Genomic DNA, 56,713 nt, shown 5'->3' on the forward strand with positions numbered 1-56,713 from the left:
ATGATCGAGAAGATAATGCCTGAGGCGCCAATTGGACCCAATGCCTTGTTGGAGTTCAGGTCGGAGAAGAGCAGGCACAGCAGGCCCACTGTCACGGTGCCGCCCGAGGCGAGGATCGGCTCCAGGGACCTCTTCCAGGCTGTCGCCACAGCCTGCCATTTGTCCTGGCCTGCGACCAGGGCTTCCTTGTGGCGGGCGACGAACAGCAGCGAATAGTCGGTAGCTGCGCCGATCACCAGGATGGACAAGATGCCCTGGGCCTGGCCATCAAGCCTGATCCAGCCTTCGGAGGCCATGAAGTACACGGCGAGGATAGCTGCGCACAGCGCCACGACCGAGGTGAGCAGCACAGTGAAGGGAAGCAGGATCGAGCGGTAGACCAGTAGCAAGATCACCAGCACTGCCACTAGGGCCACGCCCAGCAGCACGCCGTCGATGCCGCCGAAGGCCTCAACCAGATCGGCGCTGAAGCCAGCAGGTCCGGTGACATAGGCGGTGGAGCCATCAGGCTTTTCGGCGGCGATCAGCGAGCGCAGCCCTTCGACTCCGGCGTCGGCTTTCACCTCGCCGGAGACCGGAACGATGAATTCAGCAGCCTTGCCGTCCTCGGAAAGGAAGGGGCCGGTGATTTCGCCGTCCAGATGGGTGAAGTCTTTCAAGGCCTCGCCGATCCGCCCGGCATCTTCCTTGCTAACCCCCTGGGTGCTAGTAAGCAGGACTACGGCCGGGATTGCTTCGGTGGAGCGGAATTTACCCTGCCACTGCAGCGCCTCGGTGGCTTCGGCGCTCGCCGGAAGGAATGAGGTCTGGTCATTGGTCTGGACCTCGGAGAGCTTGCCGAAGGTCGGGCCGCCGATACCGGCCACTGCCAGCCACAGGATGATCAGCAGGGCGTAAATCCCTGCCCTGAGGCCAATACCCTTCTTATCCAACCGCTTCCTGCTTGCTGGTTGATCGGTTTTCGCTAGGTGCGCCACTGATCTATCCTCACTCGTGATTGCTGGCAGCGGATCGCACAGCGACCCAGAAGGCAATAGTACAAGATTTATTTCCATTATAGAAATACTCGCCAAGCTATTAAATTATTTTCCAGCTACGATTACGATTATGAGCGCACGAGAACACCATCACGTGGTTAGGCTCCTGCAGGAATTCGGCCAAGCCTCGGACCGCTACGTTGAATCCACTGGAGCAATCTACGGGACCCACCGAACCGATATGAATGCGCTGTCCATCATTATTAACTACGAGCAACGCGGCCTGCTGCCCTCCCCGCGTGATCTGAGTCGCGAGCTGCAGCTGAGTTCACCGGCCACTACCGCGATGCTGGACCGTCTGGAAAAGCTGGGCATGATCGAGCGCCAGCGCTCTGACCGCGACCGCCGCGTCATCCGCATCGCCATGACCTCCAAGGCCCGCACCAAGGGCAGGGAAATGTTCATGCCGCTGGGGATCAAGATGCTCGACATCCTCAGCGGATATGACGAAGAACAGCTGCAAGTCATCAGTAAATTCATGGCCGAAGCCGTCGCCGGTGTGGACAGCGCCCGCGAAGAAGTCGTAACACAGCGTGCGACCAAACCAGCCGCGCCATAGCCGGGTACTAACATCATCAGGTGACACTTTCACTTTGGATTTCCCTGCTCAGCGCCTGCATCATCATCAGCTTCACTCCCGGCGCCGGAGCAATAAACACGATGAGCAACTCGATGCGCCAAGGCTGGCGTGCATCCATCTGGGGTGTCATCGGGCAACAGATCGCTTTGCTGATCCATGTGGTCATTGTCGCGGCAGGAGTGGGACTGCTGGTAGCCAGTTCCCCGCTGCTCTTTAGCATCATCCGCTACGCCGGCGCCGCCTACCTGGTCTATCTGGGCATCCGCATGATGCTCTCCAAACCGGAAGTAGCCTCTGACGGGACCAGCACCGGGCACCGCCTGACACGCTGGGCAATGCTCAACCGCGGAATCCTGGTCAACTTGCTTAATCCGAAAGCCATCGTTTTCTTCCTGGCATTCACCCCGCAGTTCATCCGGACCGATCAGCCTTTGCTGCCCCAATACGCCATCTTCATCGGCACGGTCATCGTGGTGGACATCCTGGTGATGTTCTTCTTCTTTGCCGGCACCGCCCGTACCTTCCAGCGCTTCACCGCCACCTACCGGGGTGCCAAGCTGCTGAACATCCTCTTCGGCATCCTATTCATCCTGGTCGCCGCGCTGCTGTTGCTGATCCACTAATTTTTCTCCCCCAAAGCCGTCTCGAACCCCTAGTCGTAACCCATTCATGGCCCTGCGCACCGAATCGTTGCCGTTTTGTTGCCGGGAAACGGGCGCGTAGCTATCGATCGAATCGCCTTGTGCCCATAGACTGATGCCATGTTCCGGATAATGATCGTGTGCACGGGAAATATCTGCCGTTCCCCCATGGCCGAGTACATGCTCAAGAATGCGCTCAAGGACGCCGAAGTCTCGCAGGTGGAGGTCATTTCGCGAGCCATCACCGACGGCGAAGTCGGCAAGCGCATCGATGAGCGGGCCGCCAGTACGCTGCGCAGCCATGGGCTTGATGCTGCTGAGCACATTGCCGCCCAGATCGACTCGGACGAAATTGCCAAGATGAATCTTGTCCTGGCAATGGACACCGACCACTTCGAGGATCTCGTTCCCGAATTGGCCGAGATCGATCCGAGCGAACGCCCGCAGCTGAGGATGTTCCGTTCCTTCGATCCGGGAACCGCGAGCTCCCCGCACGACCAGCAGGGCATTTACGACCCTTGGTACGGTGACGCGGGAGATTTCCGCGAGACCTGGAAACTCATTTCTGCTTCCCTGCCTGCCCTTGTAGATTACGTGCGGAGTAATATCACCTCTCGTGGAAACCGCTAGACCGACACTTATTGCCATTGACGGGCGTTCCGGATCCGGCAAAAGCACCTTTGCAACAGACCTAGCGGAATACTTGGAAGCCACCGCCTCCGTAGCTATTTTGCGCCTTGAAGACCTGTACCACGGTTGGGATGGACTGCACAGTTCCTTCGAGCTGTATGAACGGATCCTGCCGCAGCTGGCAGCAGGGATCACCGCTGCATACCCCACCTGGGATTGGGAATCGAGTACCCTCGGCCGATCCAGCAACTTCTCGCCTGCCGAGATCGTTGTCGTTGAAGGCGTCGGCGCGCTCCATGTCGCAGCCCGGAAGTACCTCGACCTCGGAATCTGGCTTGAGGCCCCGGAAAACTGCCGCCGCGACCGGGCGCTGGCCCGCGACGGCGAGACCTACCGCCCGTACTGGGACATGTGGGCCGAGCAGGAAGATCGGTACCTGAAGGCCCATAACCCGCACCACGCGGCCGACCTGGTGATGGACGCCACCAGCGACCGCGATCCCATGCAAATCTGGGCACTGGCCTGCCGATACCTGCCCGCCGGAATACGCCAGCGGTGCGCAGGCCCCAACACGGCTCCCAGCGTCCTGGAATTCCGCCAGAGCTACGAGGCGCCAGATGATGCGGCCTCGCTTTTCGAGCAACTGGCCGCTGCCCTTCCGCATGCCGCGTTATTGGAATCGACAAGCCACAAGCTCAGCGACCCATTGGGACGCAATCGCTATTCGGTGCTTGCTCTCTCCACTGCTCAGCAGCCGCCGTTGCTGAGCGCTACCAGCCACGGCACGAGCATCCGACTGCCCGGCGCGGAAGTACGGCTGGGCAAAGATTTCTTCCGCGCCCTGGCTGGCTGCTGGCCTGGCTCGCCTATCGATGCGAAAACCGGCTATCCGTTGCCCGCATGGGTGGGGTATCTCGGGTATGAGCTGAAACGCGAGGTCGGCGCCGCAGATCTGCAGGCTGTGGTTGAACCCGGACGGGTACGCCCGGATGCCCAGTTCTTCGCGCCGGACACCGTGGTGGTCATCGACCATCACCAAGAGCAGATGCATCTGCACAGCATTGCCGAGCCCGCAGCGGCAGTGAGCATGCTATTGGGCAACCCGCCAGAACTGCGCAGCGGGCGGGAATTGCCCATCCCGGAATTCAGCTGCGCGGATACTGCAACCGGATACAAGCACAAGATCCGCAAAGCTCAACGGGAGATCTATGAAGGCAACACCTACGAAGTGTGCCTGACCACCGAGTTGACCGCCCATGCCGAACAGTTCGATCCATTCGAAGCCTATTGCCGCATGCGCCGCTCCAGCCCGGCACCCTTTGCCCACTACCTGCGCTTCGCCAATCTGCAGATCGCCAGCATGTCGCCGGAACGCTTCCTCGCGCTGTCCAAGGACGGGCAGCTGCGGGCCGAGCCGATCAAGGGCACCCGTCCGCGCGGCGAGAATGAAGAATCGGATCTCGCTTTGAAGCATGATTTGGCTACGCATCCCAAGGACCGGGCCGAGAACATCATGATCGTCGACCTGCTGCGCAACGACCTGTCGCACCATGCGGTTCCCGGTTCGGTGAAGGTAGCCCGGCTGTGCGCGGTGGAATCCTATGCGACGGTGCACCAGATGGTCTCGACCATCGACGCCACGCTGTCCTCCCCGCGCTTGGCCGCCGAGGCCCTGCGTGAAGCGTTCCCTCCCGGTTCCATGACCGGTGCACCGAAGCTGTCCACAATGAATATCCTGGATGAGCTGGAAGACCATCGTGCCCGCGGACTGTACTCAGGGGCGGTGGGCTATTTGGGTGCTGATGGCGCTGCCGACTTCTCAGTGGTGATCCGCACCCTGGTATGCGACCAGCTGGCTGACCAGTCATGGCGCTTGAGCTTGGGCTTGGGCGGAGCGATTACCGCAGATTCGGTACCCGCCGACGAATGGGACGAGGTCATCACCAAATCCCGTGGTGTGCTCCAGGCGCTGGGGGCCAGCTTCCCGGACGAATCCTAAGCGCTACGCGTCACTGCAAGGTGGCCGTCAGGCGTGCGACGTTGTCGATCCAACGTTGCATGCGCGGCCGGCGACGCCACTGCGACAGGGTGATCTCCGAAGAAATATCCCGATAGTGGTTCTGCACCTGGTTGACCGCATCGACCATTTCCTGGCCCAGCAGCATCACGGATATTTCCATGTTCAGGCTAAACGAACGCATATCCATATTCGAGGATCCCACCACCGCCACCTCGTTATCCACGGTGAAGCACTTGGTATGCAGCACCATGGGAGCCGGGTACCGGTGGATGCGCACGCCGGCTTCCAGCAGCTGCTGGTAATACGACTGCTGTGCATGGTGCACCAGGAACTGGTCGCCTTCTTCGCAAACATACAACTCGACTTCCACCCCGCGCTGTGCGGCAGTTGTGATGGCGTAGAGCAACGAATCGTCGGGAACGAAGTAGGGACTGGTGATCTCCAGACGTTCGGAAGCCGAATAGATCAGCGTATTGAACAGCCGCAGGTTGTTCTCGGTCCCGTAGCCTGGGCCGCTGGGCAGCAGCTGCGCCAGGGTGGAGCCCGGGCGTTCCTCGTAGGCCAGCGGGTGGCGAGCCTCAGCCATGTCCATCAGCACTTCCTGGTCGTCGTCCTCCTGCCACCAGTCGGTAGCGAAGGTGACGTCCAGGCTGCGCACCAGCGGGCCTTCGACGCGCAACATCATCTCAACCCATTCGCGGCCAACCTTGTGGGCGGACTCGCGCTTGTAGCCAGGTTCGATCAGGTTCTGGCTCCCGGTGAAAGCCACCTCGCCGTCAACCACCAGGATCTTGCGGTGGTTGCGCAGATCCGGACGTCGCCAACGACGGCCAATCAGGTCGATGGGCAGCATCGGGCGCCAGTTGATATTGGACTTCTTCAGGCGCTTCTTGAAATCCTTGTAGCCCTTTACGCGCAAGGTTCCCAAGTGGTCGAAGAGCAAGCGGACGTGCACGCCGCGATCCGCTGCCGCTTCCAGCGCATCGAGTACCGGTCCAACATAATCCGGGTCATCGCCCATGATGTAGAACTGGATATGAACATAGCGGGTGGCCTTTTCGATTTCCACGCGCATCGCGTCAAGCGAGGCACGATAATCGGAGAGGACCTCAACCTGGTTTCCGCCTTCCAGCGGCATGGCACCGAGGTTGCGATTGAGCATGACCGCCGATTCGACCCATTCCTCCTGGGAATGGAACTCTTCGGGCAGCTGCATGTGGCTCGTGGCCTTCATGATTTCATCATGGGCCCGGCGCTGCTTTTCCAGCCGGCTGCGCGACAGACGCGGGTTGGCGAAAAGCCAATAGGCGACAAGTCCCACCACGGGCAGGAAGAAGATGGCCAAGAGCCATGCCATTGCGGTGGTGGGGCGCCGGTTGCCCGGAACGATCCCGATCATGAAGTAGCGGACCGCTAGCTCGATCGCCACCAGCACGCTCCAGAGAACGCCGCCGATCTGCAAGAAGACTTCATTGCTTGGCCACACGTAGGCACCCCCTTTGGCTATACACTCGAAGTTGGCATTTCGGCCTCTGATCTGCGATATACAGGCCAAAATCCTTCGCTTAGCTTATCGAACAATCCCCTGCTTGTCTGAATCTCCGCCCGCAGAAATCACGCAGAAGACGCTGGGGTTCGATAATCTGTCTTTATGAGCTCACTTGTATTCTTGGATCCTGCCTATCCGGCTGGACGTCTTGCCGATATCACCGCACCGCAACTTCTGGTCACCGCACAGGGAGTCACGCGAGGTGATGGCATCTTCGAATCGATGCTCTACACCAACCAGGCCGTCCGCAAATTCGAAGCGCATCTGGCACGGTTGGCAATCTCTGCTGAAGTTGCAGACCTGGCCATCCCCGATTCGCGCAGCTGGTATGCCGCGGTCGACACCGCGGTTGCCGACTTCGACGCCACCGGCGGCGCCGAAGAGGCCGTGGTGAAGCTGGTTGCTGCACGCGGCGAGCACGACAGCGATCCCACCATTTGCTGGGTCACCGTCACCCCGGCACCGGCGCTGGGCAAGGAACAGCGCGAAACCGGCGTGGATGTCCTGCTGCTGGACCGCGGCTACGACTCGAAGCTCGCCGAACGCGCACCATGGCTCATGATGGGCGCCAAGACCCTCTCCTATTCGATCAACATGGCCGCCCTGCGCTACGCGCACAAGCACGGCGCCCATGACGTCATCTTCACTTCGGCTGACGGCATCATCCTCGAAGCTCCGACCTCGACCGTGCTGGTTGCCCAGCGCGATGGCGAGACCAAGCGGCTGCTCACCCCGATGCTGGAAACCGGCATTCTGCCAGGCACCACGCAAAGCGCGATCTTCGATGCCGCGGCGCAGGACGGCTGGGAGCTGGGCTATGGCCCGCTTCGCCCTGAGGACCTGTACCAGGCCGACGGCGTGTGGCTGGTGTCATCGATCCGCCTGCTCACCCCGGTGCGCACCATCGATGCCAAGCCATTGCGGCTGGACGCCGAGCTCCATGAGGAGCTCAGCGCCCTGAGCGACGCAATCCGCTAGGACCACACCAGGTTGTAGGTCCCTGCCAGCACGGCCGCAGCCATGGCGGCCGTGCCAAGCAGGATTCCGGTTGCCAGCACCATGCCATCACGCCAGGTGAAGGTGGCCGTGCGAATCCAGGTGCGCTTGGCCGTGCCGAACCCCTTGGCCTCCATCGTGGTTGCCAGCCGTCCGGCGCGGCGTATCGCCTGCACCAGCAACGCCAGCACCTGGCCGAGGGTTGCCCTGATACGCTGGCCCACGGTGCCGAAGTTTCCGACACCGCGAGCACGCCGGGCCAGGGTGAGCGTGGTGAATTCTTCCACCATCAGCCCAAGCAATCGCATGCCTGCCAGCGCCCCGAGCACAAACCGGTGCGGGACCTTCAGCTGCTGGGACAGCGCCCCGCCCAAATCGCTGGGGTTCGTGGTGGCCAGCAGCAAGATGCACGGGATGGCCAGTGCGAAGGCGCGCAGTCCGGTGGCTATGCCGCCGGCTACCGATCCCTCGGTGATGCTGAAGGCGCCGAATTGCGCGTACACCATGCCGCTGTCCTGGCCCACCAGGGCAATGCCCCAGGCCGCGAAGATCCCGGCAAGCAGCAACGGCCACGCACGCTTGAGGAATTTCAGCAGGCTCAGCCCGGCCAGCGGGAAGAACACCACGGTCGCCAGGATAATCACCAGTGCCGAGACCCAATCCAAGGTGGTGATCAGCGGCAGCGTTGCCGCGGCCACCGCACCCAGCTTGGCCAGCGGATTGATCTTCGCCAGCCAGCTGTGCCCTACCGGCGCATCGAGCACCGGCCCTTGGCGCGGGGCATCAGCATCCGGGGTGCCGGAAGCGAGCACCAGCTGATTGGCCTGGAGCACCGAGGCAAAATGCTCATCGTGGGTGACTGCAATGATCGCAGTGCCCTGCTGCAGCTCTTCGACCAGTAACCCGGCCAGCTCCCGCCAGGTGTTCGCATCCTGCCCGAATGTCGGCTCATCGAGGATCAGCACCTCTGGCGCGGCTGCCAAAACGGTGGCCACGGACAGCCGGCGCTTCTCTCCGCCGGAGAGCGTGAACGGATTCGCCTCAGCCAAATGCGCCAACCCCAAGCGTTCAAGCAACGCATCGACGCGCGCCTGGACCTGGGCCGGGTCGTACTTCGGCGCGTTGGCGCTGCTCGCCTGCGCACGGCTGGGTGCGAAAGCCAGCTCTTCGCGGACGCTCTGCGTCACGAACTGGTGTTCGGGCTCCTGGAAGACCGAGCCGATCCGCCCGATCAGTGCACCGGCTTTCCAAGCAAACGGGGAATTGCCCAGGCCGTCGGCCAGTTGCGCGGTGGCCGTCAGCTCACCGCTGGCCGGGGCCAGCAAACCGCCCAAGGCCAGGGCCAGCGTCGATTTGCCGGCGCCGTTCTCGCCGAGAATCACCGTGGCGGTGCCCGCCTGCACTTCCATATCCACCGCCTGGGTATGCGGCGCGGTAGCCGTGCGGGCGCAGACCAGCTGCCGCGCTTCAAGCAGCATAGCTCCGGCAAGGTTCTCGGCCGGTGCCACCTGCGGAACATATCCGGGAACCCATAGCCCGGCGGCAGCCAGCTCCTGGCGCACGGGTTCTTCGGTGTACAGCTGACGCGGATCCAGGTCGTGCGCGACTCCCCCGCCCGGTTCCAGCACGATAACCCGGTCCATATGCTCTGCCCAGGCTTCGAGCCGATGCTCGACCACAACCAGCGTGGCACCGGATAGCTTCGCGGCGTTCAGCACCGCATCGCGCAACGGCCCGATGCTCTGCGGGTCCACGTTGGCGGTCGGTTCATCGAGCAGCATGAGGCCGGGTTCCATGGCCAGGATGCCAGCCAGGGCCAAGCGCTGCTTCTGCCCGCCGGAGAGCTGCTGGGTGCGGTGGTCGAAGGACAGCGCGCCCAATCCGACCGCGTCCAGCACTTCGGGGATCCGCTGGCGGATCACGCCCGGATCCATCCCGAGGTTCTCCGCTCCGAAGGCCACATCATCGGCGACCCTGCTTTGCACGACCTGGGTTTCCGGGTCCTGCTGCATCAAGCCCACCGGGTGGCTCCGGCTGAACGCATCGTTGCCATCAATCAGCAGCTGTCCGGCAAGCTGCTGATCCTCATCGGCTTCCAGCAGCCCGGCCATTGCATGCAGCAACGTCGACTTGCCGGCACCGGATGGACCGAGCAACAGCACCTTTTCACCGGCGTGGATCTGCAGATCCAGCCCCGAGATGGCAGGTTCCTGCCGCTCCGAGTGCTGCCAGCCGAAACCAGTTGCGGTGATTGACGCTCCGCGCTGGGTCAGCGAGGCGGCATCGGAATTGGCAACTGAACTCATTTTGCGGTTTCCAGGTGCGCACGCCGGCTCGCCAGTGCGCTCAGGGCACCGGTCTTCGCCAGTCCGCGCGTGGCCAGCCAGGACAGCAGCCCGGCGATGACCAGACCGGAAACTCCGGTGGCGATCACGTGGAAGATCTTCATCCCGGCGGTGTACTCGACGTAGTAGGCCAGGATGTATGCCTCGGTAACGCCGGCGAACAGGCCGGAGGACAGGCCTGCCAGAAGTGCCACGCCCAGGTTCCACTTGCGGTAGCGGAATGCCGCGAAGACCAGCTCCGCGCCCAGGCCCTGGACCAGGCCGGAGATCAGCACGGTCAACCCGTAGTGCGAGCCGAGCAGCGCTTCAACCACGGCGGCCAGCATCTCGCAGTAGATCGCGGCGCCAGGCTTGCGGATAATCAATGCGCCGAGCACCGCGGGGAACAGCCACATGCCGGTGAGCAGCGCGGTAGCTGGAGGGAAAGCCGCGAAGGCCAGCGAAAACAGGCCGTAGCCGGCACTCCATGCCCAGAAAATGACTCCTGAAGCCACGGCGATCACCGATGCCACGACGATATCGACGACACGCCAGCCGGTACGATGCTTCGAAATTGTTTCGTTCATTGTTGGTCCTCCTGTGGAAAGGAGGGGGGATGCACGGAATGAGGGCATGCTGCGCCTATCCGCATCCGAGATGCTCGACTTCCTTCGCCGGTACTAGCCGGGGCAGGTTCGAGGGTCTGCGATCCATCGCACTCTCAGCGTCCTGCGACTTCGTAGAAGTCTGACGCTCCCCTGTCGGAATAATTACTGCTCCCCCACCATACCGCAGGTATGCTGGGCAGAGGAACGATGTGTCACGAGCTTGATCGCGAGGAAAAAATGGATAAAGTGCAGAAACTTGTCACTACCGGCATCACCGTTGGCGCGGGCATGCTCGGTGGTAAGCTGGTTGATTTCATTTGGTTGAAGGCAACCGGCAGCAAGGCGCCACGCAAGGGCACCGAGGAAGCGGCTGAAGCGTCCTTCCGCCGCGCATTGGGCTTCGCGATCGTCTCGGCCCTGGTGGCAGCGATCATGCAGACCGTGGCCGACCGCAGCGCCAACAAGGTTGTTGCCAAGTTCACCAAATAGGCTTCGGCGGCAAGCCGAGAGCGGGAGCAGTTCAGCTGAACTGCTCCCGCTCTTTTCGCATTACTTGTCCTCTGGCCCTTCGGCCTTGGACATCGGTGTTGCTCCGGTGGGCGGTGAGCCATTGACCCTGTTGACCACAAGGCTGAGCTCATCGGAGAACAGGGTTTCCTTGGCCGCGTGCTTGGTGCGGTAGCCGGAACGGCCGATCATGTGGGCGGAAACCGGCGCTGTCAGCAGCTGCATGCCCCAAGCCAACGCGAGGACCGGGATGACCGCCCAGCTGCGCAGGTAGATGGCCAACCCGGCGAAGATCAGCAGGAAGCCGAGCACCTGCGGCTTGGTGGCCGCATGCATGCGGGTGAGCATGTCCGGGAAGGTCAGCAAGCCGATGCCTGCGATCAAGGACATCAGGCAGCCGAGGATCAGCAGGATGGCGACGAGGATATCGAGGAAGAGTTCCATTAGGCATTCCTCTGATCCGAGACGAAGCGCGAGACGGTCACAGAGCCGATGAAGCCGAGCATGCACGCGGCAACCACGAACAGCATGTAGTCGGTGTGCTCGTGCAGCACCATCTCCAGGCACAGGGCGGCGGAGATGATCAGCAGCATCACGTCCAGGGCAAGCACCCTGTCAAGGATTGATGGCCCCTTGGCAACCCGGATCAGGCAGGCGATGGCGCCCAGCCCGAGCATGATGCCGCAGATCCAGATGACGATATCCAGCATGTTTATCCCTTCCTCGCGACGAAGTCCGGTCCGCATTCGCTCTTGATCGCCTCGTACTCGTCACGGCTGCCGATGGCCATGATCAGCCGGCGTTCGATGTCCCGGATAGCTGCCCGTGCCTTCTCCACATCCTCCTGAGACTGGATGTTGATGTAGTGCAGGTACAGGGTCGAGGAGCTGCGGTCCACGTCGATCACGAAGGATCCGGGGATCAGCGTGAGCATGTGGCCCACGGTCATCACGATCAGGTCCGAGCCGGTGCGCAGCGGGACGGCGATGATCGCGCTGCGGGTGCTCTTTCCGCGTGCCACCGCCAGCCAGGCCACGTGGACGCTGGCCGCGACAACCTGTCCGAGGAACCAGATGAACAGCTTCACGCAGTACCAGAGGTTGATCCGGCCCGAAAGGACTACCGGCGGCAGCGGGAACAGGTTCACGATCACCAGGGCAATGACCGCCCCGAAGATCATGTTCGCCAGCGAGAAGTCCTGCCAGAGGGCGCCCCAGACGAAGAGCAGCAGCAGCAGGAGCGGCCACTCCTGCTTGAGTGTCGCACGGTGGCGCACGCCGGAGGTATCCAGCGCATCATCGATGCGCTGGTCGCGCGGTTCAAAGTTCTTGTTCGGCATCATCCCTCCAATCAGAATGGCAAGATCGAGCTGATATATGGTTCGCGTGCGATCAGCTCAGCGGCCACCCGCTCGCAGAATTCGAAGATCGGCCCGGCAAAGACGGTCAGGGCGATGCCCGCCAGCACCAGCGAACCGGTGGCATAGCGCATGCCCCAGGGCAAGGAGTCGGCTTCCAACTGCTTGGCCAGCTTCAAGCCCAGGCGCGGGTTCTGCGCGCCGCCGGCCAGCGTCTCGTCGGCGACCTGCGTCGCTTCGGCCACCAGCTCCTGGTTTGGCACCTCGGCATCGGCGGCACGGCGCCAGAACACGCGGGCCCACACGCGGATGATCGCCAGCAGGGTCAGCAGGCTGGTCAGCAGCCCGGCGCCGATCACGACCCAGGTCAGCGGGTCGGCGTCCTGCGCGGCAGCATGCAGCAGCCCGAACTTGCCCAGGAACCCGGAGAATGGCGGGATGCCGCCCAGGTTGATGGCCGGGATGAAGAAGAGCAGGGAGAGCGCCGGGGACAGCTTGGCCAGCGAACCGAGCCGGGTGACATTCGAGCTGCCGGCACGGCGTTCGATCAGGCCCGCCACCATGAACAGCGAGGTCTGCACGATGATGTGGTGGCCGACATAGTAGATGGTCGCGGCGATGGCCAGCGGCCCGCCCACTGCCACGCCGAAGATCAGGTAGCCGATGTGGCTGGTCAGCGTGAAGGAGAGCATGCGCTTGAAGTCCGTCTGCGCCAGCGCACCGAGGATGCCGATGACCATGGTCAGCGCGGACACCACCAGCAGGCCGGCGTTGACCGAGCCGCCCGGGAAGAGCAGGGTTTCGGTGCGGACGATCGCGTAGACGCCCACCTTGGTCAGCAGCCCGGCGAACACAGCGGTGACCGGTGCCGGCGCGGTCGGGTAGGAGTCCGGAAGCCACAGCGACAGCGGGAAGACCGCGGCCTTGATGCCGAAGGCGATCAGCAGCAGCACATGCAGGATCAGCTGCGGGCCCTGGCCCAATTCAGGCAGCTTCACCGCGAGGTCTGCCATGTTCACCGTGCCGGTGGCCGCGTAGATCATCGCGATGGCCATCAGGAAGATCACCGAGGAGACCACCGATACCACCACATAGGTGGTGCCGGCGCGGATGCGTTCAGCGGTGCCGCCCAGAGTCAGCAGCACATAGCTGGCGGTGAGCAGGATTTCGAATCCGACATACAGGTTGAAGAGGTCGGCTGCCAGGAAGGCGTTGGACACGCCGGCGAGCAGGATCAGGTAGGCCGGATGGAAAATCGACACCGGTCCGGGCTCATCGCCATCGGCCAGGCCCTGGCTGGTGGCGAAGAGCAGCACGGCGAGCGAAACAACCGTGGATACCAGCAGCATGAACGAGCTGAACCCGTCGACCATCAGCGCGATGCCGAAAGGCGAGTCCCAGCCGCCAATGTGGATGGCGTAGCTTTCCCCGCCCCACACGGCGGCGAGCATCCCGGCTTCGAGCACCAGGGTCAGGGTGAGGATGCCGATAGTGATCAGGCGCTGCATGCGGACCTGGCGGCGGGCCAGGAACGCGGCACCGGCGCCGAAGATCGGCAGCACCACAGCCAACGGGGCTAGATCCAGGAAATTCACTCTTCCCCCTCGCGCACTGGGCGGCCTTCTTCATCGACGAATTCGGTCGTGTCCTCAGCTACCGGCGAGTCCTCTTCCTCGTCGTAGGCGGTCTTCTGGGACACCTTGATATCTTCGGTGTCATCGGTGAGCTCATCGGCGCTGGTCAAGGTCCAGGACCGGTAGATCATCGCGAGCAGGAACGCGGTCACCGCGAAGGTAATCACGATCGCTGTGAGGATCAGCGCCTGCGGCAGCGGATCGGAATACTCGTCCGCAGGCAGGTCGGGGTTGAACAGCGGTGCCGCTCCCTTGCGGCCGCCACTGGTGAGGAGCAGCAGGTTGATGCCGTTGCCCAGCAGCATGATGCCCAGCAGCACGCGGGTCAGTGTGCGTTCGAGCACAAGGTAGAAGCCGGCAGCCAGCAGCACGCCGGTGACGACGAGGAAGGTGATATTCACGCTCATCGGCCAACTCCTGTCCGTGATGCCTGGATTTCATCGTGGCGGTCCACCGGGCTGCGGCCTTCGGACAGCGAATCGATTTCGCTGCCCAGGGAACGCAGCACATCCTGCACGAGGCCAAGGACCACCAGATACACTCCAATATCGAAAATCGTTGAGGAAACGAACTTATGCTCGCCGAAGAACCAGAATTCCAGGGCATAAGTGGTGAAGATTCCATCGCCCAGCAGCAGCGGCACGATGCCGGCCAGGCCGGCCAGCGCAATGCCGCCGCCAATCAGCATGCCCGGAGCGATGCGCATCGACTCGGACAGTTCCACGCGGCCTCCGGCCAGGTAGCGGATGGTCAGCGCCAAACCGGCAATCAGCCCGCCGGCAAAGCCGCCGCCTGGGGTGTTGTGCCCGGTCAGCAGCGTGTACACCGACATGATCAGCACGGTGTGGAACATCAGCCGGGTGACAACTTCGAAAATAATCGAGCGGCGTTCAGCGACGAGCGTGTTGCCGGCCATGAGCCAGTCCTGGTTGGAGCTGGAAGCGAAACGCCGGGCGATGCGCAGTTCGGTTTCCTTCGAGTCCTTGGTGCCGATGGCTTCGGAGCCGGCGTCGATGCTGCCCGGAGCCACGTGGTGGGCGCGTACCCGGTTGCCGAAGCTTCGTCCGGCGAAGATCAGCGACGCCACACCGGTGGCTGCCGCCGCCAGCACGGTAATTTCGCCGAAGGTATCCCACACGCGCATATCCACCAGGGCCACGTTGACGATGTTCTTGCCGAATCCGTCGTAGTAGGCCAGATCGGGCCAAGCCAGGGAAATGCGTGCCTCGGTGCGCGCGGCCATCATCGCGATGGCGATGTAGACGACCGTCAAGGCCAGTGAGATCGCCAGGATCGCCCGGCCCCATTTGATCTTGGTCAGTCCTACCCACAGCCGCTTGGGCAAGGCACGCAGGGCGAGCACGAAGGAGACCAGCACGATGGTCTCCACCAGCAGCTGGGTCAGTGCCAGGTCGGGGGCACCTTGCAGGGCGAAGATCGCGACCATGCCATAGCCGGTTACCGAAACCATCAGCACCGCCATGAAGCGCTTCGGCGCGGTAATGGCAACCACCGCACCGGCGATGATCACCGCACCGATCAGCAGCTGCGCCGGATGGTCGGCAATGATCCAGTTCGTCGGCCACGGGGTGTAGACGGTCAGCGCGATGGCCAGCGGAATCACCAGTACCACGGCCAGGATGACGCCCAGGTAAAAGGACAGCGAACCACGCTGGGTGCGACCGGTGATCCAAATGGCCACCTTGTCCAGCACGTTCACCGACATGCGATAGATTTCCTCGGCTGAGGTGATCATCCGGCGCAGCGGGGCGCCGGTGTCGGTGCGGTGGCGCAGCCAGAAGAAGCAGAGGCCCAGGCCCACGGAAATGGCACTCAGCCCGAGGGCCGCGTTGAAGCCGGCGAAGGGCAGCAAGTGCATCTTGCCCGGTCCGCCCTGCGCGGCCGACCAGTGGATGGCCAACGGCTCCACCAGCTGCGGGTAGAGCCCCAGGAACAGCGTTGCCGCCGACAGAACCAGCAAGGGGGCCAGGAAGATCAGCGTCGGGGCCTTGCACTGCAGCGCAGGCAGCTTCTTCTTCTTCACGCCGAACGCGCCGAAGAAGAAGCGCAGCGAATAGGCCATGGTCAGCGCCGCGCCGAGCAGGAGGCCGATGAGCGCCGCCAGCGACCACCCGGTATCCAGGTGCAGGACTGCCTCGTAGATAGCTTCCTTGGCGACAAAGCCGAACAGCAGCGGCACGCCGGCCATGGAGGCGGCGGCAATGCCGGTGGTCGTGGCCAGGATCGGCATGACCCGGCCCAAACCGGTGAGCTTGCGGATATCACGCGTACCGGTGTTGTGGTCGATGATGCCCACGCTCAAGAACAGCGTCGCCTTGAACAGTCCGTGCGCCAGCGTCATGGCCAGTGCCGCGAAGGCGGCTTCGTGGGTGCCGAAGCCGAAGACCGCGATGATGAAGCCCAGTTGCGAGACCGTGCCGAACGCGAGGATCAGCTTGAGGTCGTATTGCTTGAGCGCCCGGTATCCTCCGATGAGCATGGTCAGAATGCCGATGCCGACGGTCATGGGTGCCCACAGCGCGGTCTCGGCAAAGCCGGGGGCCAGGCGCGCGATCAGGTAGACGCCGGCCTTGACCATGGCCGCCGCGTGCAGGTACGCGGAGACCGGAGTCGGGGCCGCCATGGCCCCGGGCAGCCAGAAGTGGAAGGGCACCAGGGCCGACTTGGAGATCGCCCCAACGATGATCAGTGCCACCGCAACATCGGTGAAGGTCCCCATCGCCACCAGCGCATCGGCTGACGCCAGGATTTCCGACAGCTGGTAGCTGCCGGCCGCCGCGCCGAGCATCAGGATGCCGGCGAGCATCACCAGACCGCCGAGGGTCGTGATGATCAGCGCGTTCATGGCCGAACGGCGCGCGGTGATCAGGGCCTGGCTGAAACCGATCAGCAAGTAGGAAAGGACACTGGTGATTTCCCAGAAAATGAACATGATGATGATGTCATCTGCCGTCACCAGGCCGGTCATGGCCCCGGCGAAAGCTACCATCTTCGCCGCGAAGCCGCCGATCTGCGGATCATCATTCTTGAAGTAGCGGGCGCAATAGAACAGCACCAGCGCGCCCACGCCCAGGATCAGCAGCAGGATTGTCGCGGCCAAGGAATCCATGCGGAAATTCAGGGCGATGTTCAGCCCGGGAATCCATTCCATCTGAACTGATGGCGGCGCATTCGGCGCACCATTGGCCAGTGAATTGTCAGCGGAAAGCACCGCAGGCATGCGGGTCAGCAACCAAATGAATCCCACTGCAGGAACGACCGCCACAACGTAGAAACCGTTACGCTTCAGGGCCCTGAATATCAGTGGGCATAAAAGAGCGGTCACAAACAGCGCAGTGAGAATTATTAGCACGCATTTCCTCTGTCGGCTGGTGGTGGGCAGAGTATCCAGAACGCCGCAAAAAGCGTCTGCATCTGTAATTTTATCAGCCAGCAGCTGCCTGCCATTGCAGGAATGTGTCGTTTAAGGAATGTTCCCCGCGTTTTCCGCAATCAGCTGATTTTCTGAATCGCTCGATTTTCTCTAAAAATTCGTTCCTATTCATTTCCTGATTACCAGTTGCCGGTACGATGCGAGCATGAGAATCAATCAGGTCGAACCGTCAGCGATTCGCGAAAAGTGGCTTAATAGGTACACATGGGCCTGGGCCAGCTGGGACTGGGGCCAAGCGGCGATCAACGCGGTAATGATTACCTTCGTCTTCACCGTCTATCTGACCAGCGAGCTTTTTGGCGATACCGATCATGCTTCATTGGTGCTCTCGCAGGCACTGGCCATCGGCGGTTTGGCCATCGCCCTGCTGGTGCCAGTCACCGGGCTCCGGGCCGATGTTGCCGGACGGCGCAAGCTGTGGATCGTGGTCAACACGCTGATTCTAGTGGTGATCTGCGCGGTCTGCTTCTTCGTCTACCCCGACCCTTCCTACCTCTGGTTCGGCGCTATTCTCATCGCGGGCATGTCTGTCGTCGGCGAATTCGCCGGCGTGAACTACAACGCGGTGCTGAACCAGATTTCCACCAAGGCAACGGTCGGCAAGGTCTCCGGCTTCGGCTGGGGCATGGGCTATGTCGGCGGCATCCTTGCCCTCGCCTTGGTGCTCTTCCTGTTCGTGCAACCCATTGTGGAATGGCCGGGTGCCAATACCGATGAATCCCTGAACCTGCGCTGGGTGGCAATATTCTCGGCCGCATGGTGCCTGCTCTTCGCGCTGCCGCTGTTCTTCGTGATCCCTGAAGCACCGCCGAGCACGTCGAAGAAGATCCCGTTGGTTCAGACCTACAAGGTGCTGTTCAACAACATCAAGGAACTGTGGCGCAGCGACCGCAACCTGCTGTTCTTCTTGTGCTCGTCGGCCGTCTTCCGCGACGGGCTGGCAGCGATCTTCACCTTCGGCGGGGTCATTGCCGCCGGCACCTTCGGTTTCGAATTGACCGAAGTGATCATCTTCGCGATCGTCGGCAACGTGGTTGCCGCCCTGGGTGCCGTGCTTGGCGGCCGAGTCGATGACTGGGCGGGACCGAAGGCTGTCATTGTCGGTTCGCTCATCGGCCTGCTGGTGGCCGGCGCCGGCGTCTTCTTCTCGCCCGAAGCCACAGGCTTCTGGATCTTCGGCCTGCTGCTGTGCCTGTTCGTCGGACCGGCACAAGCAGCTTCACGTTCCTATCTCTCGCGCTTGATTCCCGAAGGGCGCGAAGGGGAACTCTTCGGCTTGTATGCAACGACCGGCCGCGCCGTGTCCTTCTTGGCACCTGCGCTGTTCGCCGGGGCCATCGCCATCGCCACCCCGCTGGTGGCATCCGGTGAAGCTCAGCGCTACGGCATCCTGGGCATCCTGGTGGTCTTGGCTCTCGGCCTGCTGCTGCTCCTGCCGATCCGCGCGCCGAAGAAGGCCACCTGAGCGAACCCGAGTGCAAACGGCGCTGGCTCCCAACAATCGTTGGGAGCCAGCGCCGTTTGCGAGATGACCAGGCGTGCTGTCGCTAGTTCTCGATGCTGGTTCGATGGAAGTTCAGGTGGCTGCGCGAAGCCGTTGGGCCGCGCTGGCCTTGGTAGCGGTTGCCGTAAGGGCCGGAACCATAAGGGTGCTCGGTGTCCGAGGTCAGCTTGAAGAAGCACAGCTGGCCGATCTTCGAACCGGGCCACAGCTTGATGGGCAGGGTTGCCATGTTGGACAGTTCCAAGGTGACGTGGCCGGAGAAGCCCGGATCGATGAAGCCTGCGGTGGAGTGGGTTAGCAGTCCGAGCCGTCCCAGGGAGCTCTTGCCCTCCAGACGGGCCGCCACGCCGTGGCCCAAGGTCACCACTTCATAGGTCGAGCCGAGCACGAATTCGCCCGGGTGCAGGATGAATGGCTCATCGGGGTCGACCTCGACCAGGCGGGTGAGCTCGTCTTGCTCCACAGAAGGGTCGATGTGCGCATACTTGTGGTTGTCGAAAAGCCGGAAGAACCGGTCAAGTCGAACATCCACGGACGCGGGCTGGACCATCGCCGGCTCGAAGGGCTCCAGCCCGATCTCACCTGACGCTATTTCTCGACGAATATCACCATCTGAATACAACACGGATATAAATTTATCCTGACTTTCCCCGGCAGCCGAACTATTGGGCCAAATATGTACGGTGAGTCGATTCCCGCGGGCGCTTCCTGTTCACCCGCTGGTGGCGGATTTCTCACCAAATACCCAGTGTTTCCAGCTATCGTTAAGTTGGGTTTCCCATCATCGCTCCGCAACACAAGGGTTTATTCAAGATGCGTCTAGCCTCCGCGCTGACTGGCACCGTTCTCGCCTCGGCACTGCTGCTCTCCGGCACCGCCGCATTCGCTGCGCCGGCTGAGGATCTGCCTGCGGTGGAGAGCTCGCAGCTGACGAAGGCATCGAGCCCCTTGGCCCTGATCAACCCCAGCACGAAGCTTTCGCCAGAAGACTACGTTCCAGGCAAGCTGGTGAGTGTTGCCGGCAGCTCGATGACCCTGCGACCTGAGGCAGCCAAGGCGGTCGAAGCGCTCATTGCCGACGCACGCGCCGCTGGCCACTCGATCAAGCTGCTCAGCGCCTACCGTTCCTACGAGCGCCAGGCGGTGCTGTTCAACCAGTACCAAGCCAAATACGGCACTACCTATGCCGAGCGCATTTCTGCACGCCCCGGGACCAGCGAGCACCAGCTCGGTTTGGCCGCAGATCTGGGCTACACCAACAGCCATGCCGAATTGAAGGCAGAGTTCGGCCAGACTCCGGCCGGTTTGTGGATCGCCGAGCATGCAGTGGAGTACGGCCTGATCATCCGCTATCCGCAGGGCAAGGAAGAGATCACCGGCTACAAGTACGAGCCGTGGCATGTGCGCTACATCGGAACCGAGCACGCCGAAGCAATGCTGGCCTCCGGCGCAGAAACCTTCGAGGAGTACCACCAGATGCTCGCCGACTCGATGGAGAGCGCCAAGCAACGCGAAGCCGAGGTTGCCATCGAGAAGGAACCGGCAAAGGCCAAGGACGAAAAGCCGAAGGAAGAATCCCAGAAGGCTGGCGAAGGTGTTGTCGTGGACGAGGACTTGCTGGTCCTGCGTTTCCTTCCGCCGTACCGCGACTGGGGCTTCGGCTTCACGCAGTAGCCACCCCGAGGCAGGATTCGCTGCCAAGCACGGACCTGGTTCCCGGCGACGGGACAAAGCAGCCGGAACTGGAAAAGGAGCCACCAGCTTTTTGCTGGCGGCTCCTAGCAGCTTGAAGTCCTACTTCGCGCGCACTGGGATGCCGGTGAAGGTCGGCTTCAGCGTCTCGGCAAAGAAGTCCTCGCCCTTGTCATCGACGACGATGAAGGCCGGGAAGTCCTCGACCTCGATCTTCCAGATCGCTTCCATACCCAGCTCCTCGTATTCGAGCACCTCGACCTTCTTGATGCAATCCTGGGCCAGGCGCGCGGCCGGGCCGCCGATGGAGCCCAGGTAGAAGCCGCCGTGGGTGTTGCAGGCATCGGTGACCTGCTTGGAGCGGTTGCCCTTAGCCAGCATGACCATCGAGCCGCCGGCAGCCTGGAACTGGTCGACATAGGAGTCCATGCGGCCTGCGGTGGTCGGGCCGAAGGAACCCGACGGCATGCCCTCAGGGGTCTTGGCAGGACCTGCGTAGTACACCGGGTGGTCCTTGAGATACTGCGGCATCTCTTCGCCGGCGTCCAGGCGCTCCTTGATCTTGGCGTGCGCGATGTCGCGGGCCACAACCAGCGGGCCGGTCAGCGACAGGCGGGTCTTGACCGGGTACTTGGTCAGCTCCGCCAGGATCTGGTTCATCGGCTTGTTCAGGTCGATCTTCACCACTGAAGAACCGCCGGTGCCGGTGACACCATCGGTCTCGTGGTCGTGGGCCGCAATAGCCGGGTGGGATTCGTCCGGCATGAAGCGGGCCGGATCGGTTTCCAGCTGCTCGACGAATAGGCCTTCCTCGGTGATCTTGGCCAGCATCTGGCGGTCGGCCGAGCAGGATACTGCGATGGCCACCGGCATCGAAGCGCCGTGGCGCGGCAGGCGCACCACGCGCACGTCGTGGCAGAAGTACTTGCCTCCGAACTGGGCGCCGATGCCGAAGTGGCGGGTCAGCTCCAGCACCTTGTCTTCCAGCTCGGTATCGCGGAAGCCGCGGCCGGTCATCGCGCCCTCGGTAGGCAGCGAGTCCAGGTACTTGGCCGAACCGTACTTCGCGGTCTTCAACGCCATCTCGGCGCTAGTGCCACCGATGACGATGGACAGGTGGTACGGAGGGCACGCGGCGGTGCCCAGCGAGCGCAGCTTCTCGTCGAGGAACTTCAGCATCGAGTTCTCGTTGAGGATCGCCTTGGTCTCCTGGTAGAGGAAAGACTTGTTGGCCGATCCTCCGCCCTTGGCCATGAACAGGAACTTGTAGCTGGTGTCAGCGCCGTCCTTGGTGTTCGCGTACAGGTCGATCTGCGCCGGGAGGTTGTTGCCGGTGGCCTTCTCTTCCCAGGTGGTGATCGGAGCCAGCTGCGAGTAGCGCAGGTTCAGCCGGGTGTAGGCGTTGTAGATGCCGCGCGAGAGCGAGATCTCGTCCTGCTCTTCGGTGAGCACACGCTGGCCGCGCTTGCCCATGACGATCGCGGTGCCGGTGTCCTGGCACATCGGCAGGATGCCGCCGGCGGCGATGTTCGCGTTCTTCAGCAGGTCCAAGGCCACGAACTTGTCGTTCGGGCTGGCTTCCTCATCGTCGAGGATGTTGCGCAGCTGCTGCAGGTGGGCCGGGCGCAGGTAGTGCGAGATGTCGTGCAGCGCGGTCTCGGCTAACTGCTCCAAGGCTTCCGGTGCGACCTTCAGGAAGTTCTTCCCGTCCGGGCCGGCGACAACCTCGACGCCTTCGGAGGAAATCTTGCGGTATTTGGTGGTGTCTTCGCCAATGGGCAGAAGATCCTCATAACGGAATTCAGGCATGCTCAGTCCTTGATTCAATCGTGGGTGCTCACCTGCCATTTTATGCCTTTACCCCGAATTAACCGCATTCGCCGTTTGCACCTGAGGGTTTATCGCGACATGCTGTAATGCATGAGCAACGAGAACGCCTCCGAAGCGCACGAGAACCAAAAGCCTGCCCAGGGCCCAGATGCGGTCATTGAAACCCCGATGGACAAGCAGCGGGCTCAGCCCAAAACGCACTTCGAGATGATGCTTCAGGCCGGGCTTAACAAACCCGAGCTCTCCGGTTCGGTCATCGGCGCTTTCATGAGTGCAGAGGTGTACTTCCTCTCCCGCGAAGAGGTCACCGGCGAGAACAAGAACGCCCAGCCGATGATGCTCACCAACCCTTCGGGCGAAGCGGTGGTAGCGGTCTTCACCACCCTGGAGCGCATCCCTTCCTCGTACATCGACATGGCACCCTACGGCGTGAAGGTCCAGGGCGCCACCGTGGTGCGCGCATTGGAGAACACCGGCTTCGTGGTGAACCCAGGCGACGAGCTCAGCTTCGAAGTCCCTGCTGATGGGGTGGCGATTTTGCGCGAACAGCTGCTCAACCAGAAGCGTCCGGAATAGCATTTCGTAACTTTTGCCACGATTTCCCGTGCCGTTTGCCGGTGCGCAAGATTCGTGGGATATGCTTTTGATGCCCGGGCCGTCAATAGGCCGCTCGGAGCACTGCGGGCGTAGCTCAATGGTAGAGCGCTAGCTTCCCAAGCTCGATACGCGGGTTCGATTCCCGTCGCCCGCTCAAGCGAACGCCGGGGCACCAATGGTGCTCCGGCGTTTCTGTCCCTGCAGCCAGCGAAGGAGCACGATGACCGGAGTCCTCGAAGGCTTCTCCATCATCTGGGTCGTCATTCTCGTCGGCTATCTGGTGGGCCGCACCGGGGTCCTCGGCGACCAGGGCCGCCACGTTCTCAGCCGGGTCACCTTCTTCGTGGCCAGCCCGGCCCTTCTGTTCACCACCCTGGCCGAGTCCGATCCGGTCTCCGTGCTCGGGCCGCTGCTCTGGGTGGCTGCGCTGTCCGCGGCCTTGACCGCGGCGATCTACTACCTGGCGACGGTGCGGACGCTGAAGCGGCCGGCATCGGAGAGCATCATCGCCGCGATGTCCGCCTCCACGGTGAACTCCGCGAACCTGGGGCTGCCCATCGCGTTGTACGTGCTCGGCGACATGTCCTATGCGGCCCCGATCATACTCTTCCAGCTGGCCCTCTACCAGCCGGTCAATCTGGCGATGCTGGATGCCAACACCTCTCGGCACCGCACCACCCGAATCGCCTTGCTGCTGGCTACCGCGAAGAACCCGATGATCATCGGTTCGCTGCTCGGTCTGGTCGTGGCGCTGACCGGCGTCGAGCTGCCTTCGATGGTGCTGGAACCCATCGATCTGATTGCCGGCGCCTCGATTCCCGCCATGCTCATGGCTTTCGGCATTTCGCTGGTGGGCTCTAAGCCGCTGGAAAAGAAATGCGGCCGCCGCGCCGACGTGCTGATCGCCGCGGCAGCCAAGCTGCTCCTGCACCCGTTCCTGGCCTGGGTGCTGGCCTACTGGGTGTTCGGATTGCGTGGAGAGCTGCTGGTGGCCTCGGTCATCATGGCCGGCCTGCCGACCGCGCAGAACATTTTCGTGACGGCCATGCGCTACGACCACGGGGTGGTCGTTGCGAAAGACACGGTGCTGGTCACCACCATCTGCGCGATCCCCCTGATGATGCTGTTGGCGATCATCCTCGGAATCTGAGGTAACTTCGCACCGCAGGAATAATCGATCATCACTAGAGTGTTGTATGGACTACTGGTTTTATCCGCTCCCCTAGTGAGGTCATCATGAAGCGCACTGCACCCCTGCTGGCTGCCGCCACAATCGTCGCCCTGTCATTGAGCGCCTGCGGGTCCTCCGGCTCGCCGGCCTCCCCCAGCGCATCGGGTGGCGCCTCTGCTGAAACCGGCGACACTTTGAAGAAGGTCAAGGATTCCGGAGTGCTGACCGTGGGCACCGAAGGCACCTACCGTCCCTTCTCATACCATGAGGGCAGCGAGCTGACCGGCTACGACGTCGAGGTGATCGAAGCCGTCGGCGAGAAGATGGGCGTCGAAGTCAAGTTCCAAGAGACCCAGTGGGACGCGATCTTCGCCGGCCTGGATGCCGGCCGTTTCGACGTCATCGCCAACCAGGTCTCGATCAACCCGGAACGCGAAGAGAAGTACCTGTTCACCCAGCCCTACACCGTTTCCACCGGCGTGGTGGTGACCAAGAGCGACAATACCGACATTACGTCCTTCGACACGCTCAAGGGCAAGACCACCGCGCAGTCGCTGACCAGCAACTTCTACGAGACCGCCAAGGATGCCGGTGCGAATGTCGAACCGGTTGAAGGCTGGGCCCAGTCGATCACCCTGCTCAAGCAGGGCCGTGTCGATGCCACCGTTAACGACAAACTGACCTTCCTGGACGCGCAGAAGGCCAACCCGGATGACAGCATCAAGATCGCCGCTGAATCCGATCAGAAGAGCGAATCCGCTGTCGCCCTGCGCAAGGATTCCACCGAACTGGCCAAGGCCATCGACACTGCCCTGGACGAGCTGCGCGCCGACGGGGAACTGACGAAGATCTCCGAGAAGTACTTCGGCGAAGACGTCAGCAAGTAGCAAGCACTATCAGTAGACTGGCTCCACACGTGAGAACGCGTGGAGCCAGTCTCATTTGCGCAAAAGGTAGCCCATGGATCCGAAATGGCAATTATTCCTCGACTCGCTCGGGCCGTTGGCCCTCGGTGCGATCACCGCAACCATTCCGCTGGCCCTGATCAGCATGGCCCTGGGCCTGGTCATCGCCTTGCTGATGGCGCTGATGCGGATCAGCAAGAACCCGGTGGTCTCCTCGATCGCCCGGATCTACATCTCCATCATCCGCGGCACACCGCTGCTGGTGCAGCTGTTCGTCATCTTCTACGGCATGCCCTCGGTGGGCCTGGTCATCGACCCGTGGCCCAGCGCCATCATCGCCTTCAGCCTGAATATCGGCGGCTACGCCGCTGAGATCATCCGTGCGGCAATCCTCTCGGTCCCCCGGGGCCAATGGGAAGCCGGCTATACCCTTGGCATGTCGCGCACGCGCACCCTTTACCGGCTGATCCTGCCGCAGGCAACCCGGGTGGCCGTGCCACCGCTGTCGAACTCGTTCATCTCGCTGGTCAAGGACACCTCGCTGGCCTCCACCATCCTGGTCACCGAAATGTTCCGCAAGGCCCAGGAGATCACGGCTTCCACCTATGAGTTCCTGCTGCTCTATTGCGAAGCAGCGGCCATCTACTGGGTGATCTGCCTGGTGCTTTCGGCCCTGCAAAACTCTGTTGAAGGAAGGCTTGAAAAGTATGTCGCCAAGTAATTCCCCCCTGCTGGCGGTCACCGGCCTGCACAAGGCGTTCGGGGCGAACCAGGTGCTCAAGGGCATCGACTTCACCGTGCATTCCGGCGAGGTGCTGGCCCTGATCGGCCCGTCAGGCTCCGGTAAGACCACCGCCCTGCGTTGCCTGAACGGCCTGGAAATCGCAGATGCCGGTTCCGTCGGATTCGCCGGCGGCCCGGAAGTGTCCTTCAGCGCCGGGATGAAGCCCAAGTCCGCGCAGATCCTGCGCAATCGCTCTGCGATGGTGTTCCAGGGGCACCACCTGTTCCCGCATCTGACGGTCCTGCAGAACGTGAGCATCGGTCCGATCGAGGTGCAGAAGCGTCCCAGGGACCAGGTGCTGGCCGAGGCGAAGAAGCTGCTGGCCCGCGTGGGCCTGGAAGCCAAGGCCGATGACTACCCGAATTCACTGTCCGGCGGACAGCAGCAGCGCGTAGGAATCGTGCGCGCGCTGATGCAGCAGCCTGATTTGCTGCTCTTCGACGAGCCCACCAGCGCGCTGGATCCGGAGCTGGTCGGCGAAGTGCTCACTGTCATCAAGGAATTGGCCCAGGAAGGCTGGTCCATGGTGCTGGTGACCCACGAGCTGGCGTTCGCCCGGGATGTGGCCGACACCGTGGTGTTCATGGATGGCGGGGTGGTCGTGGAGACCGGCCCAGCCGCACAGGTGCTCGGCACGCCGAGGAACCCGCGGACTCAAAGTTTCGTCCAGCGTCTTTTGCACCCGTTCTAAAAGCAATAGAGTGAAACCATGACACAGGAATCGAATACCCTGCTGACCAGCCTCGTTGAAGGATATGCCTTCGAATCCGCATGCCTGGAGCTCGGGGCCGCACTGATCGACGGCAAGCCGGAGCCGACTGCGCAGGTCCGCCTGCCATTGAAGATGCTCAACCGCCACGGCCTGATCGCCGGCGCCACGGGCACCGGCAAGACCGTCACCCTGCAGACCATGGCAGAACAGCTCTCAGTGGCCGGCGTTCCGGTATTCCTCGCCGACGTCAAGGGCGATCTGACCGGTCTCGCGCAGCCTGCCGAACCGTCGGACAAGCTCACTGCCCGGCTGGCCGAATTGGGCCACGAATTCACCGCCCGCACCAACCCGGTCGAATTCCTCAGCCTCGGCGGCAAGGGCGAGGGCGTTCCGGTACGCGCCAGCGTAGACGCTTTCGGACCGATCCTGCTGGCCCGCGTCCTGGAACTGAACGAGACCCAGGAAGAATGCCTGCAGCTGATCTTCCACTACGCCGACTCCAACAAGCTTCCGCTCGATGACCTCAGCGACCTGAAGGCGGTCATCAGCTTCCTGCTCAGCGACGACGGCGCCCAGGCGCTGGCGGGCCTCGGCGGGGTTTCCTCGTCCACCGCGTCGGTGATCCAGCGCGGCATCACCATCATGCAGACCCAGGGCCTGGACCAGTTCTTCGGCCAGCCCGAGTTCGATACCGCCGACTTCCTGCAGGTGCGCGACGGCGCTGGGGTCATCAGCATCCTGGAACTGCCCTCGGTCAGCTCCCAGCCCATGCTTTTCTCCACCTTCCTCATGTGGCTGCTGGCCGACCTGTTCGAAGACCTGCCAGAAGCCGGCGACCTGGACAAACCCAAGCTGGTGTTCTTCCTCGACGAAGCCCATCTGCTCTTCAAGGATGCGACCAAGGCGTTCACCGACGCGATCATCAGCACCGTGCGGCTGATCCGATCCAAGGGCGTCGGCTTGTTCTTCATCACCCAGTCCCCGACCGACCTGCCCGATGAGGTGCTCGGCCAGCTGGGCAACCGCATCCAGCATGCGGTGCGCGTGTTCACGGCCAAGGACCAGAGCGCGCTGAAGCAGATCATCAAGACCTTCCCCTCCGGCGAGCTGGACCTGCAGGAGGCGCTGACCCAGGCTGGTGTCGGCGAAGCGGTGGTCACCGTGCTGGGCGAGAAGGGTGCGCCGACCCCGGTCGCCTGGACCAAGATGTCCTCGCCGGGATCCACCATAGGGCCAGCCTCCCCGGAGCGGATGGCGCAGGTCCGCGGCAGCTCGACGCTGGCTGCGGAGTATTCCGCCGCGGTGGATCGCGATTCCGCCCGTGAAATGCTCGAAGCACGGGCCGCGCAGCCGGTGCAAGCTGTTCCCGAGGCGGCGCCGGAACCGCGCAGGGAAAGCGCCCCACGCCAGAGCCGGCCACGGCAGGAGGAGAACCCGATGATGGACATGGCCATGGATGCCGCGAAGGTGATTGGCCGGGAGCTGATCCGCGGCTTCTTCGGCAACCGCAAGCGCCGCCGCCGGTAGTATTACCCGCCATTCCAGCACGCCGTTTACTCACTGCGCCCGGAAACCAGATAGCCTAGCTACTGATGAACACTCGTAATTCCATGCCGATCTCCGCTGCCCGCCTGGCCCTTCGCTGGGCCTTGGCCGCAGTGGCAGTCATCGTTCTGGTCATTGCCGGATCGATCGCCGCCAACCGCACGCTCTTCTCCCCGCAGCATCAGGTGAAGGCGCTGCAGCAGCATTTGGCCAAAGGCGAAGGCGCCGAGGCCTTGGGCCTGATGCAGGCCCAGGTCCCGGAGGGCGACGCGGTGGCCCTGGACGGGGATGTGCTCAAGCGCACCCAGGCCGGGATTACGGAATTCACCACGGACAAGGCCCAGCCGGTCGACGGCGATGAGCAGCTGCGCACCGTCACCGCGCATTACAAGGCCCACGGCGTGGATAAGGATTCCACCTACACGCTGCGCCACGCCGGCAAATCCTGGCTGCTGTTCGACAAGTGGGCCTTCGAGCCGAGCACGCTGCCCAGCGTGAGGATCAAGGCCAACACCGTCAACGAGGTCACGGTCAACGAGCAGAAGATCCCGCTGTCCGCCGGCGTGAGCACCCTGCCGGTGTTCTACCCTGCGATCCTCGACGCGAGCTTCAGCACCAAGAATTTCGCGGCCGACACCCGCGGCATAGTGGTCACAAGGCCTGCCGCGGAACCGGTGGAGATCGCGTTGAAGACGGAGCCGACCAAGGAATTCATCGCAGCCATCAACACCAAGGTGAAGAAGTACCTCAACGACTGCGCCGAGGAGCAGGTTCTGATGCCCTCGGGCTGCCCGTTCGCCTACAACACCTCCGCGCGCGTGGACCCGGCAACCATCGACTGGTCCATTTCGAAGTACCCGACCATTGAAGTGAACTACTACAACGGCGCCTGGGTACTCTCCCCGCTGAAGACCACCGCCACCTTGACGTTGACCGAGCAGGATCTGCGCACCGGTGCCAAGGCCAAGAAGACCGTCAAGGAGGACTACTCCTTCACTGCCCAGCTGACAACCAGCACCACCGAAGTGTCGGTGGTCCCGGTGGCCGGCGGCGAACAGGTGGCCCGCTAGCGCCCGAGCAGTTCGCGGAACTGGCTGCGCAGCGGCACCGCGTTGGTCTTGAACTTCTGCCAGACCAGCAGCGCCGCCAGGCTGGCGGCCAGCGACAGCCCGGACCCGATGGTCACGGCGATCTGGATCCCGAACAGTTCGGCGAACCAGCCGATCAGCGGCGAGCCAATGGGCGTTCCACCCATCACCACCATCAGGTACAGTGCCAGCACGCGCGCCCGGTACTGCGGCGGCACCGAGGTCTGCACCATGGTGTTGCAGCTGTTCAGGAAGGTCAGCGACCCCAGTCCCACCGGGATCAGCACCAGGGCGAACGCGATGTAGTTGGGCATCCATGCGCTGGCGACCCCGGCGATGCCGAAGCACACGCCGCCGCCGATCAAGTAGCGCCAACGCGGAGCCGAACGCCGTGCCGCCAGCAGCGCGCCGCCGAAGGTGCCCACTGCCATGATGGAGCCCAGGATCCCGTACTCCCCGGCTCCCACCCCATAAACCTCGGTGGCCATCAGCGCGTTGGTCATCTGGAAGTTCAGCCCGAAGGTGCCGATTACCCCGGCCAGGAAGAAGATCAGCAGCAGGTCCTTGCGATTCTTCACATAGGCGATGCCTTCGCGCACCTGCCCCTTGGCCCGCTCTACCGGCTTGGAGGGGTTCAGCGCGTCCTTGCGCATGAACACCAGCGAGGAGATCACCGCAAGGAAGGAAGCGCCATTGAGCAGGAAGGCCGGACCGGTACCGACCAGGGCGATGACCGCGCCGGCCACGCCTGGACCGGCCAGCCGGGCCAGGTTGAAGTTCGCGCTGTTCAACGCCACCGCGTTGGCCAGATGGGAGCCGGGGACCACTTCGGAGACGAATGCCTGGCGTGCCGGCGCATCGAAGGAGGACCCGATGCCCAGCAGGGTGGCCAGCACGTAGACGTGCCAGAGCTGCGCGGTGCCGGTGACTACCAGCAGGCCGAGGATCAGGGCGCAGGATCCCATGAAGCTTTGGGTGAAGATCAGCAGCCGGCGCTTGTTGAAGCGGTCGGCGATCAGTCCGGCATAGGGGCCCAGCAGCAGCACCGGCAGGAATTGCAGGCCTGTGGTGATGCCGGTGGCCACCGCATCGTGGTCCGTGAGCTCGGTGAGCACCAGCCAGTCCTGGGCCACGCGCTGCATCCAGGTTCCGATATTGGAGACCAGCGCGCCGATCACCCACAACCGGTAATTTGGTATTTCCAGTGCACGGAACATTTTCGACGCCATACATATCGCCGGATCCCTCCGGCTCCTCCCGCCCTCCAGTCTAGCGACTTGGGCCGGAATATGCTGAGGTTTCCTCAGATTATCGCTGTGATGCCACCTTTCGCCGGGCATGCAAAAAGGCGCACCCTCGGGTGCGCCTTTTTCTAGTTCACGCCACGCAAATCCAGCAGCAGCTCGTTCTCGCCGTCCGCGTCCAGCACCACCGGGATCCCCCAGTCCTGCTGGTACAGGTGGCAGGCCGCGTGATCGGGGATCTCGCCGCCCGGCTCGCCGTCGCAGGCCGCCGCACGGGCGGTAATGTGCAGCACGCCGTCGGCCACCTCTGGGTTCAGCTCCAGGGTGCGGGTCAGGCCCACCGAGGTGCCGGCCCCATCGAGGAGCAGCTCCTCTGGGCTGGCCGAAATCTTCAGCTGGGTCGGATCGCCCCAGCGGTCATCGAGCTTCTGGCCCTTCGGCGCGGCGAAGCGCACGAGGATCTCGTGCTTTCCGGCCTGCACACGGGTCTTGGGGCGCTGGGTCTGGCTGGCGCCTTCGTCCACCACCAGGGCCTCGGCAGGAATCGGGATGCGCACCAGCTGGTGGGTGTTGGTCTCCACGACCAGCAGCACCGGGTCGCCGTCCACGGTGGCGTCCACCAGCACGTCGGCCGGCTCCTTCAGCCCCTTGGCCAGGGTGGAAACGGTCTTGGTGGCCGGGTCGAAGCGGCGCACCGCCCCGTTGTACGAGTCGGCGATCGCGATCGAGTGGTCAGGCAGCACCGCAACGCCCAGCGGGTGTTGCAGGCGCGCCGCCTCGGCGTCGCCGTCGCGGAAGCCGAAGTCGAACAGCCCGGTGCCCACCGCGGTGTGCACCGACTGGGCCTGGCCGTCCTCGACCTCGATCCAGCGCAGGGCGCTGGTTTCCGAGTCGGCGATCCACACGTTCTCGCCATCCAGGGCCAGGCCCGAGGACTGGGCGAACCAAGCCTGGTCCGGTGCCCCGTCGGCCAGCCCTTCCAGGCCGGTGCCGGCGAAGACCGACACAGCGGACGTGCGCGGGTCGAAGGCGAAGATCTGGTGGGTGCCGGCCATTGCGATGATGATCTTGCCCGAAGGGTGGTAGAGCACATCCCATGGGGAGGACAGCGAAATGTTCAGCGCGTCGGTGCCCAGCTCGGTGGGCTGGACTTCCTGGCGGGCGTTCTCCGAGTCCAGCAGGCGCTGCACGCCGTTGCCGGCCAGGGTGCCCACCTGCCCGGTGGCGAGGTTGACCGAACGCAGGCGGTGGTTGACGGTGTCGGCGACCACAACGTCATAGCCGAGTTCCGCGGCCAGCTCGGCCGGCAGCGCGGCCAGCCCCTGCAACTCATTGAACTGGGCGGTCTGCGCATCGCCATCGGCGTAGCCCTTCACCCCGGAGCCGATGGTGCGCACGACGGTCAGGTCGCCCGCCAGCTCGACGAGCCGGTGGTGGCCCGAGTCGCCCACCAGGAAGTTGCCATTGGCCAGGGCGATGGCCTTGCCCGGGAAGCGCAGGTCGCCTTCGCGGGCCTCGGGAGCCACGTACGGCCCGTTGCCGCGGTGCAGCGTGCCCTTGGCTTCGTGCTCAGCCACCAGTTCCTCGATCAGCGAGCCCAGGCCCTGGGCGTGGCCCTCGCCGGAAAGGTGGGCAACGATGTAGCCCTCGGGATCCAGCACCACCAGGGTTGGCCAAGCACGCGCCCCATAGGCCTGCCAGGTGACCAGCTCCGGGTCATCGAGCACCGGGTGGTGGATCTCATAGCGTTCCACGGCTGCGGCCAGCGCGTCCGGATCGGCTTCGTGCTCGAACTTCGGCGAATGCACGCCGACGGTGACCAGCACATCCGAGTATTTCGCCTCCAGCGGGCGCAGCTCGTCGAGCACGTGCAGGCAGTTGATGCAGCAAAAGGTCCAGAAGTCCAGGATCACGATCTTGCCGCGCAAGGCATCCAGATCCAGCTGCTTGCCGCCGGTATTCAGCCAGTTCCGGCCCAGCAGCTCGCTGGCGCGCACCTTGTAATTGGCGCGGACGGATTCGGAAGTGCTCATGGTGGTCCTTTCGCTGTCACCGCGGCTGCGGCAATTCGAACCTCAATTATCTGCCACCGCCGCCCGAACGGGCGAACGGTGTTAAGCAACATTGAGAAAAGTGTGAAGTTCTTGCTGGTGCAACCACCGGCCCGGGCCGGGTATTCCCGCTAGGGCAGCTGCGCGAGCACTGTGTCCATGATGCTGGTGGCCACCTTGTTGAAAGTGGCATCCTGCAGCGAGGTCGCGGACATGAAGGAAACCATCACCGCGTACTGATCGGTGCTCTTGATCAGCACCAGCGAATCCTGCGCATACTGCCCGTCGCGGCTGTAGTACAGGGCCGAATCGGCTTCCGGCACGCCGGGATCCGAGAACTTCAGGGTCTCGCGGTAATCCAGGCCGTTGAGCTTCACGGTTTTGCATTCGTCCAGGATGGTGGCCACGTTCTTGTTGTGCGCCGCCAACTTCGCCGCCTGGTCGCCGAGCTTGGCGACCTCCACCGAACCGGTGATCGACTGGTTCTCGTTGGTGAAGTCGGTGCGCGCCGCCTCGGTGCCCAGCTGCACCGGCGACCAGTTCAAATCCTCGATCGGGGCCGAGCACTGGGCCGGCAGCACCACGATGTCCTTGAGCGTGTCGGTGGGCGGCGTGGCCAGGGATTCGAGGTCCTTGCCCTGGATCTTCGCGCTGGCGGGGAAGCCGAGCTCGGCGGCCATCACTGCCCCGGCGGTGGTGGCCACCTGCGCGGTGGTCATTTCCGCAGGCTCTTCAGCTTTCTCGGAGGCGCTGGGTGTCGCGGTGCCCTGCACGGCGATCTTGTGGGTCTCGTCCTGCGGCATCTCCTGCTCCGCGGAGCAGGCGGTGGCCGCGAGCAGCGCGCAGGCCAGCAGCGAGGAGGCGAGGATCTTCTTGGTGCTAGGCACGGGGGTCCCTTCGGTCGGCCTGCTTGTAGCGGGCGAACATTTCGTTGTAGGCAGCCAGCTCGGCATCGTTGTCGCGCTCGGCCTGGCGGTCGTAGCGCTTGGTGTCCTTCTTGTCTTGGCGCAGCCAGGAGATGACCACGAAAATCGCCAGCACCAGCGTCGGCACCTCGCCGATCGCCCACATCGCCCCGGCGCCCACCACCTGGTCCTCCAGCGCGGTGCCGCCCCAGGTGCGGCCCATGTTCCCGAAGTAGTCGGGGGCCAGCAGGGTTTCGGTGCTCATCAGCGCGACGCCGAAGAAGGCGTGGAAGGCGACGGTGGCCAGCAGCACCACCAGGCGCATCGGGTACGGGTAGCGCTTGGGAACCGGGTCGGCGTCCACCAGCGACAGGGCGAACAGGTAGCCGGTGAGCAGGAAGTGCAGGTTCATCAGCTCGTGGCCGGCGTGGTAGCGCATGGCCGGTTCGAGCAACGGGGTGAAGTAGAAGACCACAATCGAGCCGGCGAAGTTCACGGCAGCGAAGATCGGGTGGGTGATCACCCTCGAGTAGCGCGAGTGCACCAGGTAGAGGATCCATTCGCGCGGGCCGCGGGTGCCATCGGCGCGCGAAGGCAGCACCTGCAGCAGCAGCGTGACCGGCGTGCCCAGGACCAGGAAGATCGGCACGATCATGGTCAGCGACATGTGATCGACCATATGGGTGGAGAACTGGATCTTGCCGTACACCGCCACCGCGCCGCTGGTCACGTAGAACAGCGCGAACAGGCCGACGATCCAGCTGGCCAGGCGCAGCACGCTGGGCTTGTCCCCGCGGCGGACGAGCTTGATGAACGCCCAAAGGTACACGGCCAGGCCGAACAGGCAGACCGCCACCCAGATCCAGTCCATCCGCCAGGTGGTGAACCAGGCGGCCGCGTCCGGTGCCGGCGGCAGGTCATAGCCGGTGAGCAGGCGTGCCGGGGTCGCTTCGGCCGGCGGGGCATCGGAGGTCGGCGGGGCGGTGCGCGCCAGCACGGTGGCCACCGACATCACTGCGGCCATCAGGACGACCTCGGCGGCCACGACCTGCCAGGCCGCGCGCAGCGCGGTGAACTTGCCTTCCAGCAGCTTCGGGATCACCATCCGCCGGTGCCACAGGCCCAGCATGCCCAGTGCCAGGGTGATCAGCAGCTTCACGATCACCAGGGTTCCATACGGGGTCAGCCACTGGTCCCAGTCGGTGATGCGGATGACCGCGGAAGCCAGCCCGGAGCCGATCATCAGGAATACCGCGAAGGTAGCCAGCGCCGAATAGCGCTTGAGCACCACCCCGGCCAGCACCTGCCCGCGGACCCGGCCTGGCGCTTCGCCTGCCAGCGTCGGGGCGAGCAGGGCCAGCACCATGATGCCGCCGAACCAGAGGACCACGGCCAGCAGGTGCAGGCCGATGGAGTTCACCGCGGCGAAGTGGTCGTCTCCCCCGGCCGCGTGGCCGATGAACGCCAGCGGCAGGATGCCGAGCAGCGAGAAGAGGGCGCTGAGCCCCACCGTGGTCTTGGAGCGCACGGCCAGCGCCAGCGAGCTGGTGATCGCCGCGATCACCACCATCCAGGCCCAGGCCCGTCCGGTGGTGATCGACAGGATGTAGTCCAGGATCGCTGCCGAGTACTGCGGATCCAGGCTCATCGGGATGCCGGCCAGGTCCCAGAAGGTCAGCAGCATGACGGTGGCCGCGGACAGGGTCCACACCACAGCCGCCCCGGCCGCGATATTCATCGTGCGGGTGAACACCGGATGGGCGTCCCCTTCGGTATCGCGGGTGACCTTGGCGGCCCGCGGGATGATCGCCGCTGCGAAGACCAGGGCTGCGATGCTCAGCGACATCGAGGCGTGGTGGATGGCCCGGGAGATGGGCAGCGACCAGCGCACGAACGCCCCGGGATCGGCCAATTCCGCCGGCCGGGCAATCCCGGTGAACAACACCGCCGCCAGGAAGGCCACCGCCGCAGCGATGATTCCGGGCAGGATGAAGCGGGCAATTGAAACTGTACGCTGTGTATCCATAACCTTCTCATCATCTCATTGTTCGCCCGGCCGGTCACCGTGCGGCCGGTCGGGTTGGGCGCATCTCACATTTTGAGCTGCTCCCCCAGGTAGCCGCCTTCAGCCACCCCGGGCAGGATCGCATACAGGCCCGATCCCACCGGCTTCAGCCAGGTGTTCAGCGCATCCGCGGCCGCCAGCCGGTGCTGCACCGGGATGAAGCTGGTTGCCGGGTCGCGCTGGTAGCTGGCGAACAGCAGGCCCGAAGCCTGCCCGGCGAAGTTGTAGCCCCGCCGGTGCATGACTTCATCGGCGCTGCCCGGCCTGGCCAGAGCCACGTGGGCGTTGGCCGCGATTGCCGGAAGCCCCAGCCCATTGGCCGCGGCCAGGTCCACCGGGTCATCGACGCTGCTGCCGGACAGCGGCGAACCGTCGGCCTGCCGCCGGCCCAGCGCGTGGTCGCGTCCTGCGGTGTCCACCTCGTCCCAGCCGTCCAGGTCCATTTCGAACCTGCGCAGCGCCAGCGTGGTCCCGTTCTCGATCCAGCCCGGCTGGCCGAACACCGCTTCCTCGCGCAGCTCCCCCTCGGGGTTGCTGATCCCGTCCAGCTGGCCGAACAGGTTGCGGAACCCGTGCACGCCGGGGCTGGCGAACCCGGTTTGGGCGAAGCGGCGGGAGGCCAGGCCGCGCAGGTTCTTGGACACCGCCCGCACTGCATGCTGCAGCACCGTGGGATCCTGCGCGCAGAACTGGATCAGCAAATCGCACTGCCCGTACTGCTGTTCGAGCCGGTCGCCGGCGAAATGCGGCAACGTGCCGACCTGCCCGTGTCCGGCCACGTCGAGCAGGCTCTGGCTCAGCCCCACGGTGAGCGTCAGTTCGCATCCGGGCTGCGCCATTTCCGGTTCGGTGTCGGCCAGCACTCCGCGGCCGCTGGCCAGCCTGGCCGCATCATCGGTGATCATCTGCAGCATCGCGCGCAGCTGGCCCTTCTTCGATCCTTCGCGCCAATGCAGATCCCATCCGGCGAACACCACGTGGGCTTGCTGGCGATCGATGATCCCCGACTGGTACTTGCCGTAGAACGGGCGGTAGCCAGGCACGGCGGCGGCCGCTGGGACGCTGAGCTTGCCGGTCCCGAAACCGGCGAGCATTCCGCCCAGCGCGGCGGCCGCTGTGGTGCCCAGCAGTGTCCGGCGATCCACGCTAATGCCCGGCATGCTCGTCGTAGCTTTCCTTGGCTCCGTCGAAGTTGCGGATCGGAAAATCGACCTCGGTGCTCGACCCGTCGGCGAACTCCAGCGTCAGCCTCTCCGTCTGGGCGACCACCAGCGGCTGTTGCAGGTCCATGAACATCAGGTGGTTTCCGCCCGGTGCCAGCACCGCGTCCTTCCCGGGTTCGATCACCAGGTCCCCTTCGAGCTGCGCCATCGTCATCCCGGTGCCGGTGCCGCGCATTTCGTGGATCTGGATCTCGTCGCCCTGAGGCTTGCTGATCTGGTGCAGCGCAATCGGGGTGGCCGACGTGTTGTGCAGGATGCCGAACGCCGCGCTCATGCCGGATTCGGCGGCCTTGGCCCAGGTCTCGCTGGTGGACAGGGCGTCGGCTTGCCGCGCTGTTTCCTGCTCGCTGCCCAGTGCGGGCGAGCCTGCGCCCTGTTTCCTGCTCGCTGCCCGGTGCGGGCGAGCCTGCGCCCTGTGCGCAGCCGGTCAGCAGCAAGCCAAAGGCAGCGGTGGCCTCTGGCGCACCGGAAGAGCGGGAGTTACTTGGACTGGCGCATGAACTTGGCAAGCACGCCCAGCGCACCGCCGAGGATGACCACGCCGATGATCACCCAGATCACCGGGCTCATCGAGCTGCCCAGTTCCTGGACCGGGTTCTGGCCTGGTTCCTCGTCGGCGGACCCGGCAGTTTCGCTTGGAGCGGCTGGCTCGCTGGAGCTGACCAGGGTCGGCTCGGCCTGCGGCGCGTCGATGCTGAAGCCGATCTTGTTCTCGATCGGGTGCCCGTCAGAGGACACCACGCGGTAGGCCAGCTGGTACTCCCCGTTGGCCAGTTCCTGTGCCGGGGTGATGGTGACCTTGGTGCCCTTGGTCTGCGCTTCGGCGTCGATCTTTTCCCCATCAAGGGTCAGCGAGACCACCGTGGAGTCCACGTCGGATAAGCTCTGGAGCACACCGGAGAATTCCAGGGTGATGTCTTCCGGGGCCTGCTTGACGGTTGCCCCGTCCTTCGGGGTGGAGCCGATCAGCTGGTCGTGGGCGTTCGCGGCACTAATCGAGCCGGCAAAGGCCAGCAGGGAGAACGCCAATACGGCGATCACGCGCGAGATCTTCTTGGTTGCTACGGTCATGGTTTTCCTTCCAAGCCCCTGTCGGGGCGCTTCGATTCTTTTCTCAGGCGGCAAGAATGAAGCAGGGAGGACCGCGGCGCTCCGGCAGCCTTCCCAGTTGCGCCAGCTTGAGTTGGAAGCGCAAGGGGAAGTAGGCGCGGAGCGGCCGGGCAGCGGGAGCCTGCACGCGAATGCGCGCGAGGATCCGCCGGGCCGTTGACAGTGTGAGGCAGCTGCCCAAGACCTTGAGCAGGCGTTCACCGCCGTTGAGCACCACAACGCTGGCGATCGCGGCCAGCACGTGGGCGTAGAGCATCGATTCGGTATGCACGTTGGCGTACTGCGCGGTGATGTTCTGCGCCAGCTCCAGATTTCGTCCCGCATGATGGACGTGCTCCATGCCGGAAACATCGCCGCTCGGGTGGCTCATCACCGACAGGCTCAAGTGGTAGAGCCCTTGGCTGAGCAGCACGACCAGGCTGGTTGCCCACAGGGAGAATTTACGGCCAACCAGCACAACACTGATCGCCGCGGAAACGCAGGTAATCAGCACCATGGCCACGACCGACAGCGCAGTGGGCGCGCTGTGGGCGTGGGCGGCAAAAGCTGTCCAGGTGCACACGCTTGCCGCTAACCAGCCGCGCAGTACGCGGGCAGCGGGTTTCTGTGACACGGTGGGCAGCCATTCTTAGTGGAAATCTTCAATCATGGCTGATTCTACGCGAAGTAGAAGTATGCCTCAAACGGTGCCCAAATGGCATCAGATAAAGCGAAAGGCCCGTCCCCGACTCCTGGATTTCTCCGGAGCGGGTCGGGCCTTGCGCAAAGCTCTACAGGAAGCTTACTTCTTGGCTACAGCAGCCTTCAGCTTCGAACCAGCGGTCAGCTTGACCGAGTGGCCAGCAGGAATCTGGATTGCTTCACCGGTCTGCGGGTTGCGGCCGGTACGAGCTGCACGATCGGTGCGCTCTACAGCCAACCAACCTGGGATCGACACCTTCTCACCCTTGGAAATCTGGTCGACGAAAACCTCGAAGACTGCATCCAGAACACCGTTGACGGCAACCTGGGAGTTTTCGGTCTTCGCTGCAACAGCAGCAACAAGTTCGCTACGGTTCATAGCCAATGTATGGTCCTCCTGGACTAGTGATCCAAGACCCTCTTCCGGGCCCGGGCGCCGCGCGGTCGCACGGACTTATCAGTGAGAACATATCAAACGTTTTGCCCCGAAACACCGGAAAACAGGCGGAAAACCGGGATTTTTTCAACTAATTGCAGATTTCTTGGCTCAACGGCACCATTTTCGAGCTGAATGAAAGCCATTGCAACGCTGCTTAACGCGGCAAGGCCCGCCAAACCGAGGACGGATGGCGGGCCTTGCGCAAAGCTCTACATGAAGCTTACTTCTTGGCTACAGCAGCCTTCAGCTTCGAACCAGCGGTCAGCTTGACCGAGTGGCCAGCAGGAATCTGGATTGCTTCACCGGTCTGCGGGTTGCGGCCGGTACGAGCTGCACGATCGGTGCGCTCTACAGCCAACCAACCTGGGATCGACACCTTCTCACCCTTGGAAATCTGGTCGACGAAAACCTCGAAGACTGCATCCAGAACACCGTTGACTGCAATCTGGGAGTTTTCGGTCTTCGCTGCAACAGCAGCAACAAGTTCGCTACGGTTCATAGCCAATGTATGGTCCTCCTGGACTAGTGATCCAAGACCCTCTTCCGGGCCCGGACGCCGCGCGGTCGCACGGACTTATCAAGAGTTGAACTTACCAGCTGGCGGCGACAAAAAGTGCATCATCATGCGGATTCTGCTGAATTCTTAGCCAAATCGAAGGTGTGAAAGTTCACCCGGGACCTACAGCGCGAATGGATCGAGTCCCTCATTTGCCTTCACGAACAGCTCCCAGGCTTTGCCTTGCAGCTCTTTGCCGCGGGTCGCTTTCGCCGGGCTGGCCAGTACCGTTGGGCCCTTCGTCAGGAATTTCGGCCCCAGGTAGCAGCCTCGTGGCGCGGCATCCAATTCAGGTGCCAAGGCCGCTTCGACCAAGGCCACCGCTCCTTCGTGTTTGCCCTGCGCGAAACCAGCCTGCAATTGGCCGATCAGCCGCTTGGCATAGTCCGGCTCATTGATGCTGAGCACCTGCGGGGACAGCCCGGAGAGCGCATATCCCGGATGGATCGCCAGCGCACGAGCCGGCAGTTCCAGCTGGCGCAGCCGGTGGTCCAGGGCCAGGGTGAACGCCTGCACTGCCGCCTTGGACTGCACATAGGCGCGGTAGGGATGGTAATCGCGGGCCAACGCCAGATTCTTCGGATCGGTGGCCAGCATTCGGGTGGACATCGACCCCAGGCCGATGAACCGCATCGGCTGGCTGAAGCGGTCGGCGAGTTCGCCGGCCAATCGTGCGTGCCCGATGAAGTTGGTGCTCATGGTCAGCTCGTAACCGAGCAGGCCCGCTTGGCGTTCCCGCGGCGCCCGGATGATCCCGGCGTTGGCGATCAGCGCGTCCAGTGGCCGATTGCGCAGCTCGGCCGCCAGTCCCATGGCAGATTCAATGCGTGAGGAGTCGTACTGCATGAATTCGACACGGGCCTCCGGAACGCGCCGCCGGATCTGCTCCATCGCATGTTCTGCGCGGCTTTGGTTGCGGCAGGCAAGAATGACCTGTGCGCCGGCCTGCGCCAGGCCGAGGCTGGCGAAGAAACCGAGGCCGCTATTCGCGCCGGTCACTACGACGGTCTTGCCATGGCCCAGTGGCGCCCACCGCTTCCGGTTCGCGTAGATGTCGGCTGCGGGTTGCGGATAGGTGGTCGCTGGCTTCATGGTTACACGCTACTACAGGGCCGGCGGTCGAATGCCGGTGGGACATGGCAGTTGAGCCAAACCCCGCAGCTACCTCGCAGCAGCATGTGGTGCCCATGATCTTCGGCGATCCGCCCGGACCCGCGAGGATTGATTTTATTCGCCCAGCTCCTGCGTGGATTGCTCCGGAAAGCCTGCACGCGCATTGCCGGGTTCCGGCCCGCGGTGGGATCATTGGAAGATGGAGCATAACGATGCCGCGCTGAATGCGGCCCGGTACAAGATGAAGCAGGACAGCGAGCCGCTGCCCGTGGATGAGTATGCGCAGGCCACCGGGATGGCTCCCGTTGAGAAGCAGAAGACTCCCCTGCAGCTGCATGCCGAAGACGAGGCCTGGGAGGTGGCCAACTCGGTGCTCGATGAGGCCTTCGCCCGCGGCGACTTCGACAATCTGGCTCTTGCCGGACAGAAGATCGACCACATCACCAGCAATGACGATCCCGACTGGTGGCTGAAGTCGATGATGCGCCGTGAGCAGCTCACCGGTCTGGGGCCACCTGCGCTGACCTTGCGGGTTGAGGATGAGCAGATGGAGCAAACCCTGGACCGCTTGCCCACCGAGCGTGCGGTGCGGGAGCATATCGAGGATTTCAACGCCCGCATCATTGAGGCCCGGCGCCAGCTGCTGGGCGGACCTCCGGTGATCACCGCGTTGCGCGATTCCACTGCCGAGGTGCTTGGCTGGCAACAGCGCCGCGCGGAGAAACCTGCACAGCAGGAAGAGCAAGCGCCCCCGAAACGCCGGTGGTGGCGGCGTTAAATGGCGAAGCCGCCCTCCCGAAACGGGAAGGCGGCTTGCTAAGTCAAAAGACTTGCAGGTCTTACCAGGAAGACTTGGTGATGCCCGGAAGCTCACCACGGTGTGCCATGTCGCGGAAGCGAACACGGGAGATGCCGAACTTCTGGAAGGTACCGCGTGGGCGACCGTCGATGGCGTCGCGGTTGCGGACGCGCACTGGGGAAGCGTTGCGTGGAAGCTTCTGCAGTCCTACGCGTGCAGCTTCGCGAGCTTCGTCGGTTGCGTTTGGATCAACCAGGGTCTTCTTCAGTTCGAGGCGCTTTGCAGCGTAACGCTCGACAATGACCTTGCGCTGTTCGTTCTTTGCGATCTTGGACTTCTTGGCCATGTCTTAGCGCTCCTCTCGGAATTCTACGTGCTTGCGGACTACCGGGTCGTACTTCTTCATGACCATGCGGTCAGGGTTGTTACGGCGGTTCTTACGGGTTACGTAAGTGAAACCGGTTCCAGCGGTGGACTTCAGCTTGATGATCGGACGTACGTCCTTATCCTTCTTTGCCATGTTTAGAGCTTCACACCCTTCGCAATCAGGTCAGCAATAACAGCGTCGATACCGCGAGCATCGATTACCTTGATGCCCTTGACCGACAGGGTCAGGGTCACCTTACGGCGCAGCGAAGGCACGTAGTAGGTCTTCTTCTGGATGTTCGGATCGAAACGGCGCTTGTTGCGACGGTGCGAGTGGGAGATGCTATGTCCGAAGGCCGGAGTAGTACCGGTTACCTGGCAAACAGCTGCCATGATCACTCCTCAGTTAGTTAGTAGTAAAATTCGGCGGTACTCGCGCACAGTGCCCATACCTAAATATCGACACGGCTTGATGCGTTATGAGTCCCGCCAACCAGTGAAACACCGTTAATACTGCACACTAGGAAGGTAACCAGGCTGGGTGAGAACCAACCGAAGAGCCTTAAAGTATGTAAGTCGGTGAACTTCGCAACCGGTCGAGCAATTTCCCCGTACTCAGTTGGCCACGATATTCGGTATTACGGGCAACGCGCAGTCGTTCTGCCGTCAGACGGCATAGCAACACACGCGATTAACGCCTGATTAGCTTATCGAGAATTTCTCAGTGTTCCAAATCGGAATTCTCTGAGTTCAGGATCCAATGATCAGCATCGAGAGCTGTCGTGATCTTGCGCGTGATCCGCGTGAGATCCTTAACATCCTTGTCATCGAGGGTATCGAAGAGCAGCCCGCGCACCGAGGCGACGTGATGAGGCGCCATGCGCTGCACAGCTTCCCACCCTTCTTGCGTTAATGAGGCGATTTTCACACGGGCGTCTTCCCCAGACTGCTCGCGGATCACCCATCCGCGCTTCTCCAGCTTCTTCACCACATGCGACAGCCGTGACAGCGAGGCGCTGGTATGCGAGGCCAGTGTCGTCATCGTCAACTGGTGGTCCTTGGCCTCGGAGAGCATGGCGAGCATGTGATAATCGAAAAGCGTGATGCCTTCCAGTCCCTGCAGATCGGAATCCAGGGCAGCCGGCAGCAAAGTCATGACCGCATGTAGTCCAAGCCAGGCGTCGCGTTCAGGCTGAGAGAGCCAAACTGGCTTATCACTCATGAAGTTTCCAATCGTTTCGAGAACTGCAATTATCGGTTCGGGAATGTATCAAACAGTAGGGTACATACCGTAAAGCTAAGTATTTACTATATGTCAGATGCCCATAAATCAGCTCTGTGCCAATATTTCCATCCGCTAGCCATCCTAATGGGCTCTCGTCTCGGGCTCTTTGCGCCGGCACGCTTCCTGCGTTTAAGCGGAAGAACTGCCACCGGCCGATGCGCATGCCCACGCTCCGTACCAGGCCAGGGTCTCCCGACGGCTTTGCCGGACCGGCACGCAGGGCATGCCAAAGGTCCGCGCTCCAGGAGCGCGGACCCGGGCACGGATTCCGGGGCAGCTAGGAATTTTCCAGCTGCTTCCTCTTGCGGTAGCTGATCACCTGCCCGATGACCACCACGAGCAGGGCGAGGATGAACATCGCCGAGCCAATGACATTCGCCTGGGCTGGAATGCCGCGGGTCGCTGCCACATAGATGAACTTCGGGAAGGTCTGGAAGGTGCCGGAGTTGAAGTTCGTGATGATGAAATCGTCGAAGCTCATCGCGAAGGACAACAGCGCGGCGGCCACGATGCCCGGCAGCAGCAACGGGAAGGTCACCTTCCAGAAAGCTGTGCGCGGCGAGGCATAGAGATCGGCGGCAGCTTCCTCCAATCGCGGGTCCAGCGAGGAAACCCGCGCCCTGACCGTGACGATCACGAAGGACATGCAGAACACGATGTGGGCGATCACGATGGTGGTGTAGCCCAGTTCCCAACCGAGGTTCAGGAACTGCGCCAGCAGCGAAGCGCCGAGCACCACTTCCGGCGTCGCCAGCGGCAGGATGATCAGCACGTCGGTGAGCTTGCGGAAACGGAACTTGTAGCGGACCAGGCCGATGGCGATCAGCGTGCCCAGGGCGGTGGCGACAATGGTGGCCACCGTGCCGACCTGCAGCGAGTGAACCAGCGATTCGCACACTGCCGGAGCGCCGCAGGGGTTCTGCCAATTCGACAGGGTGAAGCCGCGCCATTCCAGGTTGGTGCGGCCTGCGTCGTTGAAGGAGAACACGAAGATGTAGGCGATCGGGACCAGGAGGTAGATGAAGGCCAGCCCGCCGACGGCTGGAATGAACCAGCGTCCGATTTTCTGCTTCATGCTACATCAGCTCCTCGGTGCCGAAGCGGCGGATATAGATCGTGACCAGGATCAGGATCGAGACCATCAGCACGAAGCTCAGGGCCGAGGCGCCGGGGTAATCGATGACCTTGAAGAACCTGGAGTCGATCACCTGGCCGATCATCGTCGTATTGCGGTTATTGCCCAGCAGGGCCGCGTTGACGTAGTCGCCGGCGGCGGGGATGAACGTCAGCAGGGTGCCGGCGAAGACGCCCGGGGCGCTCATTGGCAGGGTCACCTTGAAGAACGAGGTCATCGGGCTGGCATACAGGTCCCCCGAGGCTTCGAGCAGCCGGGTGTCCAGCCTGCCCAGGTTCGCGTAGATCGGCAGCACCATGAAGGGCAGGAAGTTGTAGGTCAGGCCGGCGACCACCGCGAACGGCGTGGCGGTCAGGTGCCCGTCGGCCGGCAGGATCGCGAGGAACTTCAGTGTTTGGGCGATGAACCCCTCGTCGGCCAGGATCTGCTTCCAGGCCTGGGTGCGCAGGATGAAGCTGGAGAAGAACGGGGCGATCAGCAGCACCAGCAAGATGCCCTGCAGCAGCGATTTCTCGCGCAGGCGGACCGCCACCAGGTAGGCCATCGGGAAGCCGATGAGCAGCGCCAGCACGGTGGCGATCAGCGCGAAGCCGAAGGAACGCAGCAGCTCGGGCCAGTAGGCGGCGAGCACCGTGGCGTAGTTGCCGATTTCGAAGCCCGGCACGAACTCGCCGATTTCCGCGCCTTCGGGCTTCACATACAGGCTCATCGCCAGCAGCACGACCACGGGCAGCGCGAAGAACAGGGCCAGCACCAGCATGCCGGGGGCAATCAGGTAGACACCTGTGCGCCCCTTGCGCCGTTCCGCCCGGATTTCCTCGCGGCTGCGCAGGTCGGCGATCCCCTTCCTAGTCATCAGCGTCATGTCTGGTCCACCCCCGCGTCCTCATGCTCGGCGCCGGCCAGGCCGAAGGAATGCTGGGCATCCCAGGACAGGTGCACGGTGTCGCCTTCGGCGGCCGGCTGCTGGCCGCGGTTCTGCGCGAACGTCCCGATGGTGCCGATGCCGTCCACCTCGACCAGGTATTCGGTGGTGGTGCCGGTGAAAGACACGTCGATCACGGTCCCTGACAGTCGGTTCTCCCCCGCATACCCGTCGCGCGAGATCGAGATCTTCTCCGGGCGCACGCCGACGACCACTTCGCCCGAAGCCTGCACCGCGCGGTCGGCGGGCAGCAGGATCGTCTGCCCGTTGACCAGGACGCTGAGCATCCCTGCCTCCTGGCCTGTGACCGTGCCGCGCATCAGGTTGGACTTGCCCAGGAAGTTCGCGACGAACGCGGTCTTGGGCAGTTCGTACAATTCGCGCGGCGGGCCCATCTGCTCGATTCGCCCGCCATTCATCACCGCGACCACATCGGCCATGGTCATGGCCTCTTCTTGGTCGTGGGTGACGTGGATGAAGGTCAGGCCCACCTCGGTCTGGATGTTCTTCAGCTCCAGCTGCATCTGCCGGCGCAGCTTCATATCCAGCGCTCCCAGCGGCTCATCGAGCAGCAGCACCTGCGGGCGGTTGACCAGCGCGCGGGCCAGTGCCACCCGCTGCTGCTGGCCGCCGGAGAGCTGGATCGGCTTGCGGTTTGCAAGATGCCCCAGCTCCACCAGCTCCAGCCCGGCCTTCGCCTTGTCCATTGCCTGCTTGTCCTTCTTGCGCTTGAGCCCGAAGGCCACGTTCTCCAGCACGCTCATGTGCGGGAACAGCGCATAGGACTGGAACACGGTGTTCACCGGACGCTGGTGGCTGGCCAACCCGGTCACGTCTTGCCCGCCGATCGAAATGCTGCCCTCGCTGGGCGCTTCCAGGCCGGCGATCATGCGCAGGGTGGTCGACTTGCCGCAGCCCGACGGACCGAGCAGGGCGAAGAAGGTGCCCGAAGGGACAACCAGGTCGAGCTCCTTGACCGCCACGAAGCTGGAAAAGCGCTTGGTGATCCCCGACAGGTGCAGGTCCGCACCCGTGGCAGTGGTTTCAGTACGCGGTGCCAAAATTGTCATGCCCCTATCACTTCCTGGAACTGGTTCTGGTCAACGGTTGGCGCCGAACGGCGAGGCGCCTGGACTGCGCCTCTGCGCGTGCAGATATGGGCTCGATGTCGCATGGAATTCCCCGCTTCTAGGCGCCGATGGCACTCTGGAATTCAGAGTTCAACGTGGTCTCTTCCTCCGCCTCCAGCGAGCGGAAGACGCGCGCCTTGGCCAGATCGGCATCGGTCGGGAAGATCAGCGGATTGCTGACCAGTTCCGGGTCGATCTTCTCCATTTCCTCCTTGGCGCCGACCACCGGGCAGATGTAGTTCACGTAGGCCGCAACCTCTGCGGCCACGGCCGGGTCGTAGTAGAAGTCCATGAGCTTCTCGGCGTTGGCCTTGCGCGGCGACGCGACTGGAACCATCAGGTTGTCGCTCCACAGGGTGCCGCCGGCTTCGGGGAGCACGAACTCCCACTGGTCGTCGTTCTCGAAGTTCATCTGCACGATGTCCCCTGACCAGACAATGCCGGCGATCGCATCGCCGGAGATGAAGTCCTCCTTGTAGGAGTTGCCCTTGACCTGGCGGATCTGGCCATTGTCAATGTTCTCGCGCAACACGTCGGTCGCGGCGCCGAATTCGCTTTCGCCCCACTGGCCGGCGATGTCCACGCCGTTCTGCATCATCAGCAGGCCGATGGTGTCGCGCATTTCGTCGAGTACGGTGACACGGCCCTTGAGCTTCGGATCCCAGAGGTCCTCGACGGACTTCAGGCCCTTCGGAAACGCCTTCTTGTTCCAGGCGATGCCGGCATATCCGGACTGCCAGGTCAGCGAGTGCTTGCGCCCCGGGTCGAAGTCGACTTCCTTCAGGCTCGGCAGCAGGTTGGCGGAGTTGGGGATGTTCGCCAGGTCCAGTTCCTGGACGTAGCCCTGGCGGATGATGCGCCCGGCCATCCAGTCGGTCAGCGTGATGATGTCTTGGCCGATGTCCTGGCCGGACTTAAGCTGGCCCTGCACCTTGCCGTAGTAGGTGTCGTTGCCGTCGATGTCCTCGCGGTAGTTCACCGCGATGCCGGTCTTCTTGGTGAAAGCATCGAGGGTCGGATAGGTCTTCTTCTCATCGTCGTAATCCAGGTACAGGGTCCAGTTGGCCCAGTTGACCGTCGGATCGGTTTCGGAAATGTCCGTGATCGACGGGGCTGCTTGCGTGCTGCTGCCACCAGTGCCGCAGGCCGCGAGCAGCCCAGTCAGGCCCAGGGCGCCGGCGGCGGAAAGCACCGAGCGGCGGGAGTAGCTGCGCTGGCCCATGGCCTGTACGAGTGCGCGGATCTGCGGGTCTTGCGGAAGTCGGCGTTGCGAGTGCGACATGGCTGGAATCCTAACGACGAATGTGATCGGCCACACATGAAAGTGTTGACGATCATCCTGCCAGCAATGCGCAGGTGCAACAAGACCTGAACGCAAGTTTCCTTGTAAAAATTGCGTTACGAAAACTGAAATCTTTTGAAAACACCTCTTTCGCAACTGATTCAGTAAAGGTAGGGTCTGTGGAAAGTCCCTTAGACCTAGGAGGTCGATATGACGCTGCCCTCGCATACCGCGCAGGCCATTGATGAAATTTCCAAGGAGATCATCGAGCAGCTGCAGGAAGATGGCCGGCGCTCCTATGCCGCCATCGGCAAGGCAGTCGGCCTGAGCGAAGCGGCTGTGCGCCAGCGCGTGCAGAAGCTGATCGAGAGCCGCGTCGTGCAAATCGTCGCAGTCACCAATCCACTGGAATTGGGCTTCACCCGCCAGGCCATGATCGGCATCGTCGCCGCCAGCGATATCAGCGACACCGCCGACCGGATCGCTGAATTGCCGGAGGTCGACTACTGCGTGGTCACTGCCGGCAGCTCGGACATCCTCGCCGAGGTCATCTGCTCGAACGATGAAGACCTGCTGCGCGTGATCGGAACGATCCGCGGGCTCGAAGGCGTGGTCAGCACCAATACGTACACCTACCTTTCACTCAAAAAACAGGAATACAACTGGGGAACACGATGAACACACCACGTGGTACCGATCGCCAGCAGGCCGCTCGCGATCACCTATGGATGCATATGGCCAGGCACTCCGGAATTTCCAACGGCGCGCAGGTGCCGATCATCTCGCGCGGCGAGGGGCACAAGATCTACGACGATGCCGGTCGCGAATACTTCGACGGCCTGGCAGGGCTGTTCGTGGTCAACGCCGGGCACGGCCGCGCCGAACTTGCCGAGGCCATGGCCAAGCAGGCCGAGAAGCTGGCCTTCATGCCGTTGTGGTCCTACGCCCATGAGCCGGCGATCGACCTGGCCGAACGCCTGGCCAGCTATGCGCCGGGCGACCTGAACCGCGTCTTCTTCACCACCGGCGGCGGCGAAGCTGTCGAATCGGCCTTCAAACTGGCCAAGCAGCATTTCAAGATGAAGGGCAAGCCGGGCAAGACCAAGGTCATTTCCCGCGCCCTGGCCTACCACGGCACCCCGCAAGGCGCTCTGGCCATCACCTCGCTGCCGGATATGAAGACCCCTTTCGAGCCGCTGGTGCCCGGCACTTTCCGCGTGCCGAACACCAACTTCTACCGCGCCCCGGAGATGTTCGCGGACAACGAGAAGGACTTCGGGCTGTGGGCCGCCGAGCGCATCCGCGAAGCCATAGAATTCGAAGGCCCCGACACGGTGGCCGCGGTCTTCCTGGAGCCGGTGCAGAATTCCGGCGGCTGCTTCCCGCCGCCTCCCGGATACTTCGAGAGGGTCCGCGAGATCTGCGACGAGCATGACGTGCTGCTGGTCTCCGATGAGACCATCTGCGCGTTCGGCCGCATCGGATCGATGTTCGCCTGCAACGACTTCGGCTACGTCCCGGACATCATCACCTCGGCCAAGGCGCTGACCAGCGGCTACGTCCCGCTGGGCGTGATGGTCGTTTCCGACAAGCTGTTCGAGCCGTTCACCAAGGGAGACACCACCTTCTACCACGGCTACACCTTCGGCGGCCATCCGGTGGCGGCTGCGGTGGCGATGGCGAACCTGGACATCTTCGAACGCGAGGGCCTGAACGATAACGTCAAGAACAATGCCGATGCGTTCAAGTCCACGCTCTCCAAGCTCACCGACCTGGATATCGTCGGCGACGTGCGCGGTGCCGGGTACTTCTACGGGATCGAGCTGGTCAAGGACAAGGCGACCAAGGAAACCTTCAACGATGCCGAGTCCGAACGGCTGCTGCGCGGGTACCTGAGCCCGGCGCTATGGGAGGCCGGACTGTATTGCCGCGCAGATGACCGTGGCGACCCGGTCATCCAGCTGGCTCCGCCGATCACCATCGGGCAGCCGGAGTTCGACCAGATCGAATCAATCCTGCGCACCGTGCTGCAGGAAGCGTCCAGCAAGATCTAGGTGCGGCACGGCCCGCAGTCATCACCTGCGGGCCTTTTGCACTAGTCAGAGCGTGTTACTTCACGAAGCTACGCCCAATTGGTACTTTGTGGCATAGGCCACTATTCTGAGGTCATTAGACGATTAAGATCGCCTTTTGGAAGATTGCAGGAACCCCATGACTTTGGAACCGACCAGAATCAGGCTGGCACGCGAACGTGCGGCGCTGAGCCGGTCCGCCTTGGCCGCCTCGCTGGGCATTTGCGAGCGCGAACTAGCTCGTGCTCCCGAGGATCTTTCCCTTGCGTTGGCCGATGCGCTGGACTGCGCACCGCAGTACTTCCGGCTTCCCGCCACCCGGGGCATCGACACCGAACGGATCTTCTTCCGCTCCCCTCGCCGCACCAGCACTGCGCAGAAAGTGGCAGCCGCCGCCCTGGGCCGCAACGGCGTGGAGCTCTACCACCTGATCACGCGGAACTTCCGTCTACCGCAAACCGAGATCCCCGAGCTGTGCGGCTTCACCCCGGAAGATGCAGCAGCGCAGCTGCGCACCGAATGGGATCTGGGCTGCGGCGCGCTGCCCGATCTGCTGCACCTGCTCGAATCCCACGGGGTGCGGGTGCTGAGCCTGCCTGCCTCGCTGGACGCGGTCAAGACCTTCAGCTTCTGGGAAGACGGACAGGCCTTCATCTTCCTGGCCGCCGGCAGCCGCAATGCGCAACGTCTGGACATGGCCCACGAGCTGGGGCATCTGCTGATGCACTCCTCGCTGGGCGAGAACCGCGAGCAGATGGCCACCGCCGAGCGCGAGGCCGATGAATTCGCCGCACGCCTGCTGCTGCCTTCCTTGTCCCTGCAGGTCAGGGTTTCAGACTCGCCGCAGATCCCGCAGCTGCTGGTTCTCGAAGAGCACTTCGGGGCACCTGCCACGGCGATCCTGGCCCACGCCCGGGCCTGCGGCCTGCTGGGCGACGGCAACTACCGCTGGCTGTCCCAGGAGCTGGCTCTGGAACCGGCCGCAGGGCACCAGCAACTCGTCTCCCGTGTGTTCTCGCTGGTCTTCCCCTCGTTGCAGCTCGATCATCGGGCCAGCACGGCACGGATCGCCCGCGAATTGGGGCAGACCGCTGCGCAGATCCATGAGCTCACCTTTGGGCAGGCCTTCGTGGTGCTCGACGGCGGGAACCTGCATCAAGCCGGCGAGGGACTCCGCGGCCACCTGCGCGCGCTCTAGCAACCCCGCGGATTCGGGGCTACGCTGGTGCCACCAGGCGATGGCGCCGCGGCCGATCGCCGAGCCAAAAGGGGATCGCCATGCAAGCCAACGCCGAGACGTCCCGGCAAATCGCCGAGGAATCCCGCGAGCAGTTCAACCGCCCCAGCTTCGCCAAGGGCCTGTACATGGGCGCCGTGGACTTCTCCCTGATCGAACCGCTGCCGGGTGCCGTGCACCCGGAACGCGGCCAGGCGTTCCTGCCGCAGCTCGAAGCGGTGCTCGATTCCATCGACCCGGAACGCATCGAAGCCGAGGCACGCATCCCCGATGAGTACATTGCGCAGCTGCGCCGCATCGGCGCCTTCGGCATGAAGATCCCGATTGAATACGGCGGGCTGGGCCTGAGCCTGCTTGACTACGGCCGGGCGCTCATGCGGGTCGGCGTGGTGTGCCCCGCGCTCGGCGCGCTGCTTTCGGCCCATCAGTCCATTGGCGTCCCCGAGCCGGTGAAGTCCTTCGGCACCGAGGAGCAAAAACGCGAATACCTGCCGCGCTGCGCGGCCGGAGCAATCAGCGCCTTTCTGCTCACCGAGAATGATGTCGGTTCGGACCCTGCCCGGTTGGGCACCACGGCCCGGCTCAGCGACGATGGCACCCACTATCTCCTGGACGGGGCAAAGCTGTGGACCACCAACGGGGTGGTCGCCGAGCTGCTGGTGGTGATGGCCGCGGTGAAGCCGCATGAGGCCGTGGGTGAAGAGCCGGCGGGCCGCGGAGGAATCACCGCCTTCATCATCGAGGCTGATACCGAGGGCATCGTCGTGGAGAATCGCAACCAGTTCATGGGCCTGCGCGGCATCGAGAACGGGGTGACACGCTTCCGCGAGGTGCGCGTCCCGGTGGCCAACCGGCTGGGCAAGGAAGGCTCGGGGCTGAAGATCGCGCTGAGCACTTTGAATACCGGGCGCCTGTCCATTCCGGCGATGTGCGCCGGGGCCGGCAAATGGTCCACGAAGATTGCCCGCGAATGGTCCGCGGCGCGAGTGCAGTGGGGCAAGCCGGTCGGCAAGCACCAGGCGGTCGCCGGCAAGCTCGCCTACATTGCTGCCAGCAGCTATGCGCTGGAAGCGGTTTTCGAGGTTTCGGCCCGGCTGGCCGATGCCGGCACGAAGGATATCCGCATCGAAGCGGCCCTGGCCAAGCTCTGGGCTTCGGAGGTCGCGTGCACGATCGCCGATGAGCTGTTGCAGATCCGTGGCGGCCGCGGCTTCGAGACCGCCCGGTCCCAAGCGACGCGCGGCGAGCGGGCGGTGCCGGTGGAGCAGCTGTTACGCGATCTGCGGATCAACCGCATCTTCGAGGGCTCCACCGAAATCATGCACCTGCTGATTGCCCGCGAGGCGGTGGATACCCACCTGCAGGCCGCGGGAGACCTGGCTCGTGCCGGGGCGAGCATGGAGGAAAAGGCTCGGGCCGCGGCATCCGCGTCGGCATTCTATGTCCGCTGGCTGCCCAAGCTCGCCGTGGGCGCAGGCTCGGTGCCGACGTCCTATTCCGGGCATGGCCCCTTGGCGAAGCATCTGCGCTATGTGGAACGGACCTCGCGCCGCCTCGCTCGCCAGACGTTCGCCGGCATGGCACGCTGGCAGGCAGGCATGGAAAAGCAGCAGGTTTTCCTCGGCCATATCGTGGATATCGGCGCGGAGCTGTTCGCCATGTCCGCAGTGATTGCCAAGACCACCGCGCTGCCGCAGTCTCCTGCTGGACAGCGCGACTCGGCGCAGTGCCTTGCCCTGGCCTTCTGCGAGCAGGCTGCGCAGCGCTGCGAGGAGCACTTCGAGAAGCTCTGGAACAACACGACGCATTCCGACGGGCAGCTCGCCGCCGACCTGCTGGGCGGCAAGTTCCAGTGGCTGGAAGAAGGGGTCCGCGATGCCTCTGAAGGCACCGGCGTCTGGATCGCCCAGTGGTCCGATGAGGTTCGCGAGGATGTGCGCTGGCCGTATGGGAAGGAGTCTTAAGGCTCGGCGATTTCTACGTCCAGCAATCCCGCACGCCACCGCGCAGTGCTCTCCTCCGCCAACGCCTCAGCCTCCAACGCTTCAGCCGGAGTCATGAAATACGTGTTGACCCGCAACTTCTGCTCCGGATCCAACTCCGGAGGCAACAGCACCATCGGCCGGCTGCCAGGGATCTTCACCGCATGGAACAACCCGCAATGCCTGGCCGTATGGTGAATCAAGCAATTCAACACCGCAGACTCGATATCAGTCCGGCCGCCCTTCTCCCACGGATCCAGATGATCCGCTTCGCATCGTTGTGCTGGCATGCTGCACCCAGGATACGAACACCCCCGATAAGCCGCCCGCAAAGCACGCACCTGCGCCTTGGAGAACAACCTCTGGGTCCGTCCCAGATCCAACGGCAAGCTCCTGCCGTTGAGCACCACCGGAAGAACACCGGCAGTGCACAATACCGTCCGCGCCTCGCCCGGGGACAGCTGGATCCCCGAAGACGTCACCGCGAAATCCTCGGCTTGCTCCTGCATCTTCTCCCAATCCAAGATGACGCTCACCTGCGAACTGGCAAACCCGGCTTGCTGTTCCGGCGGGCTACCATTCGGTCTTCGTTCGCTCATCAGCAAAGCCATAAAACCAACGAGCCGCCGCCGCTCGGGTTTCAGATCTTCCCATTCACCGCTTGCCAGCTCCGCTTCTGTTGAAACATCTTCCGTCGGTAGTCCATCTTCTTCGGAATGGAGATCCTCGTTTTCCGGGTGGATGTCCTCTTCTTCGGAGTGGTGATCATCTTCGTCCGGCGGGTCATCCTCGATGTCCTCGATGTCCTCGATGTCCTCTTCACCGGGTCTGTCTTTCGCCCAATCCGGCTTGCTGTCCTCATCATCCCAGCCACTGGTTCCCCCGCCGGTGAACTGGGCATCGACGTCTTTCAACCCCTGCCGGTTGCCGGCAACGGTGGAAGGATTATCCAAATTCGCGAAATACGCCTCGATATAAGCGGACTGCGAAGGAAGAACACGAACGAGATACTCAACCAGGCCTTTGCGCATCCCGCGCTTGAAGATCCCGATCCCATCCAGCAGGGCCTTGAGCGGGCGCTTGCCGGCCTTGACCTGCGCGACCAGGTCGTTGATGTGCTTGCGCGCCGATTTCGGCTCCGACCGCAGGAACGCCGCGGACTCGGCCTGCAGCTGCTGCTTCTTCGCTTCGGCCGCTTTCCCTTCGCCCAGGTCCTTGCGCACCGAATGCAGCTTCATCGCCGCCGAGGCGACCAGCCGCGGATCGATGCCCGGGTCTTCGAACTGCACGGCGAGTTCGGGCAGCCATGGTTCCGTTGGTTCTCCTGCTTCGTCTACGCCGCCGAGCAGGCAGTCGGCCTGCACCAGCCGGGCGGCCGCGGTGCTGCGCGGGATATCCAGCCATCCGGTCATCAACCCTTTGGCATCCTTGAAATGCGTGCGCCCCGTGGTGGTGCGCCCCTTCGCCGCATCGATCTCCTCGATGGTGGGGTCGGGCCCGAGGTCCGTGATGGCCTGGAAGGATTCCTGGTCCAGCTTGTGCGCGCCGGTGCTCCGCAGGGCGGCAGCCGCGTGGACCTGCGTACGGGTGAGTTCTTGGGTCATCTCTTCGGTGAGCAGCGCGAAATAGGCGGCCTGGCCTGCGGTGAGTCCCGCGTGGGCCAGGCGCCGGGTCGCTGAAGCGGCCAACGCTTTGGCGTTGGCCAGGTCCTTCAGTGCTTGCGCGATGTCTGTGCTCATGGGAACCAGCATGCGCCCGAAATGTCGTGCCGCGGGTGCGCCGGGGCGGAATGTGGAAAACCTCAGCCGTGCATGCGGTACCAAAGCAGCGCGACCTGCAGCGAGGCCCGGGATTCGGCGGAGTCCAGTTGCACCCCCAGCTTTGCTTCGAGCTTGGCCAGCCGGGAGTACAGGGTCGGCCGCGAAAGGTAGCCGGCCTTAGCCAGTGCGGTCTTGTTCCCGCCGTGGGCCAGGTAGAGATCGAGCAGGTCCAGGCCCTGCTCGTCGACCGGGTTGAGCAGGCCGGCGAGCTCGGCCTGCGCGAAGGAACGCATCCGCGGGTCGCCGCCCATGGCCGAAAGCACCCCGCGCAGGCGCAGGTCGGCGAAGCGGTAATAGGGCTGGGCACGGGTGGGCAGGTGCGGGACGATCTGCGCGACGTGCGCGGCCTCTTCCAGCCCGGCGATGCTGGTGGCCAGCGTGCCTTCGGGGCCCACCCCGATGGCTACCGGTGCGGTGAGCTGCTCGGCCAGCCGCCGGGTGAAGCCCTGCAGTGTGGAGTCCACCAGTTCGCGGGCGCGCAGCGGCAGGATCAACCCCAGGTACCCGGGTTTCAAGGAGCCGGCCAGGATGCCCAGGTGCAGGGTGTCGGCGAGCTGGTCGAGCACTTCGAGCAGGGCGCGGTCGGCCAGCTGGGTTTCGGTGGGCGTGCCGGAGCCGGCCAGCGAGATGACCACCGGGACGTAGTAGGGGGCGGCGGCCAGGCCCAGGGCCTGGGTGCGGATGGCGATCTCCTTGTCGCTGTAGCTGTGCCCCGACTGCAGTTCGTGCAGGGTGGAGGTGCGGGCCTGGTAGAGCAGTTCGCGCTGGTCGCGCCCGGAAAGTCGGGCGATGGTCAGCGCCTGGCCGGCACGCTCCAGGACCAGCGCGGCGCGATCGTCGTCATCCAGCACGGCCGGGACGATCAGCCGGCCCCACCGGCTGCGCACCGCCCCGACCGGGGTCTGCAGCCAGTTCTCGGTGCCGGTGGCGCGCCCGGTGTGCTCCAGGTACCCGACGAAGCGGGAGCGGGTGATCCAGTCTTCCAGTTGCGCGCCGGCTTCGGCGAGCACATGGTGGCGGACATCTTCGAGCACCACGGGGGCCGAGAGCAGCTGCGCGGTGCGGGCCACGATCTGCGCCTCGTCGGCCTCGGTCAGCGAGAGCCCGGTGTAGATTTCGTGCACCGTGCGGGAGAACTGCACGGCCTCGAGCTGCTCGGCCACGAGCTTCTGGTGGATGACCTCGGTGATCGACACGAAGCGGGTGGTGGTGCGCAGGGCGATGACCGGCAGGCCCAGGTCGGCGACATCCAGCTCGGCGCCGGACAAGTCCTCGATGATCACCCCGACCGCTCCGGCCTCGCGCAGCGCGGTGATGAAGGCGCGCACATCGCTCACGTTGCGCAGGGTGGTGAGGATCAGCTCGCGGCCCAGCAGCAGGTCGATGTTCTCGGTGGATTCGGTGACGTGCACCCAGCGCAGCTGCGCGTCCATCCCGGCGGCGCAGAGCACCTGGGGGTCGGCGGCCTGCACCACCGGCAGGTGCAGCACGTCGTTCACCGTCAGCATTTTTACACTCCGTCATCGATAGTGCTTAAATCATGACACAGTGATGGTGTTGCCCCTCACATCCATGACCCATGATGAATGCAGGAACCAACTTCGAAAGGCCGACACGATGACCGCAACGCTGACCGACACCTTGCAGCACTGGATCAACAACGCCAGCTACTCCGCCGATGACCGCACCGGCAAAGTCTACAACCCCGCCACCGGCGAGGTTTCCCGCCACGTGGCGCTGGCCTCGAGGGCCACCACCGAGCATGCGATCGCCGCCGCCGCGGCAGCCTTCCCGGGCTGGCGCGACACCTCGCTGGCCCGCCGCACCGCGATCATGTTCAACTTCCGCCAGCTGCTGGCCGAGCGCAAGGGCGAGCTGGCGGCGATCATCACCGCCGAGCACGGCAAGGTGCTGGATGACGCGCTGGGCGAGGTGGCCCGCGGCCTGGAGGTCGTCGAGCTGTGCTGCAACGCCCCCTACCTGCTCAAGGGCGAGTTCTCGCAGAACGCCTCAACCGGCATCGACGTGCAGTCCCTGCGCCAGCCGGTCGGCGTTTCGGCGATCATCTCTCCCTTCAACTTCCCGGCCATGGTGCCGCTGTGGTTCTTCCCGGTAGCCATCGCCGCCG

Annotated in this window: 54 protein-coding genes, 1 tRNA gene and 1 riboswitch (2 of these 56 only partly in view); of the genes, 22 read left to right on the forward strand and 33 right to left on the reverse strand. The window is 63.5% G+C overall.

Features of this window, described 5'->3' with window-relative positions:
• A protein-coding gene (locus JOE62_RS13605) for an MMPL family transporter (RefSeq protein WP_204722752.1) crosses the window boundary here: on the reverse strand, positions 1–977 show its beginning. It extends 1,165 nt beyond the left edge of the window; 977 of the gene's 2,142 nt are visible here — the first part of the coding sequence; the start codon lies at positions 975–977; its stop codon lies off the left edge, out of view.
• Between the two features lie 130 nt (positions 978–1,107).
• Between JOE62_RS13605 and JOE62_RS13610 the strand changes: the two genes are divergently transcribed.
• The 4 genes from JOE62_RS13610 to JOE62_RS13625 all read left to right on the forward strand — a co-directional run bounded on the left by JOE62_RS13610 (position 1,108) and on the right by JOE62_RS13625 (position 4,887).
• Positions 1,108–1,596 (forward strand): MarR family winged helix-turn-helix transcriptional regulator, encoded by a 489-nt coding sequence (locus JOE62_RS13610; RefSeq protein WP_128471257.1) that lies wholly within the window; start codon positions 1,108–1,110, stop codon positions 1,594–1,596.
• A 20-nt stretch (positions 1,597–1,616) separates the two neighbouring features.
• Positions 1,617–2,240: a LysE family transporter gene (locus JOE62_RS13615; RefSeq protein WP_204722753.1), complete on the forward strand. Its 624-nt coding sequence runs from the start codon at positions 1,617–1,619 to the stop codon at positions 2,238–2,240.
• A gap of 138 nt (positions 2,241–2,378) precedes the next feature.
• Positions 2,379–2,888: a low molecular weight protein-tyrosine-phosphatase gene (locus JOE62_RS13620; protein ID WP_204722754.1), complete on the forward strand. Its 510-nt coding sequence runs from the start codon at positions 2,379–2,381 to the stop codon at positions 2,886–2,888.
• Positions 2,875–4,887, forward strand: a complete 2,013-nt coding sequence (locus JOE62_RS13625; protein ID WP_338085796.1) for a chorismate-binding protein — start codon at positions 2,875–2,877, stop codon at positions 4,885–4,887. Before JOE62_RS13620 ends, JOE62_RS13625 begins: the two co-directional genes overlap by 14 nt.
• 10 nt (positions 4,888–4,897) lie before the next feature.
• Here the strand turns inward: JOE62_RS13625 and cls are convergent, their stop codons facing one another.
• Complete coding sequence (gene cls, locus JOE62_RS13630) at positions 4,898–6,394, reverse strand: cardiolipin synthase (RefSeq protein WP_269088443.1); 1,497 nt, start codon at positions 6,392–6,394, stop codon at positions 4,898–4,900.
• 165 nt (positions 6,395–6,559) lie between these two features.
• Here cls and JOE62_RS13635 point away from each other — a divergent pair, with 165 nt between their 5' ends.
• On the forward strand, positions 6,560–7,435 hold the full coding sequence (locus tag JOE62_RS13635) for an aminodeoxychorismate lyase (protein ID WP_204722755.1): 876 nt from the start codon (positions 6,560–6,562) through the stop codon (positions 7,433–7,435).
• Here JOE62_RS13635 and JOE62_RS13640 read toward each other — a convergent pair.
• Both JOE62_RS13640 and JOE62_RS13645 read right to left on the reverse strand, forming a co-directional pair.
• Complete coding sequence (locus JOE62_RS13640) at positions 7,432–9,759, reverse strand: ATP-binding cassette domain-containing protein (RefSeq protein WP_204722756.1); 2,328 nt, start codon at positions 9,757–9,759, stop codon at positions 7,432–7,434. The two genes, JOE62_RS13635 and JOE62_RS13640, sit on opposite strands and share 4 nt — an antisense overlap.
• The gene (locus JOE62_RS13645) at positions 9,756–10,364 is read right to left on the reverse strand and encodes an ECF transporter S component (RefSeq protein ID WP_204722757.1); all 609 of its coding nucleotides are present in this window, start codon (positions 10,362–10,364) and stop codon (positions 9,756–9,758) included. Before JOE62_RS13645 ends, JOE62_RS13640 begins: the two co-directional genes overlap by 4 nt.
• Positions 10,365–10,426: 62 nt before the next feature.
• Positions 10,427–10,547, reverse strand: a riboswitch (TPP riboswitch).
• A 75-nt stretch (positions 10,548–10,622) separates the two neighbouring features.
• Between JOE62_RS13645 and JOE62_RS13650 the strand changes: the two genes are divergently transcribed.
• A complete protein-coding gene (locus JOE62_RS13650; protein ID WP_038991737.1) occupies positions 10,623–10,874 on the forward strand; it encodes a DUF4235 domain-containing protein in 252 nt (83 codons plus the stop codon).
• 60 nt (positions 10,875–10,934) lie between these two features.
• On the opposite strand, the gene mnhG is transcribed toward JOE62_RS13650, so the two are convergent.
• From mnhG to JOE62_RS13680, 6 genes are read right to left on the reverse strand one after another with little or no spacing between them, the layout of a single operon-like run.
• On the reverse strand, positions 10,935–11,336 hold the full coding sequence (mnhG, locus tag JOE62_RS13655) for a monovalent cation/H(+) antiporter subunit G (protein WP_204722758.1): 402 nt from the start codon (positions 11,334–11,336) through the stop codon (positions 10,935–10,937).
• Positions 11,336–11,602, reverse strand: a complete 267-nt coding sequence (locus JOE62_RS13660) for an MrpF/PhaF family protein (protein WP_204722759.1) — start codon at positions 11,600–11,602, stop codon at positions 11,336–11,338. Before JOE62_RS13660 ends, mnhG begins: the two co-directional genes overlap by 1 nt.
• Positions 11,603–11,604: 2 nt before the next feature.
• Positions 11,605–12,231 (reverse strand): Na+/H+ antiporter subunit E, encoded by a 627-nt coding sequence (locus tag JOE62_RS13665; RefSeq protein WP_338085797.1) that lies wholly within the window; start codon positions 12,229–12,231, stop codon positions 11,605–11,607.
• A gap of 11 nt (positions 12,232–12,242) precedes the next feature.
• Positions 12,243–13,844: a Na+/H+ antiporter subunit D gene (locus JOE62_RS13670; RefSeq protein ID WP_038991742.1), complete on the reverse strand. Its 1,602-nt coding sequence runs from the start codon at positions 13,842–13,844 to the stop codon at positions 12,243–12,245.
• Complete coding sequence (locus JOE62_RS13675; protein ID WP_204722761.1) at positions 13,841–14,290, reverse strand: Na(+)/H(+) antiporter subunit C; 450 nt, start codon at positions 14,288–14,290, stop codon at positions 13,841–13,843. The genes JOE62_RS13670 and JOE62_RS13675 overlap by 4 nt, the downstream gene beginning before the upstream one ends.
• The gene (locus JOE62_RS13680; RefSeq protein ID WP_204722762.1) at positions 14,287–17,256 is read right to left on the reverse strand and encodes a Na+/H+ antiporter subunit A; all 2,970 of its coding nucleotides are present in this window, start codon (positions 17,254–17,256) and stop codon (positions 14,287–14,289) included. The genes JOE62_RS13675 and JOE62_RS13680 overlap by 4 nt, the downstream gene beginning before the upstream one ends.
• A 226-nt stretch (positions 17,257–17,482) precedes the next feature.
• On the opposite strand from JOE62_RS13680, the gene JOE62_RS13685 reads away from it, so the two are divergent.
• Positions 17,483–18,802 (forward strand): MFS transporter, encoded by a 1,320-nt coding sequence (locus JOE62_RS13685; RefSeq protein WP_204722763.1) that lies wholly within the window; start codon positions 17,483–17,485, stop codon positions 18,800–18,802.
• A gap of 82 nt (positions 18,803–18,884) precedes the next feature.
• Here the strand turns inward: JOE62_RS13685 and dcd are convergent, their stop codons facing one another.
• Positions 18,885–19,466, reverse strand: a complete 582-nt coding sequence (gene dcd / locus JOE62_RS13690) for a dCTP deaminase (RefSeq protein WP_038991749.1) — start codon at positions 19,464–19,466, stop codon at positions 18,885–18,887.
• Positions 19,467–19,654: 188 nt separating this feature from the next.
• Here dcd and JOE62_RS13695 point away from each other — a divergent pair, with 188 nt between their 5' ends.
• On the forward strand, positions 19,655–20,515 hold the full coding sequence (locus JOE62_RS13695; protein WP_204722764.1) for a M15 family metallopeptidase: 861 nt from the start codon (positions 19,655–19,657) through the stop codon (positions 20,513–20,515).
• A 120-nt stretch (positions 20,516–20,635) separates the two neighbouring features.
• Here JOE62_RS13695 and JOE62_RS13700 read toward each other — a convergent pair whose 3' ends face one another.
• A complete protein-coding gene (locus JOE62_RS13700) occupies positions 20,636–22,342 on the reverse strand; it encodes a fumarate hydratase (RefSeq protein ID WP_204722765.1) in 1,707 nt (568 codons plus the stop codon).
• 111 nt (positions 22,343–22,453) lie between these two features.
• On the opposite strand from JOE62_RS13700, the gene JOE62_RS13705 reads away from it, so the two are divergent.
• The 8 genes from JOE62_RS13705 to JOE62_RS13740 all read left to right on the forward strand — a co-directional run bounded on the left by JOE62_RS13705 (position 22,454) and on the right by JOE62_RS13740 (position 29,147).
• A complete protein-coding gene (locus tag JOE62_RS13705) occupies positions 22,454–22,939 on the forward strand; it encodes an SseB family protein (protein WP_128471245.1) in 486 nt (161 codons plus the stop codon).
• 104 nt (positions 22,940–23,043) lie between these two features.
• Positions 23,044–23,114, forward strand: a tRNA-Gly gene (locus JOE62_RS13710).
• 66 nt (positions 23,115–23,180) lie between these two features.
• On the forward strand, positions 23,181–24,110 hold the full coding sequence (locus tag JOE62_RS13715; protein WP_204722766.1) for an AEC family transporter: 930 nt from the start codon (positions 23,181–23,183) through the stop codon (positions 24,108–24,110).
• An 86-nt stretch (positions 24,111–24,196) separates the two neighbouring features.
• A complete protein-coding gene (locus JOE62_RS13720; protein WP_204722767.1) occupies positions 24,197–25,018 on the forward strand; it encodes an amino acid ABC transporter substrate-binding protein in 822 nt (273 codons plus the stop codon).
• A 73-nt stretch (positions 25,019–25,091) separates the two neighbouring features.
• A complete protein-coding gene (locus JOE62_RS13725; RefSeq protein WP_128471242.1) occupies positions 25,092–25,757 on the forward strand; it encodes an ABC transporter permease subunit in 666 nt (221 codons plus the stop codon).
• Positions 25,744–26,511 (forward strand): amino acid ABC transporter ATP-binding protein, encoded by a 768-nt coding sequence (locus JOE62_RS13730; RefSeq protein WP_128471241.1) that lies wholly within the window; start codon positions 25,744–25,746, stop codon positions 26,509–26,511. Before JOE62_RS13725 ends, JOE62_RS13730 begins: the two co-directional genes overlap by 14 nt.
• An 18-nt stretch (positions 26,512–26,529) precedes the next feature.
• Positions 26,530–28,059 carry a helicase HerA-like domain-containing protein gene (locus tag JOE62_RS13735; protein WP_204722768.1) on the forward strand — a complete coding sequence of 510 codons (1,530 nt, stop codon included), beginning with the start codon at positions 26,530–26,532 and terminating at the stop codon, positions 28,057–28,059.
• Positions 28,060–28,124: 65 nt separating this feature from the next.
• Positions 28,125–29,147, forward strand: coding sequence for a zinc ribbon domain-containing protein (locus JOE62_RS13740; protein WP_204722769.1), 1,023 nt, complete (start codon positions 28,125–28,127; stop codon positions 29,145–29,147).
• Here the strand turns inward: JOE62_RS13740 and JOE62_RS13745 are convergent.
• The 11 genes from JOE62_RS13745 to JOE62_RS13795 all read right to left on the reverse strand — a co-directional run bounded on the left by JOE62_RS13745 (position 29,144) and on the right by JOE62_RS13795 (position 40,531).
• Positions 29,144–30,382 (reverse strand): MFS transporter, encoded by a 1,239-nt coding sequence (locus tag JOE62_RS13745; RefSeq protein ID WP_204722770.1) that lies wholly within the window; start codon positions 30,380–30,382, stop codon positions 29,144–29,146. The two genes, JOE62_RS13740 and JOE62_RS13745, sit on opposite strands and share 4 nt — an antisense overlap.
• Before the next feature lie 155 nt (positions 30,383–30,537).
• Entirely contained in the window at positions 30,538–32,442 is a 1,905-nt protein-coding gene (locus JOE62_RS13750; RefSeq protein ID WP_204722771.1) for an NHL domain-containing thioredoxin family protein, read from the reverse strand.
• A gap of 149 nt (positions 32,443–32,591) precedes the next feature.
• Entirely contained in the window at positions 32,592–33,347 is a 756-nt protein-coding gene (locus JOE62_RS13755; RefSeq protein WP_204722772.1) for a hypothetical protein, read from the reverse strand.
• Positions 33,340–35,391, reverse strand: coding sequence for a bifunctional copper resistance protein CopD/cytochrome c oxidase assembly protein (locus JOE62_RS13760; protein WP_204722773.1), 2,052 nt, complete (start codon positions 35,389–35,391; stop codon positions 33,340–33,342). The genes JOE62_RS13755 and JOE62_RS13760 overlap by 8 nt, the downstream gene beginning before the upstream one ends.
• A gap of 65 nt (positions 35,392–35,456) precedes the next feature.
• A complete protein-coding gene (locus tag JOE62_RS13765; protein ID WP_204722774.1) occupies positions 35,457–36,590 on the reverse strand; it encodes a Dyp-type peroxidase in 1,134 nt (377 codons plus the stop codon).
• Positions 36,577–37,008, reverse strand: coding sequence for a copper chaperone PCu(A)C (locus JOE62_RS13770; RefSeq protein WP_338085827.1), 432 nt, complete (start codon positions 37,006–37,008; stop codon positions 36,577–36,579). The genes JOE62_RS13765 and JOE62_RS13770 overlap by 14 nt, the downstream gene beginning before the upstream one ends.
• 125 nt (positions 37,009–37,133) lie before the next feature.
• On the reverse strand, positions 37,134–37,724 hold the full coding sequence (locus tag JOE62_RS13775; RefSeq protein ID WP_204722776.1) for a copper resistance CopC family protein: 591 nt from the start codon (positions 37,722–37,724) through the stop codon (positions 37,134–37,136).
• A gap of 43 nt (positions 37,725–37,767) precedes the next feature.
• On the reverse strand, positions 37,768–38,376 hold the full coding sequence (locus JOE62_RS13780; RefSeq protein WP_204722777.1) for a hypothetical protein: 609 nt from the start codon (positions 38,374–38,376) through the stop codon (positions 37,768–37,770).
• A gap of 168 nt (positions 38,377–38,544) precedes the next feature.
• Entirely contained in the window at positions 38,545–38,829 is a 285-nt protein-coding gene (locus JOE62_RS13785) for an HU family DNA-binding protein (protein ID WP_013349906.1), read from the reverse strand.
• Positions 38,830–39,103: 274 nt separating this feature from the next.
• Positions 39,104–39,388: an HU family DNA-binding protein gene (locus tag JOE62_RS13790; protein WP_204722778.1), complete on the reverse strand. Its 285-nt coding sequence runs from the start codon at positions 39,386–39,388 to the stop codon at positions 39,104–39,106.
• Between the two features lie 174 nt (positions 39,389–39,562).
• Positions 39,563–40,531, reverse strand: a complete 969-nt coding sequence (locus tag JOE62_RS13795; RefSeq protein WP_204722779.1) for an SDR family NAD(P)-dependent oxidoreductase — start codon at positions 40,529–40,531, stop codon at positions 39,563–39,565.
• A gap of 220 nt (positions 40,532–40,751) precedes the next feature.
• On the opposite strand from JOE62_RS13795, the gene JOE62_RS13800 reads away from it, so the two are divergent.
• Complete coding sequence (locus JOE62_RS13800) at positions 40,752–41,330, forward strand: DnaJ family domain-containing protein (protein WP_204722780.1); 579 nt, start codon at positions 40,752–40,754, stop codon at positions 41,328–41,330.
• Positions 41,331–41,391: 61 nt separating this feature from the next.
• Here JOE62_RS13800 and rpsN read toward each other — a convergent pair whose 3' ends face one another.
• From rpsN to JOE62_RS13840, 8 genes are all read right to left on the reverse strand, one after another.
• The gene (rpsN, locus tag JOE62_RS13805) at positions 41,392–41,697 is read right to left on the reverse strand and encodes a 30S ribosomal protein S14 (protein WP_038990287.1); all 306 of its coding nucleotides are present in this window, start codon (positions 41,695–41,697) and stop codon (positions 41,392–41,394) included.
• 3 nt (positions 41,698–41,700) lie between these two features.
• Entirely contained in the window at positions 41,701–41,871 is a 171-nt protein-coding gene (gene rpmG, locus JOE62_RS13810; RefSeq protein ID WP_013349910.1) for a 50S ribosomal protein L33, read from the reverse strand.
• A 2-nt stretch (positions 41,872–41,873) separates the two neighbouring features.
• Positions 41,874–42,110, reverse strand: coding sequence for a 50S ribosomal protein L28 (rpmB, locus tag JOE62_RS13815; protein ID WP_013349911.1), 237 nt, complete (start codon positions 42,108–42,110; stop codon positions 41,874–41,876).
• A 328-nt stretch (positions 42,111–42,438) separates the two neighbouring features.
• On the reverse strand, positions 42,439–42,939 hold the full coding sequence (locus JOE62_RS13820) for a MarR family winged helix-turn-helix transcriptional regulator (RefSeq protein ID WP_204722781.1): 501 nt from the start codon (positions 42,937–42,939) through the stop codon (positions 42,439–42,441).
• Positions 42,940–43,279: 340 nt separating this feature from the next.
• Positions 43,280–44,077 (reverse strand): ABC transporter permease, encoded by a 798-nt coding sequence (locus tag JOE62_RS13825; RefSeq protein ID WP_204722782.1) that lies wholly within the window; start codon positions 44,075–44,077, stop codon positions 43,280–43,282.
• A 1-nt stretch (position 44,078) separates the two neighbouring features.
• Complete coding sequence (locus JOE62_RS13830) at positions 44,079–45,002, reverse strand: ABC transporter permease (protein WP_204722783.1); 924 nt, start codon at positions 45,000–45,002, stop codon at positions 44,079–44,081.
• Positions 44,999–46,132, reverse strand: a complete 1,134-nt coding sequence (locus JOE62_RS13835; protein ID WP_204722784.1) for an ABC transporter ATP-binding protein — start codon at positions 46,130–46,132, stop codon at positions 44,999–45,001. Before JOE62_RS13835 ends, JOE62_RS13830 begins: the two co-directional genes overlap by 4 nt.
• Before the next feature lie 118 nt (positions 46,133–46,250).
• Positions 46,251–47,474 carry an ABC transporter substrate-binding protein gene (locus JOE62_RS13840; protein ID WP_204722785.1) on the reverse strand — a complete coding sequence of 408 codons (1,224 nt, stop codon included), beginning with the start codon at positions 47,472–47,474 and terminating at the stop codon, positions 46,251–46,253.
• Positions 47,475–47,684: 210 nt separating this feature from the next.
• Here JOE62_RS13840 and JOE62_RS13845 point away from each other — a divergent pair, with 210 nt between their 5' ends.
• From JOE62_RS13845 to JOE62_RS13860, 4 genes are all read left to right on the forward strand, one after another.
• The gene (locus JOE62_RS13845) at positions 47,685–48,152 is read left to right on the forward strand and encodes an Lrp/AsnC family transcriptional regulator (protein ID WP_204722786.1); all 468 of its coding nucleotides are present in this window, start codon (positions 47,685–47,687) and stop codon (positions 48,150–48,152) included.
• Positions 48,149–49,528 (forward strand): aspartate aminotransferase family protein, encoded by a 1,380-nt coding sequence (locus JOE62_RS13850; RefSeq protein ID WP_204722787.1) that lies wholly within the window; start codon positions 48,149–48,151, stop codon positions 49,526–49,528. The genes JOE62_RS13845 and JOE62_RS13850 overlap by 4 nt, the downstream gene beginning before the upstream one ends.
• 157 nt (positions 49,529–49,685) lie before the next feature.
• On the forward strand, positions 49,686–50,744 hold the full coding sequence (locus tag JOE62_RS13855) for an ImmA/IrrE family metallo-endopeptidase (RefSeq protein ID WP_204722788.1): 1,059 nt from the start codon (positions 49,686–49,688) through the stop codon (positions 50,742–50,744).
• Between the two features lie 80 nt (positions 50,745–50,824).
• Positions 50,825–52,747, forward strand: a complete 1,923-nt coding sequence (locus JOE62_RS13860) for an acyl-CoA dehydrogenase family protein (RefSeq protein ID WP_204722789.1) — start codon at positions 50,825–50,827, stop codon at positions 52,745–52,747.
• Here the strand turns inward: JOE62_RS13860 and JOE62_RS13865 are convergent.
• Positions 52,744–54,504 carry an HNH endonuclease signature motif containing protein gene (locus JOE62_RS13865; protein WP_204722790.1) on the reverse strand — a complete coding sequence of 587 codons (1,761 nt, stop codon included), beginning with the start codon at positions 54,502–54,504 and terminating at the stop codon, positions 52,744–52,746. The genes JOE62_RS13860 and JOE62_RS13865 overlap by 4 nt on opposite strands.
• Positions 54,505–54,566: 62 nt before the next feature.
• The gene (locus tag JOE62_RS13870) at positions 54,567–56,093 is read right to left on the reverse strand and encodes a PucR family transcriptional regulator (RefSeq protein WP_204722791.1); all 1,527 of its coding nucleotides are present in this window, start codon (positions 56,091–56,093) and stop codon (positions 54,567–54,569) included.
• 109 nt (positions 56,094–56,202) lie between these two features.
• Here JOE62_RS13870 and JOE62_RS13875 point away from each other — a divergent pair, with 109 nt between their 5' ends.
• A protein-coding gene (locus tag JOE62_RS13875; protein ID WP_204722792.1) for a CoA-acylating methylmalonate-semialdehyde dehydrogenase crosses the window boundary here: on the forward strand, positions 56,203–56,713 show its beginning. The gene runs 992 nt beyond the window's last position; 511 of the gene's 1,503 nt are visible here — the first part of the coding sequence; its start codon is at positions 56,203–56,205; the stop codon falls past the right edge of the window.

Origin of the sequence: Glutamicibacter nicotianae, from assembly GCF_016907615.1 — a bacterium.
Classification (GTDB): Bacteria; Actinomycetota; Actinomycetes; order Actinomycetales; family Micrococcaceae; genus Glutamicibacter; species Glutamicibacter nicotianae.

Bases quoted from the DNA above. Each gene is read 5' to 3' on its own strand.
- JOE62_RS13610 (WP_128471257.1), top strand. From the start codon at position 1,108: ATGAGCGCACGAGAACACCATCACGTGGTTAGGCTCCTGCAGGAATTC.
- JOE62_RS13620 (WP_204722754.1), top strand. From the start codon at position 2,379: ATGTTCCGGATAATGATCGTGTGCACGGGAAATATCTGCCGTTCCCCC.
- JOE62_RS13635 (WP_204722755.1), top strand. From the start codon at position 6,560: ATGAGCTCACTTGTATTCTTGGATCCTGCCTATCCGGCTGGACGTCTT.
- JOE62_RS13640 (WP_204722756.1), bottom strand. From the start codon at position 9,759: ATGAGTTCAGTTGCCAATTCCGATGCCGCCTCGCTGACCCAGCGCGGA.
- JOE62_RS13645 (WP_204722757.1), bottom strand. From the start codon at position 10,364: ATGAACGAAACAATTTCGAAGCATCGTACCGGCTGGCGTGTCGTCGAT.
- JOE62_RS13650 (WP_038991737.1), top strand. From the start codon at position 10,623: ATGGATAAAGTGCAGAAACTTGTCACTACCGGCATCACCGTTGGCGCG.
- mnhG (WP_204722758.1), bottom strand. From the start codon at position 11,336: ATGGAACTCTTCCTCGATATCCTCGTCGCCATCCTGCTGATCCTCGGC.
- JOE62_RS13660 (WP_204722759.1), bottom strand. From the start codon at position 11,602: ATGCTGGATATCGTCATCTGGATCTGCGGCATCATGCTCGGGCTGGGC.
- JOE62_RS13665 (WP_338085797.1), bottom strand. From the start codon at position 12,231: ATGCCGAACAAGAACTTTGAACCGCGCGACCAGCGCATCGATGATGCG.
- JOE62_RS13675 (WP_204722761.1), bottom strand. From the start codon at position 14,290: ATGAGCGTGAATATCACCTTCCTCGTCGTCACCGGCGTGCTGCTGGCT.
- JOE62_RS13685 (WP_204722763.1), top strand. From the start codon at position 17,483: ATGAGAATCAATCAGGTCGAACCGTCAGCGATTCGCGAAAAGTGGCTT.
- JOE62_RS13695 (WP_204722764.1), top strand. From the start codon at position 19,655: ATGCGTCTAGCCTCCGCGCTGACTGGCACCGTTCTCGCCTCGGCACTG.
- JOE62_RS13700 (WP_204722765.1), bottom strand. From the start codon at position 22,342: ATGCCTGAATTCCGTTATGAGGATCTTCTGCCCATTGGCGAAGACACC.
- JOE62_RS13705 (WP_128471245.1), top strand. From the start codon at position 22,454: ATGAGCAACGAGAACGCCTCCGAAGCGCACGAGAACCAAAAGCCTGCC.
- JOE62_RS13715 (WP_204722766.1), top strand. From the start codon at position 23,181: ATGACCGGAGTCCTCGAAGGCTTCTCCATCATCTGGGTCGTCATTCTC.
- JOE62_RS13720 (WP_204722767.1), top strand. From the start codon at position 24,197: ATGAAGCGCACTGCACCCCTGCTGGCTGCCGCCACAATCGTCGCCCTG.
- JOE62_RS13725 (WP_128471242.1), top strand. From the start codon at position 25,092: ATGGATCCGAAATGGCAATTATTCCTCGACTCGCTCGGGCCGTTGGCC.
- JOE62_RS13730 (WP_128471241.1), top strand. From the start codon at position 25,744: ATGTCGCCAAGTAATTCCCCCCTGCTGGCGGTCACCGGCCTGCACAAG.
- JOE62_RS13735 (WP_204722768.1), top strand. From the start codon at position 26,530: ATGACACAGGAATCGAATACCCTGCTGACCAGCCTCGTTGAAGGATAT.
- JOE62_RS13740 (WP_204722769.1), top strand. From the start codon at position 28,125: ATGAACACTCGTAATTCCATGCCGATCTCCGCTGCCCGCCTGGCCCTT.
- JOE62_RS13745 (WP_204722770.1), bottom strand. From the start codon at position 30,382: ATGTTCCGTGCACTGGAAATACCAAATTACCGGTTGTGGGTGATCGGC.
- JOE62_RS13750 (WP_204722771.1), bottom strand. From the start codon at position 32,442: ATGAGCACTTCCGAATCCGTCCGCGCCAATTACAAGGTGCGCGCCAGC.
- JOE62_RS13760 (WP_204722773.1), bottom strand. From the start codon at position 35,391: ATGGATACACAGCGTACAGTTTCAATTGCCCGCTTCATCCTGCCCGGA.
- JOE62_RS13765 (WP_204722774.1), bottom strand. From the start codon at position 36,590: ATGCCGGGCATTAGCGTGGATCGCCGGACACTGCTGGGCACCACAGCG.
- JOE62_RS13775 (WP_204722776.1), bottom strand. From the start codon at position 37,724: ATGACCGTAGCAACCAAGAAGATCTCGCGCGTGATCGCCGTATTGGCG.
- JOE62_RS13795 (WP_204722779.1), bottom strand. From the start codon at position 40,531: ATGAAGCCAGCGACCACCTATCCGCAACCCGCAGCCGACATCTACGCG.
- JOE62_RS13800 (WP_204722780.1), top strand. From the start codon at position 40,752: ATGGAGCATAACGATGCCGCGCTGAATGCGGCCCGGTACAAGATGAAG.
- rpsN (WP_038990287.1), bottom strand. From the start codon at position 41,697: ATGGCCAAGAAGTCCAAGATCGCAAAGAACGAACAGCGCAAGGTCATT.
- rpmG (WP_013349910.1), bottom strand. From the start codon at position 41,871: ATGGCAAAGAAGGATAAGGACGTACGTCCGATCATCAAGCTGAAGTCC.
- rpmB (WP_013349911.1), bottom strand. From the start codon at position 42,110: ATGGCAGCTGTTTGCCAGGTAACCGGTACTACTCCGGCCTTCGGACAT.
- JOE62_RS13820 (WP_204722781.1), bottom strand. From the start codon at position 42,939: ATGAGTGATAAGCCAGTTTGGCTCTCTCAGCCTGAACGCGACGCCTGG.
- JOE62_RS13825 (WP_204722782.1), bottom strand. From the start codon at position 44,077: ATGAAGCAGAAAATCGGACGCTGGTTCATTCCAGCCGTCGGCGGGCTG.
- JOE62_RS13830 (WP_204722783.1), bottom strand. From the start codon at position 45,002: ATGACGCTGATGACTAGGAAGGGGATCGCCGACCTGCGCAGCCGCGAG.
- JOE62_RS13835 (WP_204722784.1), bottom strand. From the start codon at position 46,132: ATGACAATTTTGGCACCGCGTACTGAAACCACTGCCACGGGTGCGGAC.
- JOE62_RS13840 (WP_204722785.1), bottom strand. From the start codon at position 47,474: ATGTCGCACTCGCAACGCCGACTTCCGCAAGACCCGCAGATCCGCGCA.
- JOE62_RS13845 (WP_204722786.1), top strand. From the start codon at position 47,685: ATGACGCTGCCCTCGCATACCGCGCAGGCCATTGATGAAATTTCCAAG.
- JOE62_RS13850 (WP_204722787.1), top strand. From the start codon at position 48,149: ATGAACACACCACGTGGTACCGATCGCCAGCAGGCCGCTCGCGATCAC.
- JOE62_RS13855 (WP_204722788.1), top strand. From the start codon at position 49,686: ATGACTTTGGAACCGACCAGAATCAGGCTGGCACGCGAACGTGCGGCG.
- JOE62_RS13860 (WP_204722789.1), top strand. From the start codon at position 50,825: ATGCAAGCCAACGCCGAGACGTCCCGGCAAATCGCCGAGGAATCCCGC.
- JOE62_RS13865 (WP_204722790.1), bottom strand. From the start codon at position 54,504: ATGAGCACAGACATCGCGCAAGCACTGAAGGACCTGGCCAACGCCAAA.
- JOE62_RS13870 (WP_204722791.1), bottom strand. From the start codon at position 56,093: ATGCTGACGGTGAACGACGTGCTGCACCTGCCGGTGGTGCAGGCCGCC.